This is a genomic window from Pseudomonas sp. P7548 (assembly GCF_013386585.1).
Classification (GTDB): Bacteria; Pseudomonadota; Gammaproteobacteria; order Pseudomonadales; family Pseudomonadaceae; genus Aquipseudomonas.
Map to the genome: position 1 here is coordinate 1 of NZ_JACARO010000070.1, position 55,223 is coordinate 55,223.

General features: G+C 57.5%; 62 protein-coding genes, 4 tRNA genes and 1 rRNA gene (1 of these 67 running past the window's edge). 58 read left to right on the forward strand and 9 right to left on the reverse strand.

Going from position 1 to position 55,223, the window contains the following annotated elements:
• Nucleotides 1–47 precede the first annotated feature (47 nt).
• The 50 genes from rrf to bfr all read left to right on the forward strand — a co-directional run bounded on the left by rrf (nt 48) and on the right by bfr (nt 35,751).
• Nucleotides 48–163: ribosomal RNA gene (gene rrf / locus HX803_RS24395) — 5S ribosomal RNA — on the forward strand.
• 167 nt (nt 164–330) lie between these two features.
• Nucleotides 331–1,290, forward strand: coding sequence for a bifunctional biotin--[acetyl-CoA-carboxylase] ligase/biotin operon repressor BirA (gene birA / locus HX803_RS24400; RefSeq protein ID WP_178924228.1), 960 nt, complete (start codon nt 331–333; stop codon nt 1,288–1,290).
• Entirely contained in the window at nt 1,280–2,029 is a 750-nt protein-coding gene (locus tag HX803_RS24405) for a pantothenate kinase (protein WP_178924231.1), read from the forward strand. Before birA ends, HX803_RS24405 begins: the two co-directional genes overlap by 11 nt.
• A gap of 7 nt (nt 2,030–2,036) precedes the next feature.
• Nucleotides 2,037–2,480 (forward strand): hypothetical protein, encoded by a 444-nt coding sequence (locus tag HX803_RS24410; protein WP_178924233.1) that lies wholly within the window; start codon nt 2,037–2,039, stop codon nt 2,478–2,480.
• A gap of 143 nt (nt 2,481–2,623) precedes the next feature.
• Nucleotides 2,624–2,708: transfer RNA gene (locus HX803_RS24415), tRNA-Tyr, on the forward strand.
• 24 nt (nt 2,709–2,732) lie between these two features.
• Nucleotides 2,733–2,806 (forward strand) — tRNA-Gly (locus HX803_RS24420).
• A 26-nt stretch (nt 2,807–2,832) separates the two neighbouring features.
• Nucleotides 2,833–2,908: transfer RNA gene (locus HX803_RS24425), tRNA-Thr, on the forward strand.
• A gap of 161 nt (nt 2,909–3,069) precedes the next feature.
• A tRNA-Trp gene (locus HX803_RS24430) sits at nt 3,070–3,145 on the forward strand.
• A 45-nt stretch (nt 3,146–3,190) separates the two neighbouring features.
• Nucleotides 3,191–3,559 carry a preprotein translocase subunit SecE gene (gene secE, locus HX803_RS24435; RefSeq protein ID WP_003194658.1) on the forward strand — a complete coding sequence of 123 codons (369 nt, stop codon included), beginning with the start codon at nt 3,191–3,193 and terminating at the stop codon, nt 3,557–3,559.
• A gap of 9 nt (nt 3,560–3,568) precedes the next feature.
• Nucleotides 3,569–4,102 carry a transcription termination/antitermination protein NusG gene (nusG, locus tag HX803_RS24440; protein ID WP_003176436.1) on the forward strand — a complete coding sequence of 178 codons (534 nt, stop codon included), beginning with the start codon at nt 3,569–3,571 and terminating at the stop codon, nt 4,100–4,102.
• Nucleotides 4,103–4,219: 117 nt separating this feature from the next.
• Complete coding sequence (gene rplK, locus HX803_RS24445; RefSeq protein WP_003176435.1) at nt 4,220–4,651, forward strand: 50S ribosomal protein L11; 432 nt, start codon at nt 4,220–4,222, stop codon at nt 4,649–4,651.
• The gene (rplA, locus tag HX803_RS24450; protein ID WP_003176434.1) at nt 4,651–5,346 is read left to right on the forward strand and encodes a 50S ribosomal protein L1; all 696 of its coding nucleotides are present in this window, start codon (nt 4,651–4,653) and stop codon (nt 5,344–5,346) included. The genes rplK and rplA overlap by 1 nt, the downstream gene beginning before the upstream one ends.
• A 198-nt stretch (nt 5,347–5,544) precedes the next feature.
• A complete protein-coding gene (rplJ, locus tag HX803_RS24455; protein ID WP_016969477.1) occupies nt 5,545–6,045 on the forward strand; it encodes a 50S ribosomal protein L10 in 501 nt (166 codons plus the stop codon).
• Between the two features lie 78 nt (nt 6,046–6,123).
• A complete protein-coding gene (rplL, locus tag HX803_RS24460) occupies nt 6,124–6,489 on the forward strand; it encodes a 50S ribosomal protein L7/L12 (protein WP_053125869.1) in 366 nt (121 codons plus the stop codon).
• Between the two features lie 219 nt (nt 6,490–6,708).
• Complete coding sequence (gene rpoB, locus HX803_RS24465) at nt 6,709–10,782, forward strand: DNA-directed RNA polymerase subunit beta (RefSeq protein WP_016969475.1); 4,074 nt, start codon at nt 6,709–6,711, stop codon at nt 10,780–10,782.
• A 64-nt stretch (nt 10,783–10,846) separates the two neighbouring features.
• Nucleotides 10,847–15,046, forward strand: a complete 4,200-nt coding sequence (gene rpoC / locus HX803_RS24470) for a DNA-directed RNA polymerase subunit beta' (RefSeq protein ID WP_178924235.1) — start codon at nt 10,847–10,849, stop codon at nt 15,044–15,046.
• Nucleotides 15,047–15,262: 216 nt separating this feature from the next.
• A complete protein-coding gene (gene rpsL / locus HX803_RS24475) occupies nt 15,263–15,634 on the forward strand; it encodes a 30S ribosomal protein S12 (protein ID WP_002555494.1) in 372 nt (123 codons plus the stop codon).
• A gap of 118 nt (nt 15,635–15,752) precedes the next feature.
• The gene (gene rpsG, locus HX803_RS24480; protein WP_002555493.1) at nt 15,753–16,223 is read left to right on the forward strand and encodes a 30S ribosomal protein S7; all 471 of its coding nucleotides are present in this window, start codon (nt 15,753–15,755) and stop codon (nt 16,221–16,223) included.
• A 30-nt stretch (nt 16,224–16,253) separates the two neighbouring features.
• A complete protein-coding gene (fusA, locus tag HX803_RS24485) occupies nt 16,254–18,359 on the forward strand; it encodes an elongation factor G (RefSeq protein ID WP_178924237.1) in 2,106 nt (701 codons plus the stop codon).
• 30 nt (nt 18,360–18,389) lie between these two features.
• Nucleotides 18,390–19,583 carry an elongation factor Tu gene (gene tuf / locus HX803_RS24490; protein ID WP_005791980.1) on the forward strand — a complete coding sequence of 398 codons (1,194 nt, stop codon included), beginning with the start codon at nt 18,390–18,392 and terminating at the stop codon, nt 19,581–19,583.
• Nucleotides 19,584–19,741: 158 nt separating this feature from the next.
• Nucleotides 19,742–20,053 carry a 30S ribosomal protein S10 gene (rpsJ, locus tag HX803_RS24495; RefSeq protein ID WP_003186070.1) on the forward strand — a complete coding sequence of 104 codons (312 nt, stop codon included), beginning with the start codon at nt 19,742–19,744 and terminating at the stop codon, nt 20,051–20,053.
• Nucleotides 20,054–20,134: 81 nt separating this feature from the next.
• Nucleotides 20,135–20,770, forward strand: a complete 636-nt coding sequence (gene rplC, locus HX803_RS24500; RefSeq protein ID WP_003194649.1) for a 50S ribosomal protein L3 — start codon at nt 20,135–20,137, stop codon at nt 20,768–20,770.
• A gap of 12 nt (nt 20,771–20,782) precedes the next feature.
• Nucleotides 20,783–21,385 carry a 50S ribosomal protein L4 gene (gene rplD, locus HX803_RS24505; RefSeq protein ID WP_003176424.1) on the forward strand — a complete coding sequence of 201 codons (603 nt, stop codon included), beginning with the start codon at nt 20,783–20,785 and terminating at the stop codon, nt 21,383–21,385.
• Nucleotides 21,382–21,681, forward strand: coding sequence for a 50S ribosomal protein L23 (gene rplW / locus HX803_RS24510; RefSeq protein WP_002555488.1), 300 nt, complete (start codon nt 21,382–21,384; stop codon nt 21,679–21,681). Before rplD ends, rplW begins: the two co-directional genes overlap by 4 nt.
• A 14-nt stretch (nt 21,682–21,695) precedes the next feature.
• Nucleotides 21,696–22,520: a 50S ribosomal protein L2 gene (rplB, locus tag HX803_RS24515; protein WP_003186055.1), complete on the forward strand. Its 825-nt coding sequence runs from the start codon at nt 21,696–21,698 to the stop codon at nt 22,518–22,520.
• A 16-nt stretch (nt 22,521–22,536) separates the two neighbouring features.
• The gene (rpsS, locus tag HX803_RS24520) at nt 22,537–22,812 is read left to right on the forward strand and encodes a 30S ribosomal protein S19 (protein WP_002555486.1); all 276 of its coding nucleotides are present in this window, start codon (nt 22,537–22,539) and stop codon (nt 22,810–22,812) included.
• 11 nt (nt 22,813–22,823) lie between these two features.
• A complete protein-coding gene (rplV, locus tag HX803_RS24525) occupies nt 22,824–23,156 on the forward strand; it encodes a 50S ribosomal protein L22 (RefSeq protein ID WP_003103908.1) in 333 nt (110 codons plus the stop codon).
• Between the two features lie 13 nt (nt 23,157–23,169).
• Nucleotides 23,170–23,856, forward strand: coding sequence for a 30S ribosomal protein S3 (gene rpsC, locus HX803_RS24530; RefSeq protein ID WP_003176422.1), 687 nt, complete (start codon nt 23,170–23,172; stop codon nt 23,854–23,856).
• Nucleotides 23,857–23,868: 12 nt separating this feature from the next.
• Complete coding sequence (gene rplP, locus HX803_RS24535; protein ID WP_003176421.1) at nt 23,869–24,282, forward strand: 50S ribosomal protein L16; 414 nt, start codon at nt 23,869–23,871, stop codon at nt 24,280–24,282.
• Nucleotides 24,282–24,473 (forward strand): 50S ribosomal protein L29, encoded by a 192-nt coding sequence (gene rpmC, locus HX803_RS24540; RefSeq protein WP_002555481.1) that lies wholly within the window; start codon nt 24,282–24,284, stop codon nt 24,471–24,473. The genes rplP and rpmC overlap by 1 nt, the downstream gene beginning before the upstream one ends.
• A 2-nt stretch (nt 24,474–24,475) precedes the next feature.
• Entirely contained in the window at nt 24,476–24,742 is a 267-nt protein-coding gene (gene rpsQ, locus HX803_RS24545; protein ID WP_003176419.1) for a 30S ribosomal protein S17, read from the forward strand.
• Between the two features lie 23 nt (nt 24,743–24,765).
• Entirely contained in the window at nt 24,766–25,134 is a 369-nt protein-coding gene (gene rplN, locus HX803_RS24550; protein WP_002555479.1) for a 50S ribosomal protein L14, read from the forward strand.
• 11 nt (nt 25,135–25,145) lie between these two features.
• The gene (rplX, locus tag HX803_RS24555) at nt 25,146–25,460 is read left to right on the forward strand and encodes a 50S ribosomal protein L24 (protein ID WP_007896770.1); all 315 of its coding nucleotides are present in this window, start codon (nt 25,146–25,148) and stop codon (nt 25,458–25,460) included.
• A gap of 22 nt (nt 25,461–25,482) precedes the next feature.
• Nucleotides 25,483–26,022 (forward strand): 50S ribosomal protein L5, encoded by a 540-nt coding sequence (rplE, locus tag HX803_RS24560; protein WP_003194642.1) that lies wholly within the window; start codon nt 25,483–25,485, stop codon nt 26,020–26,022.
• A 13-nt stretch (nt 26,023–26,035) separates the two neighbouring features.
• Complete coding sequence (gene rpsN / locus HX803_RS24565) at nt 26,036–26,341, forward strand: 30S ribosomal protein S14 (RefSeq protein ID WP_003176414.1); 306 nt, start codon at nt 26,036–26,038, stop codon at nt 26,339–26,341.
• Between the two features lie 208 nt (nt 26,342–26,549).
• On the forward strand, nt 26,550–26,942 hold the full coding sequence (gene rpsH / locus HX803_RS24570; protein ID WP_010206883.1) for a 30S ribosomal protein S8: 393 nt from the start codon (nt 26,550–26,552) through the stop codon (nt 26,940–26,942).
• Nucleotides 26,943–26,954: 12 nt separating this feature from the next.
• A complete protein-coding gene (gene rplF / locus HX803_RS24575) occupies nt 26,955–27,488 on the forward strand; it encodes a 50S ribosomal protein L6 (protein ID WP_003194640.1) in 534 nt (177 codons plus the stop codon).
• Nucleotides 27,489–27,498: 10 nt separating this feature from the next.
• Nucleotides 27,499–27,849, forward strand: coding sequence for a 50S ribosomal protein L18 (gene rplR, locus HX803_RS24580; protein ID WP_003186037.1), 351 nt, complete (start codon nt 27,499–27,501; stop codon nt 27,847–27,849).
• A gap of 3 nt (nt 27,850–27,852) precedes the next feature.
• Nucleotides 27,853–28,353: a 30S ribosomal protein S5 gene (gene rpsE / locus HX803_RS24585; RefSeq protein ID WP_003176409.1), complete on the forward strand. Its 501-nt coding sequence runs from the start codon at nt 27,853–27,855 to the stop codon at nt 28,351–28,353.
• Nucleotides 28,354–28,355: 2 nt separating this feature from the next.
• On the forward strand, nt 28,356–28,532 hold the full coding sequence (gene rpmD, locus HX803_RS24590) for a 50S ribosomal protein L30 (protein ID WP_003176408.1): 177 nt from the start codon (nt 28,356–28,358) through the stop codon (nt 28,530–28,532).
• Nucleotides 28,533–28,535: 3 nt separating this feature from the next.
• A complete protein-coding gene (gene rplO / locus HX803_RS24595) occupies nt 28,536–28,973 on the forward strand; it encodes a 50S ribosomal protein L15 (RefSeq protein WP_060755285.1) in 438 nt (145 codons plus the stop codon).
• The gene (secY, locus tag HX803_RS24600) at nt 28,974–30,302 is read left to right on the forward strand and encodes a preprotein translocase subunit SecY (RefSeq protein WP_071485371.1); all 1,329 of its coding nucleotides are present in this window, start codon (nt 28,974–28,976) and stop codon (nt 30,300–30,302) included.
• A 27-nt stretch (nt 30,303–30,329) separates the two neighbouring features.
• Complete coding sequence (gene rpmJ, locus HX803_RS24605) at nt 30,330–30,446, forward strand: 50S ribosomal protein L36 (RefSeq protein ID WP_002555468.1); 117 nt, start codon at nt 30,330–30,332, stop codon at nt 30,444–30,446.
• A gap of 129 nt (nt 30,447–30,575) precedes the next feature.
• The gene (gene rpsM, locus HX803_RS24610) at nt 30,576–30,932 is read left to right on the forward strand and encodes a 30S ribosomal protein S13 (protein WP_003194635.1); all 357 of its coding nucleotides are present in this window, start codon (nt 30,576–30,578) and stop codon (nt 30,930–30,932) included.
• Nucleotides 30,933–30,962: 30 nt separating this feature from the next.
• Nucleotides 30,963–31,352, forward strand: coding sequence for a 30S ribosomal protein S11 (gene rpsK / locus HX803_RS24615; RefSeq protein WP_002555466.1), 390 nt, complete (start codon nt 30,963–30,965; stop codon nt 31,350–31,352).
• Between the two features lie 18 nt (nt 31,353–31,370).
• On the forward strand, nt 31,371–31,991 hold the full coding sequence (rpsD, locus tag HX803_RS24620) for a 30S ribosomal protein S4 (RefSeq protein ID WP_003176404.1): 621 nt from the start codon (nt 31,371–31,373) through the stop codon (nt 31,989–31,991).
• Nucleotides 31,992–32,013: 22 nt separating this feature from the next.
• Nucleotides 32,014–33,015, forward strand: a complete 1,002-nt coding sequence (gene rpoA, locus HX803_RS24625; protein ID WP_003176403.1) for a DNA-directed RNA polymerase subunit alpha — start codon at nt 32,014–32,016, stop codon at nt 33,013–33,015.
• A gap of 41 nt (nt 33,016–33,056) precedes the next feature.
• The gene (gene rplQ, locus HX803_RS24630) at nt 33,057–33,443 is read left to right on the forward strand and encodes a 50S ribosomal protein L17 (RefSeq protein ID WP_003176402.1); all 387 of its coding nucleotides are present in this window, start codon (nt 33,057–33,059) and stop codon (nt 33,441–33,443) included.
• Nucleotides 33,444–33,682: 239 nt separating this feature from the next.
• Nucleotides 33,683–35,131 (forward strand): catalase, encoded by a 1,449-nt coding sequence (locus HX803_RS24635; RefSeq protein WP_178924239.1) that lies wholly within the window; start codon nt 33,683–33,685, stop codon nt 35,129–35,131.
• 155 nt (nt 35,132–35,286) lie between these two features.
• Complete coding sequence (gene bfr / locus HX803_RS24640; protein WP_176999254.1) at nt 35,287–35,751, forward strand: bacterioferritin; 465 nt, start codon at nt 35,287–35,289, stop codon at nt 35,749–35,751.
• A gap of 65 nt (nt 35,752–35,816) precedes the next feature.
• Here the strand turns inward: bfr and uvrA are convergent, their stop codons facing one another.
• Complete coding sequence (uvrA, locus tag HX803_RS24645) at nt 35,817–38,651, reverse strand: excinuclease ABC subunit UvrA (RefSeq protein ID WP_178924241.1); 2,835 nt, start codon at nt 38,649–38,651, stop codon at nt 35,817–35,819.
• Nucleotides 38,652–38,829: 178 nt separating this feature from the next.
• Between uvrA and HX803_RS24650 the strand changes: the two genes are divergently transcribed.
• The gene (locus HX803_RS24650; RefSeq protein WP_178924243.1) at nt 38,830–40,224 is read left to right on the forward strand and encodes an MFS transporter; all 1,395 of its coding nucleotides are present in this window, start codon (nt 38,830–38,832) and stop codon (nt 40,222–40,224) included.
• A gap of 9 nt (nt 40,225–40,233) precedes the next feature.
• Nucleotides 40,234–40,749, forward strand: coding sequence for a single-stranded DNA-binding protein (locus HX803_RS24655; protein WP_003232445.1), 516 nt, complete (start codon nt 40,234–40,236; stop codon nt 40,747–40,749).
• A gap of 66 nt (nt 40,750–40,815) precedes the next feature.
• Here HX803_RS24655 and HX803_RS24660 read toward each other — a convergent pair whose 3' ends face one another.
• Entirely contained in the window at nt 40,816–41,724 is a 909-nt protein-coding gene (locus HX803_RS24660) for a LysR family transcriptional regulator (RefSeq protein ID WP_178924245.1), read from the reverse strand.
• Between the two features lie 101 nt (nt 41,725–41,825).
• On the opposite strand from HX803_RS24660, the gene tam reads away from it, so the two are divergent.
• Nucleotides 41,826–42,587 carry a trans-aconitate 2-methyltransferase gene (tam, locus tag HX803_RS24665; RefSeq protein WP_178924247.1) on the forward strand — a complete coding sequence of 254 codons (762 nt, stop codon included), beginning with the start codon at nt 41,826–41,828 and terminating at the stop codon, nt 42,585–42,587.
• Between the two features lie 21 nt (nt 42,588–42,608).
• Here tam and HX803_RS24670 read toward each other — a convergent pair whose 3' ends face one another.
• Entirely contained in the window at nt 42,609–43,172 is a 564-nt protein-coding gene (locus HX803_RS24670) for a cysteine hydrolase family protein (RefSeq protein WP_178924249.1), read from the reverse strand.
• Nucleotides 43,173–43,269: 97 nt separating this feature from the next.
• On the opposite strand from HX803_RS24670, the gene HX803_RS24675 reads away from it, so the two are divergent.
• The 3 genes from HX803_RS24675 (at nt 43,270) to HX803_RS24685 (ending at nt 46,255) form a co-directional block, all read left to right on the forward strand.
• Entirely contained in the window at nt 43,270–44,229 is a 960-nt protein-coding gene (locus HX803_RS24675; RefSeq protein WP_178924251.1) for a GlxA family transcriptional regulator, read from the forward strand.
• Nucleotides 44,230–44,400: 171 nt separating this feature from the next.
• Nucleotides 44,401–45,510, forward strand: coding sequence for a DUF3182 family protein (locus HX803_RS24680; RefSeq protein WP_178924253.1), 1,110 nt, complete (start codon nt 44,401–44,403; stop codon nt 45,508–45,510).
• Nucleotides 45,500–46,255, forward strand: coding sequence for a S9 family peptidase (locus tag HX803_RS24685; RefSeq protein ID WP_178924255.1), 756 nt, complete (start codon nt 45,500–45,502; stop codon nt 46,253–46,255). The genes HX803_RS24680 and HX803_RS24685 overlap by 11 nt, the downstream gene beginning before the upstream one ends.
• Nucleotides 46,256–46,391: 136 nt before the next feature.
• On the opposite strand, the gene HX803_RS24690 is transcribed toward HX803_RS24685, so the two are convergent.
• The 3 genes from HX803_RS24690 to HX803_RS24700 are packed head-to-tail and all read right to left on the reverse strand — an operon-like array spanning nt 46,392 to nt 49,367.
• A complete protein-coding gene (locus tag HX803_RS24690) occupies nt 46,392–47,339 on the reverse strand; it encodes a lysylphosphatidylglycerol synthase domain-containing protein (RefSeq protein ID WP_178924257.1) in 948 nt (315 codons plus the stop codon).
• Nucleotides 47,329–48,591, reverse strand: a complete 1,263-nt coding sequence (gene clsB / locus HX803_RS24695) for a cardiolipin synthase ClsB (RefSeq protein WP_178924259.1) — start codon at nt 48,589–48,591, stop codon at nt 47,329–47,331. Before clsB ends, HX803_RS24690 begins: the two co-directional genes overlap by 11 nt.
• Nucleotides 48,588–49,367 (reverse strand): endonuclease/exonuclease/phosphatase family protein, encoded by a 780-nt coding sequence (locus HX803_RS24700; RefSeq protein WP_178924261.1) that lies wholly within the window; start codon nt 49,365–49,367, stop codon nt 48,588–48,590. Before HX803_RS24700 ends, clsB begins: the two co-directional genes overlap by 4 nt.
• 310 nt (nt 49,368–49,677) lie before the next feature.
• Here HX803_RS24700 and HX803_RS24705 point away from each other — a divergent pair, with 310 nt between their 5' ends.
• Together HX803_RS24705 and HX803_RS24710 are read left to right on the forward strand one after the other, a co-directional pair.
• A complete protein-coding gene (locus tag HX803_RS24705) occupies nt 49,678–51,783 on the forward strand; it encodes a mechanosensitive ion channel family protein (protein WP_178924263.1) in 2,106 nt (701 codons plus the stop codon).
• A 289-nt stretch (nt 51,784–52,072) separates the two neighbouring features.
• On the forward strand, nt 52,073–52,957 hold the full coding sequence (locus HX803_RS24710; RefSeq protein WP_176999267.1) for a sugar nucleotide-binding protein: 885 nt from the start codon (nt 52,073–52,075) through the stop codon (nt 52,955–52,957).
• Nucleotides 52,958–53,135: 178 nt separating this feature from the next.
• On the opposite strand, the gene HX803_RS24715 is transcribed toward HX803_RS24710, so the two are convergent.
• The 3 genes from HX803_RS24715 to HX803_RS24725 form a co-directional block, all read right to left on the reverse strand.
• On the reverse strand, nt 53,136–53,834 hold the full coding sequence (locus HX803_RS24715) for an OmpW family protein (RefSeq protein WP_176999268.1): 699 nt from the start codon (nt 53,832–53,834) through the stop codon (nt 53,136–53,138).
• A gap of 95 nt (nt 53,835–53,929) precedes the next feature.
• Complete coding sequence (locus HX803_RS24720; protein ID WP_178924265.1) at nt 53,930–54,451, reverse strand: DUF3299 domain-containing protein; 522 nt, start codon at nt 54,449–54,451, stop codon at nt 53,930–53,932.
• An 11-nt stretch (nt 54,452–54,462) separates the two neighbouring features.
• Nucleotides 54,463–55,223, reverse strand: partial view of an ABC transporter permease gene (locus HX803_RS24725; RefSeq protein WP_178924267.1) — the 3' portion only. The gene runs 505 nt beyond the window's last position; the window shows 761 of its 1,266 coding nt (coding positions 506–1,266); the start codon falls outside the window, past its right edge — the gene reads right to left on this strand; it ends in the stop codon at nt 54,463–54,465.

Here is a 55,223-nt window from a genome sequence, read left to right on the forward strand (position 1 = left end):
AATTTGCTGAAGCGAGGCCAACCGGTCACGACTCAGTACCCGAATTTCTTGACGACCATAGAGCATTGGAACCACCTGATCCCATCCCGAACTCAGTAGTGAAACGATGCATCGCCGATGGTAGTGTGGGGTTTCCCCATGTGAGAGTAGGTCATCGTCAAGATTAAATTCCGAAACCCCATTTGCGAAAGCAGATGGGGTTTTGTTTTGGGCGGTCGAAACGTATTTGACGTTTTTGTTGCATAACCTTTTCGCGCTAAGCTCCCGCCTTTCTATGCAATGGCCTTACGCATGGCTATCATGCGTGCCTCATTGTGAGGCGATACTTGCATGCTGACGTTGTTGAAACTCTTGAAAGACGGTCGATTCCACTCTGGAGAGGCATTGGGTGCCGCCTTGGGCATCAGTCGCAGTGCTGTCTGGAAGCAACTGCAGCATCTGGAGACCGAATTGAGCCTGCCTATCCATAAAGTTCGAGGGCGGGGATATCAGCTGGCATCGCCTTTGATCTTTTTGAGTGCCGAAGAGATCAACTCAAATGCGCCTGCCTTGGGCTGGCCCGTCCATATTTCAGACTCCATTGACTCCACCAATGCTGAAGCGTTGCGCCTTGTCGAGACTGGCTGTGCCGCGCCGCTCCTGGTGCTCGCAGAGCAGCAGACGGCAGGGAGAGGACGGCGAGGTCGGACGTGGGCCAGCCCATTCGCGCAAAATGTGTATTACAGCCTCGTACTGCGCATTGAGGGTGGGCTGAGGCAGCTGGAGGGATTGAGTCTCGTCGTCGGGTTGGCTGTCATGCAGGCTCTGCGTGAGTCTGGGGTGCAAGGCGCAGCGCTGAAGTGGCCAAACGACGTTCTGGTCGGTCGGAAGAAAATTGCCGGAATCTTGCTGGAGTTAGTCGGGGATCCCGCTGATATCTGTCACGTTGTCCTTGGGGTTGGAATTAACGTGAATATGCAGAGGACTGCAGACGTTGATCAGCAGTGGACCTCGGTGCAGTTGGAAGCGGGTTTACCCCTTGACCGCAACCTTCTTGTTGCAAGACTTGGCCTGCAACTGCAGCGCTACCTGGACCGGCATAAGGCCTCCGGGTTTGCGGCGCTCCAGGAAGAGTGGGAGCAGAATCATTTGTGGCAGGGTAAGGCTGTTTCCCTTATAGCGGGGGTTACTCACATTGACGGGGTGGTCTTGGGCGTCGATCGTCAGGGGGCATTGCGGTTGAGTGTTGAGGGGGTCGAAAAGACGTACAGCGGTGGTGAATTAAGCCTGAGGTTGCGTGATGATTCTTGAGCTCGACTGTGGGAACAGCTTCATCAAGTGGCGTGTGCTTGATTTGCCAGCGGTAGGTGCGTTTGCAGAAGGCGTTGTCGGTTCGGATGTCGCGTTGATAGATAGCTTGTCAGCGCTGCCAGGCCTCTTGCTGACACGCTGCCGTTTGGTGAGTGTTCGCGCGTTGGAGGAAACGAGCAAGTTGGTGGCGGCCTTGGAGGCCGCTTTTGGGGTTGTCGTGTCCTGTGCTGCGCCCGCGCGCGACATGGCGGGCGTTCGCAACGGGTATGAGGCGTTTGAGCGCCTCGGGCTTGATCGCTGGTTGGCAATGCTCGGTGCTTTCAAATTGGCCTCGGGTGCCTGCCTGGTACTTGATTTCGGTACTGCGGCAACGGCCGATTTTATTGCTGCAGATGGTGAGCACCTAGGAGGCTTCATTTGTCCTGGCATGCCGCTAATGCGTAACCAGTTGCGAACTCATACCCGCAAGATACGTTACGACGATGCTGCAGCCGAGCAGGCATTGGCGCGCTTGTCGCCAGGTCGTACCACCGTAGAGGCGGTCGAGCGCGGCTGTACGCTCATGCTGAGAGGGTTTGTGCTGACTCAGCTGGAGCTTGCTCGAAGTTACTGGGGGGATGAGTTCACGGTGTTTCTCACCGGTGGGGATGCCGAGCTCGTTTCGGAGGCCGTGCCTCAAGCTCGGCTTGTTCCGGATCTGGTCTTCGTTGGCCTGGCGATGGCGTGCCCTTTGTCCTGAGGTGTTTATGCGTTGGTTGTTTTTGCTTTTGCTGGTCCTCAATGCGTTCTACTACATTTGGCATCAGCAAGAGGCGCCGTTACGGGCAAAGGATGTCACTCCTCTGAGTCTCTACAGGGGCTCGCAGCAGGATATCCGCCTTCTGAGTGAATCCTCCGATGCGGTGCAAAAGCGCGACAGGGCCAAGGCCTCTGAGGTGAATGCCTGTTTGTACCTGGGTGGCTTTGCGGATCAGCGACAAGCATTAATGCTTGAGCAGCGCCTCATCAGTCTGGATATAAAGGTCAAGATGCAATTGCTCAATACGCAGGAGGCCTCTGGTTACTGGCTCCGTGTTGCCCCTGAAAGCAGGCGCCTCGCTGATGATCTGCCCTTTGAAAACCTTGCTAAGGAATTCAATGAGTTAAAACATAAAATAATGTTGTGCGAAGGCGTTGCAACTCTCGATTAGTTTGCATAGAATGGCGCCCGCTTCGCAGTGAAGACCTTTACGGTCAACGGTGTGAAGCGAAGGTCAATGCAGCTAACCTCATATTTTTAAATGAGAAAATGCTTGACAGAAGGTCGGCGTGATGTAAAATGCCGGCTCGCTTAGGAGGGGTTCCCGAGCGGCCAAAGGGATCAGACTGTAAATCTGACGTCTACGACTTCGAAGGTTCGAATCCTTCCCCCTCCACCATTTTTAGCGTGAGCTGCAAGCTCCGCGGGTATAGTTTAGTGGTAGAACCTCAGCCTTCCAAGCTGATGATGCGGGTTCGATTCCCGCTACCCGCTCCAAGTTTGCAGGTTGTGCAATGTGTTTCGCTCTTGTAGCTCAGTTGGTAGAGCACACCCTTGGTAAGGGTGAGGTCAGCGGTTCAAATCCGCTCAAGAGCTCCATATAACAAGGCAGATATGAAAATATCTGCCTTTGTTTTAACAGCTGCCTCGGCTTGATGGTGTTCTGCTTGGCTTTGTTGCTGGGTGATTTCAAGTCTCTTGGGGTTGGTTGTTGTAAAGTCTTTTTCAGGCCTGCATAATGGTCGGCCTGATTTTGTTTTAGGTCAGTAGCTCAATTGGCAGAGCGACGGTCTCCAAAACCGTAGGTTGGGGGTTCGATTCCCTCCTGACCTGCCAGATTCACGTGGTGTGTCTGGCTTTCTTTTCACAGGATCTTCATAGATGACTCCTAAGGCTGAAGCTCAAAGCTCTCGTTTCGATCTGGTCAAGTGGCTCGCCGTAGTCGCGTTGGTGGTCGTAGGCGTTGTCGGCAATCAGTACTATTCTGCTTCGCCGATCCTGTACCGTGTGCTCGCATTGCTTGCTCTTGCTGCTGTAGCTGCCTTTGTAGGCCTGCAGACCGCTAAAGGCAAGTCTTTCGCGGTCCTGGTAAAGGAAGCTCGCACCGAAATTCGTAAAGTCGTTTGGCCGACTCGCCAAGAAACCACGCAGACCACCCTGATTGTGGTGGCTGTTGTTCTGGTTATGGCGTTGCTGTTGTGGGGTCTTGATTCCCTGCTCGGTTGGCTTGTTTCCTTGATTGTTGGCTAAGGGTGTCCCGTGGCTAAGCGTTGGTACGTTGTGCATGCTTACTCGGGTTACGAGAAGCATGTTATGCGCTCTTTGCTGGAGCGCGTAAAGCTGGCAGGCATGGAAGATGGCTTCGGCGAAATTCTGGTTCCCACTGAGGAAGTGGTCGAAATGCGGAATGGCCAGAAGCGCAAGAGCGAACGCAAGTTCTTTCCAGGCTACGTGCTGGTTCAAATGGATATGAACGAAGGTACTTGGCACTTAGTCAAAGATACCCCTCGTGTCATGGGTTTCATCGGCGGTACCGCTGATAAACCTGCTCCAATCACTGACAAAGAGGCGGAAGCAATTCTGCGTCGTGTTGCTGATGGCAGCGACAAGCCCAAGCCGAAGACGTTGTTCGAGCCGGGTGAGGTTGTTCGTGTTACAGATGGTCCGTTTGCTGATTTTAACGGCACTGTCGAGGAAGTTAACTACGAAAAGAGCCGGATCCAAGTGGCTGTGCTCATTTTCGGTCGCTCTACTCCGGTAGAGTTGGAGTTCAGTCAGGTCGAGAAGGTCTAGCTGAGCAAGCATCCCAACCCCACAGTCCTAGGCTGTGGGGTTTTGTCGTCACTGGGATAAACGCGCAAGTAACCGGGGAGCCTTTCGAGGCGTTTGAACCCGTAATTGGAGTGCCTCATGGCCAAGAAGATTACCGCTTACATCAAGCTGCAAGTGAAGGCCGCTCAGGCCAACCCAAGCCCACCCGTCGGTCCAGCTCTGGGTCAGCACGGCGTGAACATCATGGAATTCTGCAAGGCCTTCAACGCCCGTACTCAGGGTCTTGAGCCAGGTCTGCCGACTCCGGTGATCATCACTGTATACAGCGACCGTAGCTTCACTTTCGAAACCAAGTCGACCCCGGCTTCGGTTCTGCTGAAGAAAGCTGCTGGTCTGACTAGCGGTTCCGCTCGTCCTAACACCGTTAAGGTTGGCACCGTAACTCGTGCTCAGCTGGAAGAAATCGCGAAAACCAAAAACGCGGATCTGACTGCAGCTGATATGGATGCAGCCGTGCGTACCATCGCCGGTTCTGCTCGTAGCATGGGCCTTAACGTGGAGGGTGTGTAATGGCTAAGCTGACCAAGCGCCAAAAGGCTATCGCCGGCAAAATCGAAGCGGGCAAGTCCTACAACTTTGTAGACGCTGCCGCCCTGCTGACCGAGCTGTCGACTGTCAAGTTCAGCGAGTCCGTTGACGTTGCTGTAAACCTGGGTGTTGACCCACGTAAATCCGACCAGGTCGTTCGTAGCGCAACTGTGCTGCCACACGGTACTGGCAAGACTGTACGTGTAGCTGTCTTCACCCAAGGCCCGGCAGCTGAAGCTGCTCTGGCCGCCGGCGCTGACCGCGTTGGCATGGATGACCTGGCTGCCGAAATGAAAGGCGGCGACCTGAACTACGACGTAGTTATTGCCTCCCCGGATGCAATGCGCGTTGTAGGTCAGTTGGGTCAGATCCTCGGTCCACGTGGTCTGATGCCTAACCCTAAAGTCGGCACCGTAACCCCAGACGTAGCTACCGCCGTTAAAAACGCCAAAGCTGGTCAGGTTCGTTATCGCACCGACAAAAACGGCATTATCCACACCTCCGTTGGCAAGGTCGGTTTCGACGCCGTCAAGCTGAAGGAAAACGTTGAAGCCCTGATCGCTGATCTGAAGCGTATCAAGCCAGCTTCCTCGAAAGGTATCTACGTCAAGCGCGTTACCCTGAGCACCACTATGGGCCCAGGTCTGGTCATCGACCAAGGCTCGCTGGACGTATAAGACACAGATTGGCGCGAGAGATTGCGCCAATTGAAAAATTGGGGTCCCTGCCTGGCGGGGGCTATCCAAGACCGTAGGCGACGCAAGTCTTAAACCACAAGCCTACGCAGATGGTGCTCCCGGTTCCTTACCGAATCAGACACCAAAACGACATCCGGCTCCGGCCAGATGAAACGGTAACAAGCAGGAGTTAAACCCGTGGCAATTAATCTCGAAGACAAGAAGGCCATCGTCGCTGAAGTCAACGAGGCTGCCAAAGCTGCTCTGTCCGCTGTCGTGGCTGATGCCCGTGGTGTGACAGTAGGCGCTATGACCGGACTCCGTAAAGAGGCTCGTGAAGCTGGCGTATACGTACGTGTTGTACGTAACACCCTGCTCAAGCGCGCTGTTGCTGACACTGAATACAGTGTTCTCAACGACGTGTTCACTGGCCCGACTCTGATCGCGTTCTCCAAAGAACATCCAGGCGCTGCTGCCCGTTTGTTCAAAGAGTTTGCCAAGAGTCAGGATAAGTTCGAGATCAAGGCAGCTGCGTTCGAGGGCAAGTTCCTCGCAGCTAACCAAATCGACGTACTGGCAACACTGCCGACCCGTGACGAAGCCATTTCGCAGCTGATGAGCGTGATTCAAGGCGCTACCAGCAAGCTGGCTCGTACTCTGGCCGCAGTTCGCGAGCAAAAAGAAGCTGCCGCAGCCTAAGGCTGAGCGACTTCTCTCGCGTATTTTTGTTTATTTCGATGGCCGAGTAGGCCGTCCCCCAATTCAGGAAATACAGCAATGTCTATCTCCCAAGACGATATCCTCAACGCCGTAGCTGAAATGTCGGTTCTGCAGGTTGTTGAGCTGATCAAAGCTTTCGAAGAAAAATTCGGCGTTTCCGCTGCCGCTGCTTCCGCTGGCCCAGCTGCTGCTGCTGCCGTTGTTGAAGAGCAAACCGAATTCAACGTCATGCTGACCGAAGCTGGCGAGAAGAAAGTAAACGTGATCAAGGCAGTACGTGAACTGACCGGTCTGGGCCTGAAAGAAGCCAAGGCTGTAGTTGACGGCGCTCCTGCCATGGTTCTGGAAGCTGTTGCCAAAGACGCAGCTGACAAAGCCAAAGCAGTACTGGAAGAAGCAGGCGCTAAAGTCGAGCTGAAGTAAGCATCGACCTTGCGTCTCCAGCCCAAGCGTTAAGCTGAAGGCTGATGGCTGGTGGCTCTTGCCACCGGCCTTTTTCCGTTCTTGGCTGTCGACTCGGTCGCCGCCATTAACGCGCTGTAGCCACCCGATGCGGTGGTGCAAACCATGGGGTTTGCGAGATTTTCTGGCTGCTCCCGTCGGAGGGGCCAAACAAGCAGGTGACCAAGCTGGGGAACGCTGATGGCTTACTCATATACTGAGAAAAAACGTATCCGCAAGGACTTTAGCAAGTTGCCGGACGTCATGGATGTCCCGTACCTTCTGGCTATCCAGCTGGATTCGTATCGTGAATTCTTGCAGGCGGGAGCGACCAAAGATCAGTTCCGCGACGTGGGCCTGCATGCGGCCTTCAAATCCGTTTTCCCGATCATCAGCTACTCCGGCAATGCTGCGCTGGAGTACGTCGGTTATCGCCTGGGCGAACCGGCATTTGATGTCAAAGAATGCGTGTTGCGCGGTGTTACTTACGCCGTACCTTTGCGGGTAAAAGTGCGCCTGATCATTTTCGACAAAGAATCGTCGAACAAAGCGATCAAGGACATCAAAGAGCAAGAAGTCTACATGGGCGAAATCCCATTGATGACAGAGAACGGTACCTTCGTTATCAACGGTACCGAGCGTGTGATCGTTTCCCAGCTGCACCGTTCCCCGGGCGTGTTCTTCGACCACGACCGCGGCAAGACGCACAGCTCCGGCAAGCTCCTGTACTCCGCGCGGATCATTCCGTACCGCGGTTCGTGGTTGGACTTCGAGTTCGACCCGAAAGACTGCGTGTTCGTGCGTATCGACCGTCGTCGCAAGCTGCCGGCTTCGGTACTGCTGCGCGCGCTCGGTTATACCACCGAGCAGGTGCTGGACGCCTTCTACACCACCAACGTATTCAGCCTGAAGGATGAAACCCTCAAGCTGGAGCTGATCGCTTCGCGCCTGCGTGGTGAAATTGCTGTTCTGGACATCCAGGATGACAAGGGCAAGGTCATTGTTGAGGCTGGCCGTCGTATTACTGCGCGCCACATCAACCAGATCGAAAAAGCCGGTATCAAAGAGCTGGAAGTGCCACTGGACTACGTCCTGGGTCGTACTACCGCCAAGGTCATCGTTCACCCGGCAACAGGCGAGATCCTGGCCGAGTGCAACACCGAGCTGAACACCGAGATCCTGGCCAAGATCGCCAAGGCTCAGGTTGTTCGCATCGAGACTTTGTACACCAACGATATCGACTGCGGTCCGTTCATCTCCGACACACTGAAGATCGACTCCACCAGCAACCAATTGGAAGCGCTGGTCGAGATCTATCGCATGATGCGTCCAGGTGAGCCACCAACCAAAGACGCTGCCGAAACCCTGTTCAACAACCTGTTCTTCAGCCCTGAGCGCTATGACCTGTCTGCGGTCGGCCGGATGAAGTTCAACCGTCGTATCGGTCGTACCGAGATCGAAGGTTCGGGCGTGCTGTGCAAGGAAGACATCGTCGCGGTACTGAAGACCCTGGTCGACATCCGTAACGGTAAAGGCATCGTCGATGACATCGACCACCTGGGTAACCGTCGTGTTCGCTGCGTAGGCGAAATGGCCGAGAACCAGTTCCGCGTAGGCCTGGTACGTGTTGAGCGTGCGGTCAAAGAGCGTCTGTCGATGGCAGAAAGCGAAGGCCTGATGCCGCAAGACCTGATCAACGCCAAGCCAGTGGCTGCGGCGGTGAAAGAGTTCTTCGGTTCCAGCCAGCTTTCCCAGTTCATGGACCAGAACAACCCACTCTCCGAGATCACCCACAAGCGCCGTGTATCCGCACTGGGCCCGGGCGGTCTGACCCGTGAGCGTGCAGGCTTTGAAGTGCGTGACGTACACCCGACGCACTACGGTCGTGTTTGCCCGATCGAGACGCCGGAAGGTCCGAACATCGGCCTGATCAACTCCCTGGCCGCGTATGCGCGTACCAACCAGTATGGCTTCCTCGAGAGCCCGTACCGCGTGGTGAAAGACGCTCTGGTCACCGACGAGATCGTGTTCCTGTCGGCCATCGAAGAAGCTGATCACGTGATCGCTCAGGCTTCGGCCACGATGAACGACAAGAAAGTCCTGGTCGACGAGCTGGTAGCTGTTCGTCACTTGAACGAGTTCACCGTCAAGGCGCCGGAAGACGTCACCTTGATGGACGTTTCGCCGAAGCAGGTAGTTTCGGTTGCAGCGTCGCTGATCCCGTTCCTGGAGCACGATGACGCCAACCGTGCGTTGATGGGTTCCAACATGCAGCGTCAAGCTGTACCCACCCTGCGCGCTGACAAGCCGCTGGTAGGTACCGGCATGGAGCGTAACGTAGCCCGTGACTCCGGCGTTTGCGTCGTGGCTCGTCGTGGCGGCGTGATCGACTCCGTTGATGCCAGCCGTATCGTGGTTCGTGTTGCCGATGACGAAGTTGAAACTGGCGAAGCCGGTGTCGACATCTACAACCTGACCAAATACACCCGCTCGAACCAGAACACCTGCATCAACCAGCGTCCGCTGGTGAGCAAGGGTGATCGCGTTCAGCGTAGCGACATCATGGCCGACGGCCCGTCCACCGACATGGGTGAACTGGCACTGGGTCAGAACATGCGCATCGCGTTCATGGCATGGAACGGCTTCAACTTCGAAGACTCCATCTGCCTGTCCGAGCGTGTTGTTCAAGAAGACCGCTTCACCACGATCCACATTCAGGAACTGACCTGTGTGGCGCGTGACACCAAGCTTGGCCCAGAGGAAATCACTGCAGACATCCCGAACGTGGGTGAAGCCGCACTGAACAAGCTGGACGAAGCCGGTATCGTTTATGTAGGTGCTGAAGTAGGCGCAGGCGACATCCTGGTCGGTAAGGTCACTCCGAAAGGCGAGACTCAACTGACTCCGGAAGAAAAACTGCTGCGTGCCATCTTCGGTGAAAAAGCCAGCGACGTTAAAGACACCTCCCTGCGCGTGCCGACTGGCACCAAAGGTACTGTCATCGACGTACAGGTCTTCACCCGTGACGGCGTTGAGCGTGATGCTCGTGCACTGTCCATCGAGAAGACCCAGCTCGACGAGATCCGCAAGGACCTGAACGAAGAGTTCCGTATCGTTGAAGGCGCGACCTTCGAACGTCTGCGTTCCGCTCTGGTAGGCCACAAGGCTGAAGGCGGCGCAGGTCTGAAGAAAGGTCAGGACATCACCGACGAAATCCTCGACGGTCTTGAGCACGGCCAGTGGTTCAAACTGCGCATGGCTGAAGATGCGCTGAACGAGCAGCTCGAGAAGGCCCAGGCCTACATCGTTGATCGCCGCCGTCTGCTGGACGACAAGTTCGAAGACAAGAAGCGCAAACTGCAGCAGGGCGATGACCTGGCTCCAGGCGTGCTGAAAATCGTCAAGGTTTACCTGGCAATCCGTCGCCGCATCCAGCCGGGCGACAAGATGGCCGGTCGTCACGGTAACAAAGGTGTGGTCTCCGTGATCATGCCGGTTGAAGACATGCCGCACGATGCCAATGGCACCCCGGTCGACGTCGTCCTCAACCCGTTGGGCGTACCTTCGCGTATGAACGTTGGTCAGATCCTTGAAACCCACCTGGGCCTCGCGGCCAAAGGTCTGGGCGAGAAGATCAACCGTATGATCGAAGAGCAGCGCAAGGTTGCTGACCTGCGCAAGTTCCTGCACGAGATCTACAACGAGATCGGCGGTCGCAACGAAGAGCTGGACACCTTCTCCGACCAGGAAATCCTGGATCTGGCGAAGAACCTGCGCGGCGGCGTTCCAATGGCTACCCCGGTGTTCGACGGTGCCAAGGAAAGCGAAATCAAGGCCATGCTGAAACTGGCAGACCTGCCAGAAAGCGGCCAGATGCAGCTGTTCGACGGCCGTACCGGCAACAAGTTCGAGCGCCCGGTTACTGTTGGCTACATGTACATGCTGAAGCTGAACCACTTGGTAGACGACAAGATGCACGCTCGTTCTACCGGTTCGTACAGCCTGGTTACCCAGCAGCCGCTGGGTGGTAAGGCTCAGTTCGGTGGTCAGCGTTTCGGGGAGATGGAGGTCTGGGCACTGGAAGCATACGGTGCTGCTTACACTCTGCAAGAAATGCTCACAGTGAAGTCGGACGATGTGAACGGTCGGACCAAGATGTACAAAAACATCGTGGACGGCGATCACCGTATGGAGCCGGGCATGCCCGAGTCCTTCAACGTGTTGATCAAAGAAATTCGTTCCCTCGGCATCGATATCGATCTGGAAACCGAATAACACGTGACGCGAATCGAGAGCGGGGCTGTTTGGCCCGCTCTCTGCTCCGCCAGGAGGAAAGGCCTTGAAAGACCTACTGAATTTGCTGAAAAACCAGGGTCAAGTCGAAGAGTTCGACGCCATCCGTATTGGGTTGGCATCGCCTGAGATGATCCGTTCGTGGTCGTTCGGTGAAGTTAAAAAGCCGGAAACCATCAACTACCGTACGTTCAAACCTGAGCGTGACGGCCTGTTCTGCGCCAAGATCTTTGGCCCGGTAAAGGATTACGAGTGCCTGTGCGGTAAGTACAAGCGCTTGAAGCACCGTGGTGTGATCTGCGAGAAGTGCGGCGTTGAAGTTGCACTGGCCAAGGTTCGTCGTGAGCGCATGGCGCACATCGAGCTGGCTTCGCCGGTTGCCCACATCTGGTTCCTGAAATCGCTGCCGTCCCGTATCGGCTTGCTGATGGACATGACCCTGCGTGATATCGAGCGCGTTCTCTACTTCGAGAGCTATGTCGTTATCGATCCAGGCATGACCACCCTTGAAAAAGGTCAGCTGCTGAACGACGAACAGTACTTCGAAGCGCTGGAAGAGTTCGGCGACGATTTCGATGCCCGCATGGGTGCCGAAGCTGTCCGCGAACTGCTGCACGCTATCGACCTGGAGCACGAGATTGGCCGTCTGCGCGAAGAAATTCCGCAAACCAACTCCGAAACCAAGATCAAGAAACTGTCCAAGCGTCTGAAGTTGATGGAAGCCTTCCAAGGTTCCGGCAACCTGCCAGAGTGGATGGTGCTGACCGTTCTGCCGGTTCTGCCGCCAGACCTGCGTCCGCTGGTACCGTTGGACGGTGGTCGTTTCGCGACCTCCGACCTCAACGACCTGTACCGCCGCGTGATCAACCGTAACAACCGCTTGAAGCGCCTGCTCGATCTGTCCGCTCCGGACATCATCGTGCGCAACGAAAAGCGTATGTTGCAGGAAGCGGTCGATGCCTTGCTCGACAACGGTCGTCGTGGCCGCGCTATCACAGGTTCCAACAAGCGTCCTCTGAAATCCCTGGCTGACATGATCAAGGGTAAGCAAGGTCGTTTCCGTCAGAACTTGCTCGGTAAGCGTGTTGACTACTCCGGTCGTTCGGTAATTACCGTAGGCCCGACCCTGCGTCTGCACCAGTGCGGTCTGCCTAAGAAGATGGCTCTGGAGCTGTTCAAGCCGTTCATCTTCGGCAAGCTGGAAATGCGCGGTCTCGCGACCACCATCAAAGCGGCCAAGAAAATGGTCGAGCGCGAACTGCCAGAGGTTTGGGACGTTCTCGCTGAAGTGATCCGTGAACACCCGGTTCTCCTCAACCGTGCACCGACCCTTCACCGTTTGGGTATCCAGGCGTTTGAACCGGTACTGATCGAAGGTAAGGCTATCCAGCTGCACCCTCTGGTCTGTGCTGCGTACAACGCCGACTTCGACGGCGACCAAATGGCCGTGCACGTACCGCTGACGCTGGAAGCCCAGTTGGAAGCGCGTGCGTTGATGATGTCGACTAACAACATTCTGTCGCCAGCCAACGGTGAGCCAATCATCGTTCCGTCGCAGGACGTTGTATTGGGTCTGTACTACATGACCCGTGAAGCGATCAACGCCAAGGGCGAAGGTCGTGTGTTTGCTGACCTGCAAGAAGTTGACCGTGTGTTCCGTGCCGGCGAAGCCGCACTGCACGCCAAGGTCAAAGTGCGGATCAACGAAACCGTCAACGACCGTGATGGCGGCAGCGTGACCAGCACCCGTATCGTCGACACTACTGTCGGTCGTGCGCTGCTGTATCAAGTTGTACCAAAAGGTCTGTCATACGACGTCGTCAACCTGCCGATGAAGAAAAAGGCGATCTCCAAGCTGATCAACCAGTGCTACCGCGTGGTTGGTCTGAAAGAGACCGTGATCTTCGCTGACCAGTTGATGTACACCGGTTTTGCTTACTCGACCATTTCCGGCGTTTCCATCGGTGTTAACGACTTCGTTATCCCGGATGAAAAAGCCCGCATCATCGGTGCTGCCACCGACGAAGTGAAAGAGATCGAAAGCCAGTACGCCTCCGGCCTGGTAACCCAGGGCGAGAAGTACAACAAGGTAATCGACCTTTGGTCGAAGGCGAACGACGAAGTTTCCAAGGCGATGATGGCCAACCTCTCGAAAGAGAAAGTCATCGACCGTCACGGCGACGAAGTTGACCAAGAGTCCTTCAACTCGATGTACATGATGGCCGACTCGGGCGCACGGGGTTCTGCTGCGCAGATCCGTCAGCTCGCCGGTATGCGTGGCCTGATGGCCAAGCCGGACGGTTCCATCATCGAAACGCCGATTACTGCGAACTTCCGTGAAGGTTTGAGCGTACTCCAGTACTTCATCTCCACTCACGGTGCTCGTAAAGGTCTGGCGGATACCGCGTTGAAAACCGCTAACTCCGGTTACCTGACTCGTCGTCTGGTAGACGTTGCACAAGATCTGGTTGTGACCGAGATCGATTGCGGCACCGAGCACGGCTTGCTGATGACACCGCACATTGAAGGCGGTGACGTTGTAGAGCCGCTGGGTGAGCGCGTATTGGGTCGTGTTATTGCCCGTGACGTATTCAAGCCAGGTACCGAGGAAGTTATCGTTCCTGCTGGCACCCTGGTAGACGAAAAGTGGGTCGAGTTCATCGAACTCAACAGCATCGACGAAGTGATCGTTCGCTCGCCGATCAGCTGCGAAACCCGCTACGGCATTTGCGCCAAGTGCTACGGCCGTGACTTGGCTCGTGGTCACCAGGTGAACATCGGTGAAGCGGTCGGCGTTATCGCTGCCCAGTCCATCGGTGAGCCGGGTACCCAGCTGACCATGCGTACGTTCCACATCGGTGGTGCGGCAAGCCGGACCTCCGCAGCCGACAGCGTTCAGGTGAAGAATGGCGGTACCGTCCGTCTGCACAACCTGAAGCACGTTGAGCGAGTGGATGGCCACCTGGTAGCTGTGTCCCGTTCCGGTGAGCTGGCAATCGCTGATGACTACGGTCGTGAGCGTGAGCGTTACAAGCTGCCGTACGGTGCTGTGATTTCGGTTAAAGAGGGTGACAAGGTCGACGCTGGCGCAATCGTGGCCAAGTGGGATCCGCACACTCACCCAATCGTTACCGAGATGAAAGGTACCGTGACCTACGTGGGCATGGAAGAAGGCATCACGATCAAGCGTCAGACTGACGAATTGACCGGTATGACCAACATTGAAGTACTCGACGCGAAAGATCGTCCAGCTGCCGGTAAAGACATCCGTCCAGCCGTGAAGATGGTCGATGACAACGGCAAGGATCTGTTGCTGCCAGGCACTGACGTTATCGCTCAGTACTTCCTGCCAGCCAACGCCCTGGTCGGTGTAGCGGATGGTGCGAAGATCGCGATCGGTGATGTTATCGCGCGTATCCCGCAAGAAACTTCGAAGACCCGTGACATCACCGGTGGTCTGCCGCGTGTTGCCGACTTGTTCGAAGCGCGTCGTCCGAAAGAAGCGTCGATCCTGGCTGAAGTCAGCGGCACCATCGCGTTCGGTAAAGAGACCAAGGGCAAGCGCCGTCTGGTCATTACCCCGAACGACGGTAGCGATCCGTATGAAGAGCTGATTCCGAAGTGGCGTCACCTGAACGTGTTCGAAGGCGAACAGGTAAACCGCGGCGAAGTTATCTCCGACGGTCCGAGCGATCCACACGACATTCTGCGTCTGCTGGGTGTGAGTGCGCTGGCCAAATACATCGTTAACGAGATCCAGGACGTTTACCGCCTGCAAGGCGTGAAGATCAACGATAAGCACATCGAGACCATCCTGCGTCAGATGCTGCGTAAAGTTGAAATCGCCGAATCCGGCGATTCCAGTTTCATCAAGGGCGACCAGATGGAACTGACTCACGTACTGGTGGAAAACGAGCGCCTGACGAACGAAGACAAATTCGTGTCCAAGTTCACTCGCGTGCTGCTGGGTATCACCAAGGCGTCGTTGTCGACTGAGTCGTTCATCTCGGCGGCCTCCTTCCAGGAGACCACTCGCGTACTGACCGAGGCAGCGGTAACCGGCAAGCGCGATTACCTGCGCGGCCTGAAAGAAAACGTGGTTGTGGGTCGTCTGATCCCGGCCGGTACCGGCTTGGCTTACCACAGCGAACGTAAGCGTCGCCGTGATGCTGACAAGCCGTTGCGCGTAAGCGCCAGTGAAGTGGAAGCTGCACTGACCGAAGCGCTGAACTCCAGCGGTAACTGAGTTCTGCGATAAATAAGTCCGGGCCCTGGCAGCTCCATTCGTCGGATCGAGGCAATTTTGCCCCGGTTCGATGAGAGGGGAGGTCGGGGCCTTGCCTTGACTGGGGGCAAGATCCTCTTTAGACTCTTGTACCCCTAAATTTGGCGGGAATTCGTTCCTGCCATTTTGCTTTTCTTGCAAGACAATAGCGTCGCAAGACAACAGTGGAGCTAGTAGATGGCAACTATCAACCAGCTGGTACGTCAGCCGCGTAAGCGTATCGTCGAGAAATCCGACGTACCTGCGCTGCAGAACTGCCCGCAACGTCGTGGCGTATGCACTCGCGTGTATACCACTACGCCGAAAAAACCTAACTCGGCACTGCGTAAAGTATGCCGTGTGCGCCTGACCAACGGTTTCGAGGTTTCCTCGTACATCGGCGGTGAAGGTCACAACCTGCAAGAGCACAGCGTGGTACTGATCCGCGGCGGTCGTGTAAAAGACTTGCCAGGTGTTCGTTACCACACCGTACGCGGTTCCTTGGATACTTCCGGCGTTAAAGGTCGTAACCAGGGTCGTTCGAAGTACGGTACCAAGAAGCCTAAGTAGTAGCGGCTTTTTGTAACACTGAATCATCTAATTTTCTGAGTCGATAAGAGTAAGGTCGGAGGCGTCCCGAAAGGGCACCGATTCCGAGCGAACCTGAAGACCGTTTGAGGGCTTATCCATGCCAAGAAGACGCGTAGCAGCCAAGCGCGAAGTGCTTGACGATCCAAAATACGGAAGCCAAATTCTGGCCAAGTTCATGAACCACGTGATGGAAAGCGGCAAGAAAGCCGTTGCCGAGCGTATCGTTTATGGCGCGCTGGAAAAGGTTAAAGAACGCAAGAACAGCGACCCCCTGGAAATCTTCGAGAAAGCTCTCGACGCCATCGCTCCGCTGGTCGAAGTGAAGTCGCGCCGTGTAGGCGGTGCTACTTACCAGGTTCCGGTTGAGGTTCGCCCGTCCCGTCGTAACGCTCTGGCAATGCGCTGGTTGGTAGACTTCGCCCGTAAGCGCGGCGAGAAGTCTATGGCTCTGCGTTTGGCTGGCGAACTGTTGGACGCTGCTGAAGGTAAAGGTGCTGCTGTTAAGAAGCGTGAAGACGTGCACCGTATGGCTGAAGCTAACAAAGCTTTCTCGCACTACCGCTTCTAATTTTAGCTTCACTAATTTTGCGAGGGCTTTATGGCTCGTACTACTCCGATTAGCCGCTACCGTAACATCGGTATCGTTGCTCACGTGGATGCTGGTAAAACCACCACCACCGAGCGCGTACTGTTTTACACCGGCAAAAGTCACAAAATGGGCGAGGTGCATGACGGCGCCGCGACCACAGACTGGATGGTTCAGGAGCAGGAGCGTGGTATTACCATTACTTCTGCTGCTATTACCGCCTTCTGGAAAGGTTCCGAGAAGCAGTACAAAGACGAGCACCGCTTCAACGTTATCGATACCCCGGGCCACGTAGACTTCACCATTGAAGTAGAACGTTCCCTGCGCGTACTCGACGGCGCTGTCGTTGTGTTCTGCGGTACCTCGGGTGTTGAGCCTCAGTCGGAAACCGTATGGCGTCAGGCCAACAAATACGGCGTTCCACGTCTTGTTTACGTAAACAAGATGGACCGTGCTGGTGCCAACTTCCTGCGCGTGATCGGTCAGATCAAGCAGCGTCTGGGTCACACTCCGGTGCCGATCCAGTTGGCTATCGGTTCCGAAGATAACTTCCAGGGTCAGATCGATCTGATCAACATGGAAGCTGTCTACTGGAATGACGCTGACAAAGGTATGGTTCCTGTTCGCAAGCCGATCCCTGCCGAGCTTCAAGAGCTGGCTGACGAGTGGCGCAACAACATGGTTGAGGCTGCTGCCGAAGCCAGCGAAGAACTGATGAACAAGTACCTCGAAGGTGAAGAACTCACCAACGCGGAAATCAAGGCCGCTCTGCGTCAGCGTACCATCGCTGGCGAAATCGTCCTGGCTGTTTGCGGTTCCTCGTTCAAGAACAAGGGTGTTCCCCTGGTTCTCGACGCCGTTATCGACTTCCTGCCTGCTCCAACCGATATTCCTGCTATCAAGGGTTCGAACCCTGATAACGAGGAAGAAGAGATGGAGCGTCACGCAAGTGATGACGAGCCGTTCTCGGCTTTGGCGTTCAAGATCGCTACCGACCCATTCGTGGGTACTTTGACTTTCGTCCGCGTTTACTCGGGCGTGTTGGCATCCGGCGACGGCGTGATCAACTCGGTCAAAGGCAAGAAAGAGCGTGTGGGTCGTATGGTGCAAATGCACGCAAACGCCCGCGAAGAGATCAAGGAAGTACGCGCTGGTGACATCGCGGCCCTGATCGGCATGAAGGACGTCACCACTGGTGAGACTTTGTGCGACGCTGCCAAGCCAATCATCCTGGTTCGCATGGACTTCCCGGAGCCGGTTATTTCGGTTGCCGTAGAGCCTAAGACCAAGGATGACCAGGAAAAAATGGGTATCGCTCTGGGCAAGCTTGCTCAGGAAGATCCATCTTTCCGCGTCAAGACTGATGAAGAGACTGGTCAAACGATCATCTCCGGCATGGGCGAGTTGCACCTGGACATCCTGGTTGACCGGATGCGCCGTGAGTTCAACGTCGAAGCCAACATCGGTAAGCCTCAGGTTTCCTATCGTGAGCGCATCACGAAGAACTGTGAAATCGAAGGCAAGTTCGTTCGTCAGTCCGGCGGTCGTGGTCAGTTCGGTCACTGCTGGATCCGTTTTGCTCCTGCTGACGAAGGTCAGGAAGGTCTGCAATTCTTGAACGAAGTAGTGGGTGGTGTGGTTCCTAAGGAATACATCCCGGCTATCCAGAAGGGCATCGAAGAGCAGATGAAGAACGGTGTTGTCGCCGGCTATCCGCTGATCGGCCTGAAAGCAACCGTTTTTGACGGTTCTTACCACGACGTCGACTCCAACGAGATGGCGTTTAAGGTGGCTGCCTCCATGGCTACCAAGCAACTGGCCCAGAAGGGCGGTGGTGAGTTGCTTGAGCCGATCATGGCGGTAGAAGTTGTTACACCTGAAGACTATATGGGTGATGTCATGGGCGACCTTAACCGTCGTCGCGGCATGATCTTGGGTATGGAAGACACGGTTTCCGGCAAAGTGATTCGCGCCGAGGTTCCGTTGGGTGAGATGTTCGGTTATGCGACCGACGTTCGCTCCATGTCCCAGGGTCGCGCAAGCTACTCTATGGAATTCAAAAAATACAACACAGCTCCGGCGCACATCGCTGAAACTGTATCCAAAAAACAAGGCTGATTCAGTCCTTTAGGCAAGGAGTTAATTGTCGTGGCTAAAGAAAAATTTGATCGTTCCCTACCGCACGTAAACGTTGGCACCATCGGCCACGTTGACCACGGTAAAACCACTCTGACCGCTGCTCTGACTCGCGTCTGCTCCGAAGTTTTCGGTTCGGCTCGTGTTGACTTCGACAAGATCGACAGCGCACCAGAAGAAAAAGCTCGTGGTATCACCATCAACACCGCTCACGTTGAGTACAACTCGACTATTCGTCACTACGCTCACGTTGACTGCCCAGGTCACGCTGACTACGTGAAGAACATGATCACCGGTGCTGCCCAGATGGACGGCGCGATCCTGGTTTGCTCGGCCGCTGATGGTCCGATGCCACAAACCCGTGAGCACATCCTGCTGTCCCGTCAGGTAGGTGTTCCGTACATCGTGGTTTTCCTGAACAAGGCTGACCTGGTAGACGACGCTGAGCTGCTGGAACTGGTTGAGATGGAAGTGCGCGATCTGCTGAGCACTTACGACTTCCCAGGTGACGACACTCCGATCATCATCGGTTCTGCTCGTATGGCTCTGGAAGGCAACGACGAAAACGAAATGGGCACCACTGCCGTTCGTAAACTGGTTGAAACCCTGGACAGCTACATCCCAGAACCAGTTCGTCTGACTGACAAGCCGTTCCTGATGCCAATCGAAGACGTGTTCTCGATCTCCGGTCGCGGTACTGTTGTGACTGGTCGTATCGAGCGCGGTATCGTTCGCGTTCAGGATCCACTGGAAATCGTTGGTCTGCGTGACACTACCGTTACCACCTGCACCGGTGTTGAAATGTTCCGTAAGCTGCTCGACGAAGGTCGTGCTGGCGAGAACTGCGGCGTTCTGCTGCGTGGTACCAAGCGTGACGACGTTGAGCGTGGCCAGGTTCTGGTTAAGCCAGGTTCGGTTAAGCCGCACACCAAGTTCACCGCAGAAGTTTACGTTCTGAGCAAGGAAGAAGGCGGTCGTCACACCCCGTTCTTCAAAGGCTACCGTCCACAGTTCTACTTCCGTACTACTGACGTGACCGGTAACTGCGAGCTGCCAGAAGGCGTTGAAATGGTAATGCCAGGCGATAACATTCAAATGACTGTTACCCTGATCAAAACCATCGCAATGGAAGACGGTCTGCGCTTCGCTATCCGTGAAGGCGGCCGTACCGTTGGTGCTGGCGTTGTAGCTAAAATCATCGAGTAATTATCTCTTCTGAGATAGTGCTGATGTTTTGAGAAAGCCCCCGCTCAGCGGGGGCTTTTTTATTGGGTTGACACCTATCTGGGGCGTCTATAGAATTGCGCCTCCTTTTAACGGGCGCATTGCGCCCGGTGGGAATAGCAGCCGGAGTCTGAAATCCAATGCAAAATCAGCAAATCCGTATCAGGTTGAAGGCTTTTGACCATCGCCTGATCGACCAATCCACCCAGGAAATCGTGGAAACCGCGAAACGTACTGGTGCTCAAGTGCGTGGTCCAATTCCACTGCCTACCCGTAAAGAGCGGTTCACCGTTCTGGTCTCCCCGCACGTCAACAAAGACGCGCGTGACCAGTACGAGATCCGTACTCATAAGCGCGTACTGGACATCGTCCAGCCAACGGATAAAACCGTTGATGCACTTATGAAGCTCGATCTGGCGGCCGGTGTGGAAGTACAGATCAGCCTCGGCTAAGACTCGGGTCTTAGTCGTGTAACGCTCTGAAATGGGCGGCCATAGCGGGTGAAAGCCCCGTACACTCATGAGGTTTACAACATGACTATTGGTGTAGTCGGTCGTAAATGCGGTATGACCCGTATTTTCACCGAAGAAGGTGTCTCCATTCCGGTCACGGTCATTGAGATCGAGCCGAATCGCGTCACCCAGTTCAAAACTGAAGAAACCGATGGCTATCGTGCAGTGCAAGTCACTGTCGGCGAGCGTCGTGCTTCGCGCGTGACTGCTGCTCAAGCAGGTCACTTCGCTAAGGCAAACGTTGCAGCTGGTCGCACTGTCATGGAGTTCCGTCTTGAAGACGGCGACTACCAGGCTGGCGATCTGATCAACGCTGAAATCTTCGCTGCTGGTCAACTGGTTGATGTAACCGGTCAGTCCAAAGGTAAAGGCTTCCAGGGTACGATCAAGCGTTGGAATTTCCGTGGCCAAGACAACACTCACGGTAACTCCGTTTCCCACCGCGTCCCGGGCTCTATTGGCCAGTGCCAGACTCCTGGTCGTGTATTCAAGGGCAAGAAAATGTCCGGTCATATGGGCGCTGAGCGCGTGACCGTGCAGTCCCTCGAAGTAGTGCGCGTCGACGCTGAACGCAATCTGTTGTTGGTCAAGGGTGCTGTTCCTGGCGCTACTGGCGGCAACCTGGTTGTACGTCCAGCGGCCAAGGCTCGCGGTTAAGGGGAAGCTGACATGCAATTAAATGTAAATGACGCTCAAGCGATCGAAGTTTCCGAACTGACATTTGGCGGCGAATTCAACGAGACGCTGGTTCACCAAGCAGTCGTGGCCTACATGGCCGGCGGCCGTCAAGGTAGCAAGCAGCAAAAGACCCGTTCCGACGTTCGTGGTGGCGGTAAGCGCCCTTGGCGTCAGAAAGGTACTGGCCGTGCTCGTGCCGGTACTATCCGTAGCCCAATCTGGCGTGGCGGCGGTACCACTTTCGCAGCTCGTCCGCAGGATCACTCGCAGAAGCTCAACAAGAAGATGTACCGCGCAGCTCTGCGCTCCATCCTTGCTGAACTCGTGCGTACCGACCGCCTGGTCGTGGTTCAGGACTTCGCTGTTGAAAGCCCGAAAACCAAAGATCTGCTGGGCAAACTGAACAACATGAGCCTGACCGACGTTTTGATCGTGTCGGAAGCTGTTGATCAGAACCTGTACCTGGCTGCTCGTAACCTGCCACACGTTGATGTACGTGACGTGCAAGGTTCCGATCCAGTTAGTCTGATCGCATACGACAAGGTGTTGATCACCGTGTCGGCCGTGAAGAAATTCGAGGAGCTGCTGGGATGAACCAGGAACGCGTATTTAAAGTTCTGCTTGGCCCGCACGTTTCCGAAAAGGCTACGGTTCTGGCTGACAAGAAAGGCCAGTTCGTTTTCAAGGTTGCAACTGACGCAACCAAGCTGGAAATCAAGAAGGCCGTCGAAAGCCTGTTCAGCGTGAAAGTAGAGCGTGTTACTACCCTGAACGTTCTGGGTAAGAGCAAGCGCACTGCTCGCGGTCTGGGCAAGCGTAATGACTGGAAGAAGGCAGTTATCTCCCTTCAGCCAGGCCAAGATCTCGATTTCAGCAGCAGTGCTGAGTAAGGAAGGGGTGCATCATGGCAATCGTTAAATGCAAACCGACTTCCCCTGGCCGCCGTTTTGTGGTCAAGGTGGTCAACCAGGAGCTGCATAAAGGCGCTCCTCACGCACCGCTGCTCGAGAAGAAATCGAAGTCTGGTGGTCGTAACAACAATGGTCGTATTACCACTCGTCACATCGGTGGTGGCCATAAGCAGCATTATCGTCTGGTCGATTTCCGTCGCAACGACAAAGATGGCATCGCTGCCACTGTCGAGCGTATCGAATACGATCCAAACCGTACTGCTCACATCGCTCTGCTGCTGTACGCAGATGGCGAGCGTCGCTACATCATCGCCCCTAAAGGCGTGAGCGCTGGCGACCAGCTGATCGCAGGTGCCTTGGCACCGATCAAGCCGGGCAACGCTCTGCAACTGCGCAACATTCCAGTTGGTAGCACCGTACACGGCATCGAATTGAAGCCAGGTAAAGGCGCACAGATCGCTCGTTCCGCTGGTGCTTCGGCTCAGCTGATCGCTCGTGAAGGTGTCTACGTGACCCTGCGTCTGCGTTCTGGTGAGATGCGTAAAGTGCTGGCTGAGTGCCGCGCGACCCTGGGCGAAGTCTCGAACTCCGAGCACAGCCTGCGTTCGCTGGGTAAAGCTGGTGCCAAACGCTGGCGTGGCGTTCGCCCAACCGTTCGTGGTGTTGCCATGAACCCGGTTGACCACCCACACGGTGGTGGTGAAGGTCGTACCTCTGGTGGTCGTCATCCGGTATCGCCATGGGGCTTCCCGACTAAGGGCGCGAAGACTCGTGGTAATAAGCGTACCGACAAAATGATCGTCCGTCGTCGCAAGTAAATAGAGGGATACGACAGTGCCACGTTCTCTGAAAAAAGGTCCTTTTATTGATCTTCACCTACTGAAGAAGATCGAAGTGGCGGCGGAAAAGAACGATCGCAAACCAGTTAAGACCTGGTCGCGTCGTTCGATGATCCTGCCACAAATGGTCGGTCTGACCATCGCAGTACACAACGGTCGTCAACACGTCCCAGTTCTCGTTAACGAAGACATGGTCGGCCACAAACTGGGCGAGTTCGCCGGTACCCGCACTTATCGTGGGCACGTGGCAGACAAGAAAGCCAAGCGTTAAGGGGTAAGGAAATGGAAGTAGCCGCTAAGTTGTCGGGCGCTCGAATCTCCGCCCAGAAAGCCCGCTTGGTCGCCGACCAGATCCGCGGGAAGAAGGTGGGCGAAGCGCTCAACCTGTTGGCTTTCAGCAGTAAGAAAGCCGCCGAGATCATGAAGAAAGTGCTGGAGTCGGCCGTAGCCAACGCCGAGCATAACGAAGGCGCAGACGTTGATGACCTGAAGGTCAGCACCGTTTTCGTCAACGAAGGGCGTTCGCTGAAGCGCATCATGCCACGTGCCAAAGGCCGTGCTGATCGCATCGTCAAGCGGTCTTGCCATATCACTGTCAAGGTTGCTGACAAGTAACGGAGTCGAAGAGATGGGTCAGAAAGTACATCCCATTGGCATTCGCCTGGGAATCGTCAAGGAGCACACCTCCGTCTGGTACGCAGACGGTCGGACTTATGCGGACTACTTGTTCGCTGATCTGAAGGTGCGTGAGTATCTCCAAGACAAACTAAAAAGCGCGTCCGTAAGCCGTATCGATATCCATCGTCCGGCCCAAACTGCACGTATCACCATCCACACCGCTCGTCCAGGTATCGTTATCGGGAAGAAAGGTGAAGATGTTGAGAAACTGCGTCAGGACCTGACCAAGCAAATGGGTGTGCCTGTGCACATCAATATCGAAGAGATCCGCAAGCCGGAGCTCGACGGTATGCTGGTTGCGCAGAGCGTAGCTCAGCAGCTGGAGCGTCGCGTAATGTTCCGTCGCGCTATGAAGCGCGCCGTACAGAACGCCATGCGCATTGGTGCCAAAGGCATCAAAATCCAAGTGAGCGGTCGTCTCGGCGGTGCTGAAATCGCACGTACTGAATGGTATCGCGAAGGTCGTGTGCCACTGCACACCCTGCGTGCCGACATCGACTATGCCAACTACGAAGCTCACACCACTTACGGTGTGATCGGTGTAAAGGTTTGGATCTTCAAAGGCGAAGTAATTGGTGGTCGCCAAGAAGAACTGAAACCACAAGCACCAGCGCCTCGTAAAAAAGCTGCTAAGTAAGGGGTACGCCAAATGTTGCAACCTAAGCGTACGAAGTTCCGCAAGCAGATGACAGGCCACAACCGTGGTCTGGCTCAGCGCGGTAGCAAAGTCAGCTTCGGCGAGTTCGCGCTGAAGTCTGTAGCTCGTGGTCGTCTCACCGCTCGTCAGATCGAGTCAGCGCGTCGTGCTCTGACCCGTCACGTAAAACGTGGTGGCAAGATCTGGATCCGTGTATTCCCGGACAAGCCGATCTCCAAAAAGCCTCTCGAGGTTCGGATGGGTAAAGGTAAGGGTAACGTGGAATACTGGGTAGCCCAGATTCAGCCAGGCAAAGTCCTGTATGAAATCGAGGGTGTTTCTGAAGAGCTGGCGCGTGAGGCTTTCGCCCTGGCTGCTGCAAAGCTGCCGCTCGCCACCTCCTTTGTTAAACGGACGGTGATGTGATGAAAGCGAATGAACTTCGTGAAAAATCCGCACAGCAGCTGAACGAGCAACTGCTCGGCCTGCTGCGCGACCAGTTCAATCTGCGTATGCAGAAAGCAACTGGCCAGTTGGGGCAGTCTCATCTGCTCTCGCAAGTTAAGCGTGACATCGCTCGCGTGAAGACTGTGCTCAACCAGCAGGCAGGTAAGTGATCATGGCTGAAGCCGAAAAGACTGTCCGTACGCTGACTGGCCGTGTTGTCAGCGACAAGATGGACAAAACCATCACCGTTCTGATCGAGCGTCGCGTTAAGCACCCGATCTACGGTAAATATGTTAAGCGTTCGACTAAGCTGCACGCGCACGACGAAACCAATCAGTGCCACATCGGCGACAAAGTCACTATTCGTGAAACTCGTCCGCTGGCCAAGACCAAGTCTTGGGCACTGGTTGATGTTCTCGAACGCGCTGTGGAAGTCTAAGGACTAGGGGTCGGAGAAATTATATGATTCAGACTCAATCCATGCTCGATGTGGCCGATAACAGCGGCGCTCGCCGTGTTATGTGCATCAAGGTGCTGGGTGGCTCCCATCGTCGTTACGCTGGTATCGGTGACATCATCAAAGTTACCGTGAAGGAAGCAATTCCTCGCGGTAAGGTGAAAAAAGGCCAAGTGATGACTGCTGTTGTAGTCCGCACTCGTCACGGCGTACGCCGTGCAGATGGCTCCATTATCCGCTTTGATGGCAACGCTGCTGTTCTTCTGAACAACAAGCAAGAGCCGATCGGCACCCGTATCTTTGGGCCAGTGACCCGTGAACTTCGTACTGAGAAGTTCATGAAGATCGTCTCGCTCGCCCCAGAAGTGCTGTAAGGAGATCCGACATGCAAAAGATTCGTCGTGACGACGAGATCATCGTGATCGCCGGCAAAGACAAAGGTAAGCGCGGTAAGGTGCTGAAGGTTCTCGCTGACGACCGTCTGGTCGTTGGTGGTCTGAACCTGGTCAAGCGTCATACCAAGCCTAACCCGATGTCGGGCGTACAGGGCGGTATCGTCGAGAAAGAAGCGCCACTGCACGCTTCTAACGTCGCCATCTTCAACGGCGAAACCAACAAGGCTGACCGCGTTGGTTTCAAAGTAGAAGACGGTAAGAAAATTCGTGTCTTCAAGTCGACCCAAAAAGCGGTTGATGCTTGAACACTGCTAGGTAGATAAGACCATGGCACGACTACAAGAGATTTACCGGAAGGAAATCGCCCCCAAGCTTAAGGAAGAACTTAAGCTCGGGAACGTGATGGAAGTTCCGCGCGTCACCAAAATCACCCTGAACATGGGTCTGGGCGAAGCGATCGGCGACAAAAAAGTCATCGAGCACGCTGTTGCTGACCTGGAAAAGATCACCGGCCAGAAAGTCGTTGTGACCTACGCTCGGAAATCCATCGCTGGCTTTAAAGTCCGTGAAGGTTGGCCGATCGGCGTCAAAGTGACCCTGCGCCGTGAGCGTATGTACGAGTTCCTGGATCGTCTGCTGTCGATCTCCCTGCCTCGGGTTCGCGACTTCCGCGGCCTGAATGCCAAGTCCTTCGACGGTCGTGGTAACTACAGCATGGGCGTGAAAGAGCAGATCATCTTCCCGGAAATCGACTACGACAAGATCGATGCTCTCCGCGGTCTGGACATCACCCTGACCACCACTGCCAAGAACGATGATGAAGGTCGCGCCCTGTTGCGTGCTTTCAAATTCCCGTTCCGCAACTGATTGGAGTAGGACCATGGCCAAGATGAGCATGAAAAACCGCGAGCTGAAGCGTCAGCTCACGGTTGCCAAGTACGCCAAGAAGCGTGCAGCACTGAAAGCAATCATCGTTGATCTGAACGCAAGTCCAGAAGCGCGTTGGGAAGCTACAGTTGCCCTGCAGAAGCAGCCACGTGACGCAAGCGCTTCGCGCATGCGTAACCGCTGCCGCCTGACCGGTCGTCCACACGGCGTTTACCGCAAGTTCGGCCTCGGCCGTAACAAACTGCGTGAAGCGGCAATGCGTGGTGACGTACCAGGTCTGGTTAAAGCCAGCTGGTAAGTACTTTCAAAGTCCGGGTGGTTGGCGTCGCAAGATAGCGACCACCGGTGACCTTGAATCTGGAACAAGCCCCTTTTGGGGCTTGTTTCATTTCCGGAGTGTGTCTAGAATACCCGGCTCGCCTGAGCCCGTGTTTTCTATGCCCGGAGATTCTCGGCGACATATGTAGCCGCAAGGCTAATTTTTTTGTATTAGGAGCGTCTAGCCCATGAGTATGCAGGACCCGTTAGCGGACATGCTAACTCGTATCCGTAATGCCCAGATGGCTGAAAAGTCCGTCGTAAGCATGCCATCTTCCAAGTTGAAGGTAGCTGTTGCCAAAGTCCTGAAAGACGAAGGCTACATTGCGGGTTATCAGATCAGCAGCGATGTAAAAGCACTGCTGTCCATCGAGCTGAAGTACTTCGAAGGCCGTTCGGTCATCGAGGAAGTGAAGCGCGTTAGCCGTCCAGGCCTGCGTCAGTACAAGTCCGCTGAAGATCTGCCGAAAGTTCGTGGCGGTCTGGGCGTGTCTATCGTCTCCACCAACAAAGGTGTGATGACGGATCGTGCTGCGCGCGCTGCCGGTGTCGGCGGCGAAGTTCTTTGCACTGTGTTCTAAGGGGGGATAAGCATGTCTCGCGTCGCTAAGAACCCCGTTAAGCTGCCAGCCGGTGTCGAAGTCAAATTCGCAGGCCAACAGCTTTCGGTGAAGGGTGCCAAGGGTACTCTTGAACTGAACATCCATTCGTCCGTTGAGATCGTTGAAGAAGCTGGTGAGCTGCGTTTCGCTGCTCGCAATGGCGATCAACAAACTCGCGCAATGGCCGGTACCACGCGTGCGTTGGTAAACAACATGGTCCAAGGCGTAAGCCAAGGCTTTGAGCGCAAGCTCCAGCTGGTCGGTGTTGGTTACAAGGCGCAAGCAAAAGGCACGGTTTTGAACCTGGCCCTTGGCTTCTCGCACCCTGTGGATTACGAACTGCCAGCGGGCATCACTGCTGAGACCCCTAGCCAGACCGATATCCTGATCAAGGGCATCGATAAGCAGCTGGTAGGTCAAGTGGCCGCTGAGATCCGCGACTTCCGTCCACCAGAGCCGTACAAAGGCAAAGGTGTGCGCTACGCGGACGAAGTCGTCCGTCGTAAAGAAGCCAAGAAGAAGTAGGGCATAGCAAATGACCGACAAAAAAGTTACTCGACTGCGTCGCGCTCGCAAAGCACGCCTGAAAATGCACGAACTCGAAGTCGTGCGTCTCTGCGTGTTCCGCTCGTCGCAGCACATCTACGCCCAGGTCATCTCGGCCGACGGCAACAAAGTCCTGGCAAGCGCCTCGACTTTGGATAAAGAACTGCGTGATGGTGCCACCGGCAACATCGACGCGGCCACAAAGGTTGGCCAGCTGGTCGCTACGCGTGCTAAGGCCGCTGGCGTCTCGCAAGTGGCTTTCGACCGCTCTGGCTTCAAGTACCACGGTCGCGTGAAAGCGCTGGCTGATGCTGCTCGTGAAGCTGGGCTGGAGTTCTAAGTTATGTCAAATAACGACCAAAAGCGCGACGAAGGCTACATTGAGAAGCTGGTTCAAGTTAACCGCGTAGCCAAAACCGTTAAAGGCGGCCGTATCTTCACTTTCACCGCGTTGACCGTGGTAGGTGATGGTAAAGGGCGTGTTGGCTTCGGCCGTGGCAAGTCGCGTGAAGTGCCTGCTGCAATCCAGAAGGCTATGGAAGCTGCTCGTCGCAACATGATCCAAGTTGATCTGAACGGCACCACTCTGCAGTACGCAATGAAGTCTGCCCATGGCGCTTCGAAGGTGTACATGCAGCCTGCTTCTGAAGGTACCGGTATCATCGCTGGCGGCGCTATGCGTGCTGTCCTCGAAGTTGCTGGCGTTCAGAACGTTCTGGCCAAGTGCTACGGCTCGACTAACCCGGTAAACGTGGTTCACGCCACCTTTAAGGGTCTGAAGGCTATGCAATCTCCTGAGTCCATCGCTGCCAAGCGTGGCCTGACTGTCAAGGAGATCTTCTGATCATGGCTACCGTTAAAGTAACGCTGATCAAAAGCATGACCGGCCGCATCCCTAACCACAAACTGTGTGTTAAAGGTCTGGGTCTGCGTCGCATCGGTCACACTGTAGAAGTCCAGGATACTCCCGAGAATCGCGGGATGATCAACAAGGCTTACTACATGCTGCGTGTAGAGGGTTAATCGATGAAACTCAATGATCTGAGTCCAGCGCCGGGTTCCCGTCGCGAAAAGCATCGTCCGGGCCGTGGTATCGGTAGCGGTTTGGGTAAGACTGGTGGCCGTGGCCACAAAGGTCAAACCTCCCGTTCCGGTGGCACCATTGCTCCAGGCTTTGAAGGCGGTCAACAGCCGCTGCATCGTCGCCTGCCTAAGTTCGGTTTCGTATCCCTGAAAGCCATGGATCGCGCAGAAGTGCGTCTGTCCGAACTGGCTAAAGTGGACGGCGACATCGTTACTCTGCAGACCCTGAAAGATGCCAACGTGATCAACGTCAACGTACAGCGTGTGAAAATCATGCTGTCCGGTGAAGTGGCTCGCGCTGTCACTATCGGCAAGGGAATCGGCGCCACCAAAGGTGCGCGTTCGGCTATCGAAGCAGCTGGCGGCAAGTTCGAGGAATAAATGGCTAAGCAAGGTGCTCTCTCAGCGCTCGGCAAAGGCGGTATGTCTGAACTTTGGGCTCGTCTGCGTTTTCTGTTCCTGGCGATTATCGTCTACCGAATAGGCGCACACATCCCGGTTCCAGGTATCAACCCGGACCGACTCGCAGACCTGTTTCGACAGAATGAGGGGACCATTCTTAGCTTGTTCAACATGTTTTCCGGCGGCGCGCTGGAGCGGATGAGCATTTTTGCACTGGGGATCATGCCGTACATTTCGGCATCGATCATCATGCAACTGATGACCGCCGTCAGCCCGCAGCTGGAACAGTTGAAGAAGGAAGGTGAAGCTGGCCGTCGCAAGATTAGCCAGTACACCCGCTACGGCACTGTCATCCTCGCCCTGGTCCAAGCTATCGGCATGTCCGTTGGCTTGGCTGGGCAGGGTGTTGCGTTCACTGGTGACTTTGGCTTCTATTTCGTCGCAGTATCCACATTTGTGGCTGGTGCGATGTTCATGATGTGGCTGGGTGAGCAGATTACTGAGCGTGGTGTTGGCAACGGTATCTCGATGTTGATTTTCGCAGGTATCGTCGCCGGTCTTCCGAGAGCAATCGGGCAGTCTTTCGAGTCTGCACGTCAGGGTGATATCAATATCTTCGCCTTGGTTGCCATCGGTTTGCTGGCAGTAGCGATTATCGGTTTTGTGGTGTTCATTGAGCGTGGTCAGCGTCGTATTGCTGTTCACTACGCCAAGCGTCAGCAGGGCCGTAAGGTCTTTGCTGCGCAGACCAGCCACTTGCCGCTGAAAGTGAATATGGCCGGTGTTATTCCGGCAATTTTCGCGAGCAGCATTTTGCTGTTTCCGGCTTCGTTGGGTACCTGGTTTGGTCAGTCTGAAAATATGGGCTGGCTGCAGGACCTCTCTCAGTCGATCGCTCCTGGTCAGCCGTTGAATATTCTGCTGTTTAGTGCAGGGATTATTTTCTTCTGCTTCTTCTATACGGCGTTGATGTTCAATCCGAAAGACGTAGCGGAAAACCTGAAGAAGTCCGGTGCCTTTATTCCGGGTATCCGTCCAGGTGAGCAGTCTGCACGCTACATTGATGGCGTTCTGACTCGTTTGACCCTGTTCGGTGCTCTATATATGACGGCCGTGTGCCTGTTGCCCCAGTTCCTGGTGGTTGCAGCAAACGTTCCGTTCTACCTTGGCGGGACCTCGTTGCTGATCGTGGTCGTGGTTGTGATGGACTTCATGTCCCAAGTACAATCGCACCTCGTTTCGCACCAGTACGAATCCCTGATGAAGAAAGCCAACCTGAAGGGTTACGGCAGCGGCATGTTGCGCTGAGTACCCATAAGGTTCGAGGAGTTGGTGATGAAAGTTCGTGCATCGGTGAAAAAGCTGTGCCGTAACTGCAAGATTATTCGCCGCGAAGGTGTTGTTCGAGTAATTTGCAGCGCGGAACCGCGTCACAAACAGCGCCAAGGCTGAGTGTGATCCGCTTGAAGCCCGGCAGCTAGTGCGCTGCCGGGTTGATTATTTGTTATTACAGCGATATTATCTCGCGCCCTATTTCTTGGCTTCCGGGGCGTAGGTAGCTGTCAATTGGAGTCCCACTGAATGGCCCGTATTGCAGGCGTTAACATTCCAGATAACAAGCACACTGTTATCTCGCTGACCTACATCTATGGTGTTGGTCGCACTACTGCGCAGAAAATTTGCGCAGTTGCTGGGGTAAACCCAGCCGCTAAGATCAAGGATCTGAGCGACGAGCAGATTGAACAGCTGCGTGGCGAAGTGGCGAAGTTCACCACTGAAGGTGACCTGCGTCGCGAAATCAACATGAAAATCAAGCGTTTGATGGACCTCGGTTGCTATCGCGGTCTGCGTCATCGTCGTGGTCTTCCAGTACGCGGTCAGCGTACCAAGACTAACGCGCGTACCCGTAAAGGTCCGCGTAAGCCGATCCGCAAGTAATCGCCCCAGCGAATCGACAGGAAAATTATCATGGCAAAACCTGCTGCTCGTCCTCGTAAAAAAGTTAAAAAGACAGTGGTTGATGGCATCGCCCACATCCATGCTTCTTTTAACAACACCATCGTGACCATCACCGACCGTCAAGGTAACGCGCTGTCTTGGGCTACCTCTGGTGGTTCGGGTTTCCGCGGTTCCCGCAAGTCCACTCCGTTCGCTGCTCAAGTAGCTGCTGAACGTGCTGGTCAAGCTGCGCTGGAATACGGCCTGAAAAACCTCGACGTTAACGTCAAAGGTCCAGGTCCAGGTCGTGAGTCTGCTGTCCGTGCTTTGAACGGCTGTGGCTATAAGATCGCCAGCATCACCGACGTGACGCCAATCCCGCACAACGGGTGCCGTCCGCCGAAGAAGCGCCGCGTGTAATCCAGGAGATTGTAAAGAATGGCTCGTTACATTGGTCCAAAATGCAAACTCGCTCGTCGCGAAGGCACCGATCTCTTCCTGAAGAGCGGCGTGCGCGCGATCGAATCGAAGTGCAACATCGAAGCAGCACCTGGTATCCACGGCCAACGCCGCGGTCGCCAGTCCGACTACGGCACCCAACTGCGTGAAAAGCAGAAGGTCCGTCGTATCTACGGCGTTCTCGAGCGTCAATTCAGCGGCTACTACAAAGAAGCTGCTGGCAAGAAAGGTGCAACCGGTGAAAACCTGCTGCAACTGCTCGAATGCCGTCTGGACAACGTTGTATACCGTATGGGCTTTGGTTCTACTCGTGCCGAATCCCGTCAGCTGGTATCGCACAAGTCGATCAGCGTTAACGGTCAGACCGTAAACGTTCCGTCCTACCAGGTTCGTGCTGGTGACGTGGTTGCAGTTCGCGAGAAAGCAAAAAACCAACTTCGCATTGTCCAAGCTCTCGATCTGTGTGCCCAACGTGGCCGCGTAGAATGGGTAGAAGTAGACACTGAGAAGAAGTCGGGCGTTTTCAAGAACGTTCCTGCTCGCAGTGATCTGTCCGCCGACATCAACGAAAGCCTGATTGTCGAGCTCTACTCCAAGTAAGGGCTAGAAAATAGGTGCATCCATGCAGATTTCGGTAAATGAGTTCCTGACACCCCGCCACATTGATGTGCAGGTTGTCAGTCCAACCCGCGCCAAGATCACTCTCGAGCCTCTCGAGCGTGGTTTTGGCCACACCCTGGGCAACGCGCTGCGCCGCATCCTGTTGTCCTCAATGCCCGGCTGTGCAGTAGTCGAGGCCGAGATTGACGGTGTGCTCCACGAGTACAGCGCCATCGAAGGTGTACAGGAAGACGTAATTGAAATCCTGTTGAACCTTAAAGGTCTGGCTATCAAGCTGCACGGCCGTGACGAAGTTACGCTGACCTTGTCGAAGAAGGGTTCGGGGGTGGTTACCGCTGCCGATATTCAGCTGGATCATGATGTCGAGATCGTTAACCCCGATCACGTAATCGCTAACCTGGCGTCTAACGGCGCCCTGAACATGAAGCTCACCGTAGCTCGTGGTCGTGGTTATGAACCGGCCGACTCGCGTCAGAGCGATGAAGACGAAAGCCGCAGCATTGGTCGCTTGCAGCTTGACTCTTCGTTCAGCCCGGTTCGCCGTATCGCATACGTGGTGGAAAACGCCCGTGTCGAACAGCGTACTAACCTGGACAAGCTGGTTATTGATCTGGAAACCAACGGTACTCTGGATCCTGAAGAGGCTATCCGCCGCGCTGCAACCATCCTGCAACAGCAGTTGGCTGCGTTCGTCGACCTCAAAGGTGACAGCGAACCAGTGGTAATCGAGCAGGAAGACGAGATCGATCCGATCCTGCTTCGCCCGGTTGACGATCTGGAACTGACTGTACGTTCGGCTAACTGCCTTAAGGCGGAAAACATTTACTACATCGGCGACCTGATTCAGCGTACCGAAGTAGAACTGTTGAAGACTCCGAACCTGGGCAAGAAATCCTTGACTGAAATCAAGGACGTTCTGGCCTCCCGCGGTCTGTCCCTCGGCATGCGCCTCGACAACTGGCCGCCTGCAAGTCTTAAGAAGGACGACAAGGCGACTGCCTGATCGTCGTAATCACCGAACGTGAGTTTGGTAAGGAATGAACCATGCGTCATCGTAAAAGTGGTCGTCACCTGAGCCGTACCAGCTCGCACCGCAAGGCCATGTTCCAAAACATGGCGGTGTCGCTGTTCGAGCACGAGCTGATCAAAACTACACTGCCGAAAGCTAAAGAACTGCGCCGCGTTGCTGAGCCGCTGATTACTTTGGCTAAGACAGACAGCCTGGCTAACCGCCGTCTGGCTTTCGACCGTACTCGTTCGAAAGCTATCGTTGGTAAGCTCTTCAACGACCTGGGCAAGCGTTACGCTACCCGTGAGGGTGGCTACCTGCGCATCCTCAAGTGCGGTTTCCGCGCTGGCGACAACGCGCCTATGGCGTACGTCGAGTTGGTTGATCGTGCTACTGCTGGCGAAGCTGTAAGCGCCGAGTAAGACGACAAGCTGTAACGAAGAACCGGGCCTAGTGCCCGGTTTTTTGTGCGCGTAATAAAAAGTGCGGCGTGTTCACGATTTCACGGTCAGTGCTTGGCACTATGGGGTGATTGGAGTTTGGTAGAAATTTTCTATTGGTGCCTACAATTTAATGAATTTGTAGACGTCATGTTGATGATCAATACTCCCTCCAAGCCGATTAGCCGGCAGTTCCAAGTCCGACCTGAGGAAAATTGAGCATGAGCCAGAATAAAATCCTTACCACCGCCAGCGGCGCCCCCGTTGCGGACAACCAGAATTCCCGTTCCGCCGGCCCACGCGGCCCGCTGCTGCTCGACGATTTTCACCTGATCGAGAAGCTCGCTCACTTCAACCGCGAGAACATCCCTGAGCGCCGTGTGCACGCCAAGGGCTCAGGCGCCTATGGTACTTTCACTGTCACCCAGGACATCACGAAATACACCAGCGCCAAGTTGTTCGAATCCGTTGGTAAGCAAACCCCGACCTTCCTGCGTTTCTCCACCGTAGGGGGCGAACGCGGTTCGGCTGACACTGAGCGCGATCCACGCGGTTTCGCCTTGAAGTTCTATACTGAAGAAGGCAACTGGGACATCGTGGGTAACAACACCCCGGTGTTTTTCATCCGTGACCCGCTGAAGTTCCCTGACTTCATCCACACTCAGAAACGCCTGCCGCAAAGCAACCTGAAAAGCGCCCAAATGATGTGGGACTTCTGGTCGCACTCACCTGAGGCGCTGCACCAGGTCACCATTCTGTTTTCCGACCGTGGCATCCCTGATGGCTACCGTCACATGCACGGCTTTGGTAGCCACACCTACAGCCTGATTAACGCCAATGGTGAGCGTCACTGGGTGAAGTGGCACTACAAGACGAAGCAAGGCATCAAGAACCTGGCGCCCGCAGAAGCCGCACGCCTTGCCGGTACCGACCCTGATTACGCCCAGCGCGATCTGTTCGGTGCGATTGAGCGCGGTGATTTCCCGAAATGGCGCGTCTGCATCCAGATCATGACTGAAGCCCAGGCCAACGCTCACTACGAGAACCCGTTTGACGTGACCAAGACTTGGTCGCAGAAAGAGTTCCCGCTGATTGAAGTCGGTGAACTGGAACTCAACCGCAACCCGCAAAACTACTTCGCTGAAGTGGAGCAAGCAGCCTTTGGCCCAAGCAACATGGTTCCAGGTGTTGGCTTGTCGCCAGACCGCATGCTGCAAGGCCGCGTATTCGCCTACGCAGATGCGCACCGCTACCGTGTGGGTACCAACCACCAGCAATTGCCGGTGAATGCCCCACGCAGCCCGGTGAACAGCTATCAGCGCGACGGTTCGATGGCCTTCGGCAGCAACGGCGGCTCAGCGCCAAACTATGAGCCGAACAGCTACAGCGACGCACCGAAGCAGGCTCCTCAGTACGCAGAGCCAGCGCTGGCCCTGAGTGGCGCCGCCGATCGTTACGATCACCGCGAAGACACGGACTACTACAGCCACGCCGGTGCGCTGTTCCGCCTGATGAACGAGGAGCAGAAAGCATTACTCGTCAACAACATCGCCGGCGCCATGGGTGGGGTTTCCAGTGATGTGGTCCAGCGTCAGTTGGGGCACTTCTACAAGGCAGACCCGGCTTATGGAGAAGCAATCGCAAAGGCACTGGGTGTATCGCTTAACTGACTCTAAACGATAAGCAGAACCGCCCTCATTTGGGCGGTTTTTGCGTTAAATCAGCTACTTTTCTCTGAAAATCTTCACTTTTCTGCCGTTTGTCCCGTGACCTCCGAGTCATCATGGTTCAAACTACAGACTTTCAAGCAGGGAGATGTAGGGCGATGCAAGGTCACCCCGACGTAATCGATTACCTCAACACGTTGCTGACGGGCGAACTGGCAGCGCGTGACCAATATTTCATCCACTCGCGCATGTACGAAGACTGGGGCTTTACCGAGCTCTACGAACGTATCAATCACGAGATGGAAGAAGAGGCACAGCACGCCGACGCGCTGATGCGCCGCATCCTGATGCTCGAAGGCACGCCACGCATGCGTCCGGATGACTTGGACGTGGGCACGACGGTGCCTGACATGCTCGCAGCCGACCTGCGCCTTGAGTACAAGGTGCGTGCCGCGCTCTGCAAGGGCATCGAGCTCTGCGAGAAGCACAGTGACTTCGTCACTCGTGAGATCCTTCGCGTGCAGTTGAACGACACCGAAGAAGATCACACCTACTGGCTGGAAAAGCAGCTGGGTCTGATCAAGCTGGTTGGCCTGGAGAACTACCTGCAATCGCAGTTCTAGTTCCCAGATACAAAAAAGCCCCTGTCACCGCGAGGTGACAGGGGCTTTTTATTGGGCCCGAGGGATCAGGCCCGGTCACGCGCCAGCAATGGTTTCAAGTAGTAACCAGTATGGGATTGCGGCATTTCGCTGACCTGCTCCGGCGTACCCACCGCGATGATCTGGCCACCCTTGGAGCCGCCTTCCGGCCCCAGGTCGACCAGCCAGTCGGCGGTCTTGATCACATCCAGGTTGTGCTCGATCACCACCACCGTGTTGCCGTGATCGCGCAGACGGTGCAGTACGTCCAGCAGTTGCTGGATATCCGCGAAGTGCAGGCCGGTGGTTGGTTCATCAAGGATATACAAGGTCTTGCCGGTATCGCGCTTGGACAGCTCGCGGGACAGTTTCACCCGCTGCGCCTCACCACCGGACAACGTGGTCGCCGATTGACCCAGCTTGATATACGACAAGCCCACGTCCATCAATGTCTGCAGCTTGCGCGCCAGTGCCGGTACCGCATCGAAGAACTCCCGGGCTTCCTCAATGGTCATTTCGAGGGTCTCGTGGATGCTCTTGCCCTTGTACTTGATCTCCAGGGTCTCGCGGTTATAGCGCTTGCTCTTGCACACGTCGCACGGCACGTAGATGTCCGGCAGGAAGTGCATCTCCACCTTGATCAAGCCATCGCCCTGGCATGCCTCACAGCGGCCGCCCTTGACGTTGAACGAGAAACGACCAGGCCCGTAACCCCGTGAGCGGGATTCCGGAACACCCGCGAACAACTCGCGAATCGGCGTAAACAAGCCGGTGTAGGTCGCCGGGTTGGAGCGCGGTGTGCGGCCAATCGGGCTCTGGTCGATATCGACCACTTTGTCCAAGTGCTCCAGGCCCTTGATGCTGTCGTGTGCCGCCGCTTCCAGGGTGGTCGCACCGTTCAAGGCGGTGGCACTCAACGGGAACAGCGTGTTGTTGATCAGCGTCGACTTGCCCGAGCCGGAAACCCCGGTCACACACGTCAGCAGGCCCAGCGGAATCTCCAGGTCGACATTGCGCAGGTTGTTGCCACGCGCGCCCTTGAGGTGCAGCGCCAGCTTCTTGTTGCGCGGTGTACGCTTGGCTGGCACTTCAATTTTCACTCGGCCAGACAGGTATTTGCCGGTCAGCGAATCGGGGTGAGCCATGACCTCGGCCGGCGTGCCCTCGGCCACAATGTGCCCACCGTGCACGCCCGCACCTGGGCCGATATCGACTACGTAATCGGCCAGGCGGATCGCGTCCTCATCGTGCTCGACCACGATCACCGTGTTGCCGATATCGCGCAGGTGTTTCAACGTGCCCAACAGGCGGTCGTTGTCTCGCTGGTGCAAGCCGATCGAAGGCTCGTCGAGGATGTACAGCACGCCGACCAGGCCGGCACCAATCTGGCTGGCCAGGCGAATCCGCTGGGCTTCGCCGCCCGACAAGGTATCGGCACTGCGATCCAGCGACAGGTAGTCCAGGCCTACGTTGACCAGGAACTGCAGCCGCTCGCGAATCTCCTTGAGGATCTTGTCGGCAATCTCGCCACGGCGTCCCGTCAGCTTGAGCACACCGAAGTACTCGCAGGCATCGCCGATCGGCAGGCTGGTGACAGCCGGCAACGTCTTCTCACCGACCCACACATGGCGAGCCTCGCGACGCAGGCGCGTACCGCGGCAATCCGGGCAGGGCTGGGTGCTGAGGAACTTCGCCAATTCTTCACGCACGCTCGCCGATTCAGTCTCGCGATAGCGACGTTCCAGGTTCGGCACGATGCCTTCGAACGGGTGGGACCGCTTGACGATGTCGCCACGGTCGTTCAGGTATTTGAAATCGACGTTCTGCGAACCGCTGCCATGCAGGATGACTTTCTGCTGTTCGGCTGGCAGTTGGTTGAACGGCACTTCCAGGCTGAACTTATAGTGGGCCGCCAACGACCCGAGCATCTGGAAGTAGTAGACGTTACGCCTGTCCCAGCCGCGTATCGCCCCCTCCGCCAGCGTCAATTCGCCGTTAACCAGGCGCTTGATGTCGAAGAACTGCTTGACCCCCAGACCATCGCAGGTCGGGCAGGCGCCGGCCGGGTTGTTGAAGGAAAACAGCTTGGGTTCCAGCTCGCTGATGGCGTGGCCGCAGATCGGGCAGGCAAAGCGTGCGGAGAAGATGATTTCTTCACCCGGCTCGTCATCCATCGGCGCCACGAGGGCAATGCCGTCCGCCAGCTTCAACGCGGTCTCGAAGGACTCCGCCAGGCGCTGCTGCAAGTCCGCCCGTACCTTGAAGCGGTCGACCACCACGTCGATCGAATGCTTCTTCTGTTTGTCGAGCTTCGGCGCTTCATCCAGCTCATACAGCTTGCCGTTGATGCGTGCGCGCACAAAGCCTTGGGCGCGCAGTTCTTCGAACACGGAGAGGTGTTCACCCTTGCGCTCACGGATCACCGGTGCCAACAACATCAGCTTGGCGCCTTCCGGCTGGGCCAGCACCAGGTCGACCATCTGGCTGACGGTCTGGGCTTCCAGGGGAATGTCGTGGTCGGGGCAGCGCGGAATACCGACTCGCGCATACAGCAGGCGCAGGTAGTCGTAGATTTCGGTGATGGTGCCCACGGTGGAGCGCGGGTTGTGGGAGGTCGATTTCTGCTCGATGGAAATCGCCGGCGACAGGCCTTCGATGGTATCGACGTCGGGTTTTTCCATCATCGACAGGAACTGGCGGGCGTAGGCCGACAGCGATTCCACGTAACGACGCTGGCCTTCGGCGTACAGCGTGTCGAACGCCAGGGACGATTTGCCGGACCCGGACAAGCCGGTGATGACGATCAGTTTGTCCCGGGGCAGGGTCAGGTCGATGTTCTTCAGGTTGTGGGTTCTAGCCCCACGAATCAGGATCTTGTCCAAGATGGCCTCGCTCGGCGGGCGTAAATAATGCTGGAGTATACGGCTAAAGACTGGATGAATATACACTGTCAAAAGGCCGCTTGCAGCCTTACATGAAAGCTGCGCGGCAAAGCGCCGCATATACCCTCTCAATCGATGGGACTGGTAGAATCGCCGCCGGTTCACACGAGGTTTTTCCATGCACGATCCCCACAGCGAACGCATGAGTAGCGGCGAGACCCGAGCAGCAAGCGGTCTGGCCCTGGTGTTCGCCTTCCGTATGCTTGGCATGTTCATGGTGTTGCCGGTGCTGGCGACTTATGGGATGGACCTCGCAGGCGCGACCCCCGCTTTGATCGGCTTGGCGATTGGCGCCTATGGCCTGACCCAGGCTATTTTCCAGATCCCCTTCGGGATCATTTCCGACCGTATCGGCCGCCGCCCGGTGATCTATCTGGGATTGATCGTCTTTGCCCTAGGCAGCGTGCTCGCCGCTCAGTCAGATTCTATTTGGGGCGTGATTGCCGGCCGCGTCCTGCAAGGTGCCGGCGCGATTTCTGCTGCCGTCATGGCCTTGCTGTCGGACCTCACCCGTGAACAACACCGCACCAAGGCCATGGCCATGATCGGCATGACCATCGGCCTGTCGTTCGCCGTGGCCATGGTGGTCGGCCCCTTGCTCACACGTGCGTTCGGCTTGCACGGTCTGTTTCTCGCAACGGGCGGCATGGCATTGTTCGGCATCGTGATCGTGGCCTTCATGGTGCCGCGTTCTACCGGCACCTTGCAGCACCGCGAATCCGGTGTGGCGCGCAAGGCGTTGCTGCCGACGCTCAAGCATCCGGACCTGCTGCGCCTGGATTTAGGTATCTTCGTGTTGCACGCGATGCTGATGTGCAGCTTCGTTGCCTTGCCCCTGGCGCTGGTCGAAAAAGCCGGCCTGCCCAAGGAACAGCACTGGTGGGTCTACCTCACCGCGCTGCTGATTTCGTTCTTCGCCATGATCCCGTTCATCATCTATGGCGAGAAAAAACGCAAGATGAAACAAGTGCTGCTCGGCGCCGTCGCGACGCTGATGCTCACTGAGCTATTCTTCTGGCAGTTCGGCGACAGCCTGCGGGCGCTGGTGATCGGTACGGTGGTGTTCTTCACCGCGTTCAACCTGCTGGAAGCCTCGTTGCCTTCGCTGATCAGTAAAGTTTCACCGGCCGGTGGCAAGGGCACGGCAATGGGGGTGTATTCCACCAGCCAGTTCCTTGGCTCTGCGTTGGGCGGCATCATGGGTGGCTGGATGTTCCAGCATGGCGGTTTGTCGGTTGTCTTCCTGGGATGCGCCGGGCTGGCTGCACTTTGGTTAGCCTTTGCTGTTACCATGCGCGAACCGCCATACGTCACAAGCCTGCGCCTGCCTTTGTCGCCCGAAGCAATTCGTGAAGCCGGCCTGGTAGAGCGCCTTAAGGCCGTTGTTGGGGTAACAGATGCGGTAGTGATCGCCGAAGAAGCCGCCATCTACATCAAATTGGACACCGAATTATTGGATCGCGCGACGCTCGAGCAACTGGTCAACCCAGTGCCGACAGCGCGCCCAGCCTAGGAGAACGTTATGGCCCGTGGGGTTAACAAAGTCATATTGGTCGGTACTTGCGGCCAGGATCCCGAAGTTCGCTACTTGCCTAACGGTAACGCCGTGACCAACCTGAGTCTGGCGACCAGCGAACAGTGGACCGACAAGCAGACCGGCCAGAAGGTCGAGAAAACCGAATGGCACCGTGTGTCGATGTTCGGCAAGGTCGCCGAGATCGCCGGTGAATACCTGCGCAAAGGTTCGCAGGTCTACATCGAAGGCAAGCTGCAGACCCGCGAGTGGGAAAAAGACGGTATCAAGCGTTACACCACTGAAATCGTGGTCGACATGCAAGGAACCATGCAACTGCTGGGCGGCCGTCCACAGGGCGACCAACAGGGCCAGGGCGGCATGTCCAACTCGGCACCACGTCCACAGCAGTCGCGTCCACAGCCAAGCCAGCAGCCACAGCGTGAGTCGCGTCCAGCGCCACAGCAGGCCGCTCCGCAACCGGCTCCGGATTTCGACAGCTTTGATGACGATATCCCGTTCTAAGGTCTAAGACCCGCAACACCAAAGCCCCCGACCGCGAAAGCGCCGGGGGTTTTTTATGGCCCGTGATCAGGCATCCGTCGACGCGGCCGTTACCACCATCTCCTTGAACCGTTGCAATACCGCCGAGCCATCGCCGATCCGTGTTGCCAAATGCAGCGGCGCCACCAGGCTCTGGCATTCCGTCAGCGCTCGATAAACGATTCCGTCGCCACGCAGCCGCTGCATGGAGGCCGGCACGATGGACACGCCCAGGCCTGCCGCCACCAAACTGAGTGTCGCAGTCATGCGCGGCGCTTCCTGGACCACCTGGGGGCTGAACCCGGCCTCACGGCAGGCCACCAGGATTGCGTCGTACAACCCCAATCCCACTCGACGGCGATAGAGCACAAAGGATTCGGTCGCCAGGGCCTTCAAGGGCAGGGGAGAGTCCGCATCGAGTGCCAGCGGATGGTCGGTGGGCAGCGCCAGCAACATGGGCTCCACCAGGATCGGTTCATCCTGCAGCGATTGAGTGCCGCTCAGCGGCGAGCGAATAAACGCCGCGTCGAGCTTCTCGTGCTCCAGCGCGTCCAGCAGTTCGCCAGTACCGGCTTCCTCCAGCACCACAGAGACGCCGACAAAAGTTTCGCGAAACAACCGCAACACACTCGGCACAAAAGGGTGCAAGGCCGCCGAACTCGTAAAACCGATGGCCAGGCGCCCTCGTTCACCCCGTGCGGCACGGCGCACCACGTCGGCGATGCCCTCAGCCCGGGAGAGAATTTCCCGCGCTTCATCCAGTAGCGCCAGCCCGGCAGTGGTGGGGCGCACGCCTCTGGGCAGGCGCTCCATCAAGACCACTCCCAACTCCGCCTCAAGGCTTTGCAACAGGCGCGTCAACGGCGGCTGCTGCATGCCCAGGCGTTCGGCGGCGCGGGTGATATAGCCTTCTTCGGCAATCGCGACAAAGGCCTTGAGCTGGCGGAGTTCCAACATAGTCATACTTTCCGGGTATGGGAGTGCTCCAATCCTGGCATTTGTTCTCATGGCTCACAAGATTTAGGCTGTAGCCAACCTCAAAAAGAAGGAAAGCCGTGATGACCTGGTCTGCCAAGCAGTACACGATGTTCGAACAACAGCGCACCCGTCCCGTCCGTGACCTGGTCGCGGCTATCCCGAATACCGAAGTGCGCAACGCCGTCGACCTGGGGTGCGGGCCGGGAAACTCCACCGAAGTGTTGGCCGAGCGTTATCCACAGGCCCACGTCACTGGCATGGACAGCTCCGATGACATGTTGGTCGATGCACGCAAGCGCCTACCCGAACTGGCCTTTGAACTGGCGGATATTGGCGCCTGGAACCCTGCGCAACACTACGACGTGATACTGGCGAACGCCTCCCTGCAATGGCTGCCGGACCACGCCACGCTTTATCCACACTTGGTCCACCAGCTCACCCCCGGTGGCACGCTGGCGGTACAAACTCCGGACAATCTCGACGAACCTGCACACCGCCTGGCCCGTGAAGTGGCAGCCGATGGCCCGTGGTCCGTGAAGATCGGCGCGGTCAAGCACAACGAACGGCATGCGGCGAGCTACTACTACGAGCTGCTGAGCAAACACTGCAGCACCGTCGATGTGTGGCGCACCACCTACCAGCATCCGTTGGCCGATCACGGGGCGGTCGTGGAATGGTTCAAGGCCTCGGCCCTGAGGCCCTTCCTTGCACCGTTGACCGATAGCGAAAAAGCCGCCTTCCTACAGGAATACAAGGCGCGGATCACCCAAGCTTATCCAGCCCTGAGCGATGGCACCGTACTGCTGCCATTCCCGCGCCTGTTCATCATTGCGACCCGCTGATACCTGGCCGGCAAGTGGCGGTCATGCCGCCGCCGCTTGCGCTTTCAAGTACTCATCCGCCGACAGCACGTCTGCATACGCAAACCCCAGCGACGCCATATAAGCTGCGTGCGCCTGCGCCGCTGGAATCACCTGCCCGTTGAATTCCAGGTCACGGGTGGCACACGCGTCATGAATCACCGTGACCTTGTAGCCAAGATCCGCCGCTGCTCGCACCACGGCGTCGATGCACATGTGGCTCATGCTGCCGACGACGACCACGTCGGTGATGCTGCGCTGTTCCAGCAGGGTGCGCAGGTTGGTTTCACGAAACGCATTCACGAAATGTTTAAGCACCACCGGCTCGCTGCCTTCGTTCAGCACCTTGGGGTGCAAGTGCGCACCTTCGGAGCCCGGGGCAAAAAAGGGCGCGTCATCGGAGGTGAACTCATGGCGCACATGAATCACCGCATCCCCCGCCTGGCGAAAAGCCTGGAGCACCTGCGCAGCCTTGTCGGCCGCGGCTTCAACGCCGTCGAGCGGCCACTTGCCCTGAGGGAAGTAGTCGTTCTGGATATCGATTAGGATGAGCGCTTGCTTGGCCATGTGTGTTGCCTCGTGATGGGTTGATGGGGCTTAGTATCTTAGCTGGCGCCCGCACCCGGGATTGGCCGCACCGACAATAACAGGGGGAAAACTGACAATGGCGGTTGTTGAGTTGGGTGTGTTGATCTACAGAGGTGCGCAATTGGCTGCGGTACATGGCCTGACGGACCTGTTCGGCGTCGCCAACCGGATCGCTGCCGAGCATCAATCCTCGCAACTGCCATTGTTGCGCGTCAGCCATTGGCAGGTAGACGCCACCGGCACGCCGGCCCGCGTATTTGACAGCCACCCCGGGCCAGACCAAGCCATGATGGCCGTGCTGGTGCCGCCCTCCATCGGCGAATTCACTGAAGAACAAGCGCCACCCGCTCTGCTGGAGTGGCTTCGTCAAAGACATGCCGCAGGCACCGTGCTGGGTGGCGTGTGCATCGGTTCGATCATGCTGGCGCGCAGCGGCCTGCTGGATGGGCGCAGCGCCACCACCCATTGGTCCTCGGCCAAATCCTTTGCCCTGCGTTACCCGGCCGTGCGCCTGGAAGCCGACAAGCCAATCGTTGATGACGGCGACTTGATCACCACGGCCGGGCTGATGGCTTGGTCCGAACTCGGCCTGCGCCTGGTTGATCGCTTGATGGGGCCGAGCATTGCCGCCAGTACGGCGCGGTTCCTGGTGATCGAGCACAGCGACAGCGCCAGCCAGTGCGGCAGCAACTTCGCGCCGATTCTGGGGCATGGCGACACCGCGATTCTCAAGGTGCAGCATTGGCTGCAAGCCAGCGGCGCGGTGGACGTGTCGGTCAGCGCGATGGCGCAGGAGGCGGGGCTGGAAGAGCGCACCTTCCTGCGGCGCTTTCGCAACGCGACGGGGCTCAAGCCCACCGAATATTGCCAGCACCTGCGGGTGGGCAAGGCGCGGCAGATGCTCGAATTCACCAACGGCACCATTGACCACATCGCCTGGACCGTGGGTTATCAGGACCCCAGTGCGTTCCGCGCCACGTTCAAGAAAATCACCGGCCTGGCACCCAGCGATTACCGCAGCCGCTTCGGCGTCTGAATCGTGCAGAACGCCGCGCCATTCACGGGCCGTCGTGCAGAATAAAACAGGCCTACTGCCATCGCTTCCCCCGCAACGGCTTGATTTGTAAACCATCACGTCAGAACCGGCCTTGGCCTGATCCCTGCAACTTTCCCCTCACACACAGGGCGGGATAGCCAAGGGGGACGCATGACCCCGACTCAACGTAAAAAGCTCGTCGTTGCTCACTCCACGCGGGAGGGCGCGCCATTGCACGAGGTTCAGACCAACCTCGCCCTGGCGCGCTGGCTGGCGCAGATTCTCGGGCTCAAATTCGGCGGCAGTTATGACCCCGGTCGGCATGCCGGCCGTGAGTTTTACTTGCTCCCCACGCAAACCTTGGTGGGTGCTGAGCAAGCGCGCCAGCTCAATATCAAAGGGCCGCAAGACCTGTGGGGCGGCTACGTCGAGCACGACTTCATCTGCACCAAGGCCATCAGTCACGGCCTGCTGGGCCCAGGCGCCAAGGCGCCCGAAGGCTGGTCGCTGTTGTTTTGCGAGCGAGTACGGCCTGTTGTGCTCGACGGCCTGAGCGTCTTCGCCCTCGACGACGCCCGGCCAGCGGCCATGCATCTGCTCAACAGCGGCCCCATCCGCTTGAAACCGGTGCATGGGTGCGCCGGACGTGGCCAGGAAGTTATCCACAACCTCGACGAATTAGAGGCTGTGCTGGCACGACCAGACAGCGAGCGCCTGTTCGACGACGGCGTGGTGCTGGAGCAAGACCTGAGCGATGTGATCACCCACAGTGTCGGCCAGAGTTTCATCGGCGATCATGTGTTCAGCTACTGTGGCGAGCAGTACCTCACAAAAGACGGGCAGGGCGAGGACGTCTACGGCGGTTCCAACCTGCTGGTGGTGCCTGGCTATTACGAAGACCTGTTGCGCCTACCACTGCCCGACGATGTGTGCGAAGCCATCGAACAAGCCCGCGTCTATGACAACGCCGCCGATGAGGCCTACCCCGGTTTCTTTGCGTCGCGGCGCAACTACGACATCGCCCAAGGCCTGGACAGCGACGGACAACGCCGCAGCGGCGTGCTCGAGCAATCCTGGCGCATGGGCGGGGCCAGCAGCGCGGAAGTCGCGGCGCTGCAGAGCTTTATTAACCACCCGGGCCTGCGCGCCATTCAGGTGGCCTCGGTGGAAACCTACGTGGACCAGCCCCTGCCGGCTGACGCCATTGAGGTGTATCGCGGGCCAGCGCAAAACAGCGACTTTCTTCTCAAGTATGTGACGGTTAAGGCTTATGACGGCTAGAAGTGAAAGCATTGCGATCGACATCGACGACGAACAGATGAGCGGCACCTTCCTGAGCCCCAAATCCAAAGTGCCCGGCGTGTTGTTCGTGCACGGCTGGGGCGGCAGCCAAGAGCGCGACCTGGAGCGCGCCAAAGGCATTGCGGGTCTGGGGTGCGTGTGCCTCACGTTCGACCTGCGCGGTCATGCGGGCACCGGTATTCCGCTGTCCCGCGTGACCCGTGAAGACAACCTGCGCGACCTGCTCGCGGCCTACGACCGGCTGCTGTCTCACCCGGCCATCGACACCTCGGCGGTCGCGGTGGTGGGCACCAGTTATGGCGGTTACCTGGCGGCGATCCTCACGTCATTGCGCCCGGTACGCTGGCTGGCGCTGCGTGTGCCGGCGCTGTACCGCGATCAGGAGTGGCTCAAGCCCAAGCGGGACCTGGATAAGGCGGACTTGATGGATTACCGCAGCACACTAGTGCATGCCGAGACCAATCGTGCGTTGCACGCGTGTTCGGCGTTTACCGGTGATGTGTTGATCGTGGAGTCGGAGTCCGATGACCACGTGCCCCACGCCACCATCATGAGCTACCGCGCGGCGTGCCAGCAGACGCACTCGCTGACCCACCGCATTATCGATGGCGCCGACCATGCGCTCAGCGATCCAGTGTCGCAGCAGGCCTATACGTCGATTCTGGTGGATTGGATTACCGAGATGGTGGTCGGGGAGCGGTTGAGCATTATCCAGTCTCGATAGTTTTGTGCTCTTGAAATCGCCATCGCAGGCAAGCCAGCTCCCACATTTGATTGGGTTTCACACCTTTTGAATTGTGAATACTTTCAACTGTGGGAGCTGGCTTGCCTGCGATGGCGATTAACCCGTCAACACCCTTTCAAGCCGGTGCCTTCTTCACCCGCAACGCCTTGGCCTTGGCCTCCACCACCAGGTACATCACCAGCGTGATCAGCAACGGCAAAATAAAGTAGATCGCCCGGTAGGCAATCAACCCCGCCAGCAAACTCCCCCGTGACGCCTCATGCTGCAACAGCCCGATAAACACCGCCTCCAGCACGCCCAGCCCGGCCGGAATATGCGTGATCACCCCGGCAATCGCACTGATCAACAGCACGCCCAGCACCAACGGATAATCCAGCTTGGCCGGCAACAGGGTGAAAATCACCGCCGCCATCAGCGACCAGTTCAGCGCGCCCAGCGCCAGTTGCAGGCAGGCCATGCGCACCGATGGCAGGTTGATTTCCATGCCGCGAATCGACCATGCGCGCTTCTTTGAAAACTGGCACGCCGCCAGATAACCCAGGCTCGCCAACACCAACAATGCACCAATGCCCTGCAACGCAACGGTGCTGACCTTCCAGCCTGGGGGCATGGTCACCAGCCCGCTACTGAATACCACCCCGGCCAACGCCATGTAGCCAAACCAGTTGGTCGCCAGGCTCAGGCCGAGGATTTTGGCGATATTGCCGGTGCTCACCCCCAGCCGCGAATACAGCCGATAGCGCATGGCGATGCCGCCTACCCACGCGCTCAGGTTGAGGTTGAACGCATAGCTGATGACCCCCACCGGCAGGATCTGCTTCCAGCCCAGGGGCTGGCGGATGTAGGTGCGGCCAATCAGGTCGAAGCTGGCGTACACAAGGAAACTGCACAGCGTCAAGGCGCCTGCTATCAGCAACGTGCGCAGCTTGAAGTCGCCCAGGGTCTGCACCACTTCGCTCCAGTCGATGCGCCGGGCGAGCAGGGTGAACAGCACGATCAGCAGCAGGAAGAACACCAGGGTCAGGGGTTTCTTCCAGCGCTTGAACCTGGATTCACTGCTCATGGGCCTGGCTCCCGACGGGTTTCAAGCGTGGTTTGTGCGCCGGCAGCCAACCGGTCAATGCCGGGAAGTGGCGCATCACATGAAACACCAGGAAACCCACGGTCAACCGCCAGAGCCACAGGCGCGGCGTGCGGTTTTCCGGCATGGTCTGGCAATGATTTTTCGCGAGTGTTTCCAGGCGTTCATACAGGTGTTGATTGAACGCACGGTCGCGAATCAGCACGTTGGCTTCCAGATTCAGCGACAGGCTGAGCGGGTCCAGGTTGCTGGAACCCACGGTGCTCCATTCGTCGTCCACCAGCGCGACTTTGCCGTGCAGAGGGCGCTGGCAATATTCGTGAATCACCACGCCGTCCTTGAGCAAGTAGTCGTAGAGCATGCGCGCCGCGAGCTTGGCCAACAGCACATCCGGCTGACCCTGCATGATCAGTTGCACCTGCACGCCACGGCGCGCCGCGTTGCGGATCTCCCGCAGCAGGCGGTAACCGGGGAAGAAGTAGGCGTTGGCGATGACCACGCGCGTTTGCGCCTTGCTCAAGGCGTGGATGTAGGCCTCTTCGATGTCATCGCGGTGCTGCACGTTGTCTCGGTAGATCAGGCGTACCAGGCCGTCGCTGTTGTCGGTGGCCCACGGCGATGGCCGTTGCTGGCGCCGTCGCCAACCGCGTCGCGTGCGCACCTGGCGACCACTTTGCGCCAAGGCAAAATGGTGCAGGTCGGCCACGGCCGGGCCGGTCACTTGCACCGCGTAATCCTGCTTGGCCTCGGGGCCGAAATCGCCCAGGTGATCGGCCGAAAAATTGATCCCGCCGATAAACCCCACGCTGGCATCCACCACCACGATCTTGCGGTGCAGGCGGCGAAACCAGTTGGTGCGAACACCCAAGGTCTTGGACGCCGGATCGAACATCTGCACCGTTACCCCGGCTTCCGCCAGCTCACCCAGAAAGGTCGGGCTCAGCTCGCCGCAGCCAAAGCCGTCAAGGCTCATCACCACCTTGACCCCACGCTGCGCCGCGTCGATCAGGATGCCTTGCAGCTCAACGCCGACCTTGTCTTCGAACAGAATGAAGGTCTCCAGCAGGATCTCGCGCTGGGCCCCGCGCATAGCGTCGAACACCTTGGGGAAGTATGCCTCGCCATTCTCCAGCAACTCGACGCGGTTGCCGCTCTGCCAGCCGTAATCCAGATCGCGGGCCTTGGCTTCGTCCGGTGGTTGGTCGGTGGCGATGTGTTCGACGGCAACGTTCATAGCTCGATCTCCACCGACAACGGCACATGATCGGACAGGTGAGACCAGGGCCGAGTGGTCAGCACCCGGGGGTTATGCACCTTCACGTTGCGCACATAAATGCGGTCCAGGGGCAGCAGCGGCAGGCGCGCGGGGAAAGTGCGCGGCAATTTGCCGTGAGCCTCGATAAACACTTCCCGCAGGCCGCTTTGGCTGAGGTCGGCCCGCTGGCGCCAGTCGTTGAAATCGCCGGCGACGACCAGCGGCGCGTCGGCCGGGATCTCCCCGATGCGCTGTTCCAGCAAGCGCAGTTGTTGCTGGCGATGCACCTCGCGCAGGCCCAGGTGAATGCAGATCGCATGCACCTCCTGGCCGGTGCCCGGCAAGCGCAGTACGCAATGCAGCAGGCCACGGTTTTCGTGGCCGCTCTGGGAAATGTCGAGGTTGTCATAGCGCACGATCTGGAATTTCGACAGCAGCGCGTTCCCGTGGTCGCCATGGGGGTAGACCGCGTTGCGCCCATAGGCGAACTGCGGCCAGATGCTGTCGGCGAGGAACTCATACTGAGGCATGTTCGGCCAGTCGCTGTAGCGCTGGGGGTGGCGTTCGTGGGTGCCGTGGATTTCCTGCAGGAACACCATGTCAGCGCCCACACTGCGCACCGCTTCACGCAGCTCGGGCAGGATGAAGCGTCGGTTCAGGGCGGTGAAGCCCTTGTGGATATTGACCGTCAGCACCGTGAAGCGCGTGATGGCGATGCTGGGTGTGGTGGGCATCCAGTCGGGATTCGCAGCCATGGTTGCTCCTGAAAAAACCGTGAGGGCCTGGCCCTCGTTTATGGCTGACTGCGGTTTTTGACGGAAAGTTTCCAGGTTCTTACAGGCGGCATAAATCCAATGTGGGAGCGGGCTTGCTCGCGAAAGCTGGGTGTCAGTCAATAGATTCATCAACTGAACCACCGCATTCGCGAGCAAGCCCGCTCCCACACGGGATCTGTGTGGTGACTGATTCAGTGGTCAACCCTACGCCCAAGATGACGAAAGTGGGGAACGATCAAGGCTCAATCCCGTCAGTTCCTTACAGACCCTGTTGAAGGAGCCCGGTGTTTTGCTGAATTTAAGAGCTGCATTACTCCTCGGCGCGCTGCTGCTGTGTGGCAACGGCGCACTGCAAGCCGCAACCCCTACACCGACGTCGGCCGCACCTGCCAAACCGGAGCTGCTGGTCGAAGGCGGTTTGCTCGGCGCCATCAGTTCCAGCATCGACGATGTGCAAGACAAGCTCGACCTCAACCAGAACCTCGTGGACGCCTGGCGACTGCGTGCCGACCGTGCGGCAGACGAAGTGGGGCGCCTGGTCGACCAGACCGCCGAACGCTCGCCCTGGAGCGTGGCCGGGGACTTCTTGTTGCTCTCCGGGGTGTGGATCGGCGCCTTCGCCGTGCTGGCGTTGCTCGGGCGTTTCATCGTGCAGCGCTTGAGCCGGCGGCCGTTTGTCGAACGGCGCGGGCGCCTGCAAGCGGTGCTCGGGTATGTGGTGCCCTATACGCTTCCTGCGCTGATTTGCCTGCCGCTGACGCTCTACGTCAGTCACTTTTTACCCACGTCCGTGGGCCGCGCGCTGGCGCTATGCTTTGCCTACGCCACCAGCAGTGGCATTTTTTCCACCTCGATGCTGCTGTGCGTCATCGTCATGTTCAACGTCGGCCATAAACGCCCGGCCGTGCGGATCATCCGTAGCTACTGCCCCAAACCACTGTTCCTGATCGGCTTTCTCGCTGCACTCAGTGACGCCTTGACCAGCCCGCAGATCGCCCGCCAGCTCGGCGGTAATATCACCAGCAGCATTGCGGTGTTCACCGGCCTGTTTGCGGCGGTGATCTTCGGTGTGCTGGTGGTGCGCCTGCGCCGCCCGGTGGCGCATCTGATCCGCAACCGGCCGCTGGCCCAACGCCTCAAACACCCGGCGCTGCAACAATCGTTGCGGGTGTTTTCCGGGCTCTGGTACTGGCCGATCCTGTTGATGGTGCTGGTCTCGGCGATCAACCTGATCGGGGCCGGCGACGATAACCAGAAGGCGCTGCGCTGCGCGCTGTTCACCACGATCCTGCTGATCGGCACGGTATTTTTGAGCACTGTGCTGCAACACCTGTTCAAGTCCCGCAGCCAGGTGGCGATCCAGCGCAGCAGTGCCTACAAGGAGCGTTTTCTCAGCCTGTTGCACGCGATCCTGCGCATCGTCATGGCCATCGCCTTTATCGAGATTCTCGGGCGGATCTGGGGCGTGTCGCTGTTTGAATTCGCCCAGCGCAATTCGGTGGGCCGGGCGATCAGCGACTCGCTGAGCAGCATCGGCCTGATCCTGCTGATGACCTGGCTGTTCTGGGTGGTGCTCGACACCGCGATCCAGGAAGCGCTGAAACCACCGGTGAATAAACGCTCCAACCGCCAGCCGAGCACACGGGTAAAAACCATCCTGCCGCTGGTGCGCAATGCGGTGAAGATCATCCTGGTGGTGATCTGCGCGATCACCACCATGGCCAACCTCGGCATCAACGTCGCGCCGTTGCTGGCGGGTGCCGGCGTGGTGGGCCTGGCCATTGGTTTCGGTTCGCAGCAACTGGTGCAAGATGTGATCACCGGTCTGTTCATCATCATCGAAGACACGCTGTCCATCGGCGACTGGGTGGTGCTCGACTCCGGGCATGCCGGCACTGTCGAAGGCCTGACCATCCGCACCCTGCGCCTGCGCGATGGCAAGGGGTTTGTGCACTCGGTGCCGTTTGGGCAGATCAAGGCGGTCACCAATCAGTCCCGGCAGTTTGCCTATGCGTTCTTCTCGGTGCAGTTCACCTACGACACCGACGTGGACAAGGCGGTGGAGCTGATCCGCGAGGCCGGGCAATCGATCCGCGACGACGTGTTCCTCAAGTACAACCTGCAAGGGCCGCTGGAAGTGTTTGGTGTGGACAAGATGGACCTCAACGGCGTGGTGCTCACGGCGCAGTTCCGCACCGTGTCGGGTGGCCAATACGCAGTGAGCCGCGCGTTTAACCAGCGCTTGAAAAAGCTTGTGGATAACTGCGCCGAGGTGCAGTTCGCGCAGACTTATCCACAGCAGGTTTTTTTACCCAAGCGCGGGCCACAGGTGGATGATCAGGGTGAAGAGGTGCCGGCGTCGGTGGTGCTGACCGAGCAGCCGCGTACTCAATGATTGAGATTGACTGACCTGGCCTCATCGCGGGCAAGCCCGGCTCCCACAGTTTGGGCTGTGTGAACCTGTTCACCTGTGGGAGCTGGCTTGCCTGCTATGAGGCCGGTGATAACACCATCAGGCTCAATGCCTGATCCACCTCTCCAGCACCGCCTGCTACCCCGCCCGATACAACAAGTTGCAACCCCACACTTTATCCGTGACGGTTGCGCGACAAACCCGCAAAATGCAACGATTCTTACAAATACCTAGATAACCATCGTTCCAACAGACCGGGCCTGCTCAATCTATGCGAATGCGCCTTATGTTACTGGGCGGCGGGAATGCCCTCGGGCAGGCGCTGATTCGCCTCGGTGCAGAGGAAGACATCGGTTTCCTCGCTCCTAAACCGCCCCAAGACGGCTGGGATGCCGCGAGTCTCACCCAACTGCTCGACGACACCCGTCCCGATGCGTTGATCAACCTCGCCTACTACTTCGACTGGTTCCAGGCCGAAGCGGTCAGCGAAACCCGCTTGGCCGCCCAGGAATTCGCCATCGAGCGCCTGGCCGAGCTGTGCCAGCACCACAACATCACCCTGGTGCAACCGTCCAGCTACCGCGTGTTCGATGGCTCCCGTGCCACCGCCTACAGCGAGAAAGACGAGCCAGTACCCCTGGGTCTGCGTGGCCAGGCGCTGTGGCGCATCGAGCAGAGCGTGCGCGCCACCTGCCCGCAGCACGTGCTGCTGCGCTTTGGCTGGTTGCTCGATGACAGCGTGGACGGCACCCTCGGGCGCTTCCTGGCCCGGGCCGAGAAGCCGGATGAGTTGTTGATGGCGGATGACCGTCGCGGCAACCCGACGCCGGTGGACGATGCCGCACGGGTGATCATCTCGGTGCTCAAGCAGCTCGATTGTGCGGCGCCGTTGTGGGGCACTTACCACTACGCCGGCCATGAAGCGACTACACCGCTGGCGCTGGGCCAGGCGATTCTTACCGAAGCGCGCAGCTATCACCCGCTGGCCATCGAGTCACCCACCGCCCAGGCCCACGCGGCCCGGCCGGACGCAGCCGATGAGCCGCAACACGCGGTGCTGGCGTGCAAGAAGATCCTGCACACCTTCGGTATCAAGCCACGGGCGTGGCGTGCGGGGTTGCCGGCGTTGCTGGATCGTTTCTACCGCCACAGCTGAAGAAACATAGACCCCAATGTGGGAGCGGGCTTGTGTGGGAGCTGGCGGTTCGACGCCTCGACTTGCCCGCGATACAAGCACCTCGGTCTGTCAGGCAGACCAGGGTGATGCTATCGCAGGCAAGCCAGCTCCCACACAAGCCCGCTCCCACATTGGTTTTGTGCTGTTGGTTAGAGCATCAGAACTTGTAGCCGATACCCACCATGTAAACCATCGGGTCGACGTCCACGTTCACTTTGGCGCGAGTGCCTTGGCCCAGTGCGTTGTTGTCCACCGTCGCCTTGGTGCTGATGTCGATGTAACGCGCCTGGGCGTTGATCATCCACTTGTCGTTGATCATGTAGTCGGCGCCGATCTGCGCGGCCCAGCCCCAGGAGTTCTCAGCCTTGAAGTTGCTGAAGCCTGCGCTCTGCGCACGGCTGCCGACGTGTTCGTCGTAGATCCAGGTGTAGTTGATACCGGCGCCCACGTACGGCTGGAAGGCCGACTTGTTGTCCAGTGGGTAGTACACGACGCTCAGGGTCGGCGGCAGGTGTTTCAGGGTGCCGAGCTTGCCGTTGGCGGCGCCGAGGGCGGTGTTCTTGATCTTCACGTCATGCTCGAACGGGGTGGCGGCCAGCAGCTCGATACCCACGTGGTTGGTCAGCATGTAGGCGAAGTTCAAACCCAGCTGAGTGTCGCTGCTCATGGTCGCCTTGCCGCCCAGGTTGGCGCCCGCCAATGGACCCTGGTCAACCTTCACGTGACCGCTGTCGGCCTTCGGATTCACGGTGATTGCACCGGCACGAATCAGAATGTCGCCCGCTTCGTGAGCGTGTGCGGCAGGGGCGATGAGGGCGAGCGCGAAGAGGGACGCGCCGAGCAGGGACTTGTTCATGGGAGCTCCAAAAGGACGTTTAAAAGTTGTACGTCCAATGGTAAAGATCGTTCCACTCGATCTTTTGACTCAGCTCAATGAAAGGGCGATCAGCGCTATTCCGGCAGTTCGTAGATGTAAATCTTCTCGGCATCCATCTGGTAACCGGCGTCCGCCAGCTCGCTGGTGGATGGCTTGACCTGCATCGAACCCTCGATCCAATACGGCTGGTACAGCTCATCGAGTTTCACCCCGACTTCGCTTTTGACATGCACGATCTGGTTCGACGGCGGTGGCGGCACATGGATGCACGCGCCGAAATACGGCACCAGCAGGAACTCGGTGGTGCGGCCTTCTTCACTGACTTCCAGCGGCACGATATAGCCCGGCAGGCGGATGTGCTGGCCGTCGAGGCTCTGCACCACCGGCGCGTTGGGCAAGTCCTGCTTGGCCGCTGGCGCCGACTCGACGGACAACGCATCGGCCATGTTCGACAGGTCGTGCAACGGTTTCATGTTGGGGATTTCCGGCGGCGCGTCCGGCGGGATCATCTCCTGCCACGACAGGTCCTTGGGCTGCTCATCAGCCCAGGCAGGCACGCCCACCAGCAACAGCAACGCAAACAGCGCACGACGCATCGAAGCCTTCCTCATAAACGTATGGACAGGCCGTCGGCCAGGGATTGTCGGTAGGCACGCCACGCGGGCACGGCGCCCATCAACAGCGCGGCAGCCAGGATACCGGCGAGCAGCGTCCATTCATATTCGCTGGGCCACGACATCGGCAGGTCCAGGCCGTAGTTGGCCTGCAGGTAGCCACGTGAGGCGGCGATGCACACGTACAAAAGCCCCACGCCTGCGACCACGCCGGACAGGGCCAGGGCGAACGCTTCAAAGATCAGCAACGTCGCGATGTGCCACGGGCGGGCGCCCACCGAACGCAAAATCGCCATCTCGCGGCGGCGTTCGTTGAGGCTGGTGAGGATCGCCGTGAGCATGCCGATCAGGCCGGTCAGCACCACGAACAGCGAGATCACGAACAGCGCTTTTTCGGCGGTGCCCATCATGCTCCACAGCTCTTGCAGCGCCACGCCCGGCAAGATCGCCAGCATCGGCTCGCCACGGAATTCATTGATTTCCCGTTGCAGGGCGAAGGTGGAAATCTTGTTGTTCAGCCCGAGCATGAACGCGGTGATAGCTTGCGGCGTGAGGTCCATGTTGCGGGCCTGGTCGGCACTGATGCGGCCTTTGCCCTGGGCCGGCACGCCGTTGTGCCAATCGATATGGATGGCTTCCATGCCGCCGAGGCTGATGTGCAGCGTGCGGTCCACCGGCGTGCCGGTGCGCTTGAGGATGCCGACCACGGTGAAAGGCTTGTCGTCGTGTTTCACTAGGCTGACCACCGCGACAC

Excerpts from the sequence above, each read along its gene's own strand:
- rpsH (WP_010206883.1), top strand. The coding sequence starts at position 26,550 with ATGAGTATGCAGGACCCGTTAGCGGACATGCTAACTCGTATCCGTAAT.
- rplX (WP_007896770.1), top strand. The coding sequence starts at position 25,146 with ATGCAAAAGATTCGTCGTGACGACGAGATCATCGTGATCGCCGGCAAA.
- rplP (WP_003176421.1), top strand. The coding sequence starts at position 23,869 with ATGTTGCAACCTAAGCGTACGAAGTTCCGCAAGCAGATGACAGGCCAC.
- HX803_RS24690 (WP_178924257.1), bottom strand. The coding sequence starts at position 47,339 with ATGAGCAGTGAATCCAGGTTCAAGCGCTGGAAGAAACCCCTGACCCTG.
- birA (WP_178924228.1), top strand. The coding sequence starts at position 331 with ATGCTGACGTTGTTGAAACTCTTGAAAGACGGTCGATTCCACTCTGGA.
- HX803_RS24700 (WP_178924261.1), bottom strand. The coding sequence starts at position 49,367 with ATGGCTGCGAATCCCGACTGGATGCCCACCACACCCAGCATCGCCATC.
- rpsC (WP_003176422.1), top strand. The coding sequence starts at position 23,170 with ATGGGTCAGAAAGTACATCCCATTGGCATTCGCCTGGGAATCGTCAAG.
- bfr (WP_176999254.1), top strand. The coding sequence starts at position 35,287 with ATGCAAGGTCACCCCGACGTAATCGATTACCTCAACACGTTGCTGACG.
- rpoA (WP_003176403.1), top strand. The coding sequence starts at position 32,014 with ATGCAGATTTCGGTAAATGAGTTCCTGACACCCCGCCACATTGATGTG.
- rpsJ (WP_003186070.1), top strand. The coding sequence starts at position 19,742 with ATGCAAAATCAGCAAATCCGTATCAGGTTGAAGGCTTTTGACCATCGC.
- rplO (WP_060755285.1), top strand. The coding sequence starts at position 28,536 with ATGAAACTCAATGATCTGAGTCCAGCGCCGGGTTCCCGTCGCGAAAAG.
- HX803_RS24715 (WP_176999268.1), bottom strand. The coding sequence starts at position 53,834 with ATGAACAAGTCCCTGCTCGGCGCGTCCCTCTTCGCGCTCGCCCTCATC.
- HX803_RS24685 (WP_178924255.1), top strand. The coding sequence starts at position 45,500 with ATGACGGCTAGAAGTGAAAGCATTGCGATCGACATCGACGACGAACAG.
- secE (WP_003194658.1), top strand. The coding sequence starts at position 3,191 with ATGACTCCTAAGGCTGAAGCTCAAAGCTCTCGTTTCGATCTGGTCAAG.
- rplL (WP_053125869.1), top strand. The coding sequence starts at position 6,124 with ATGTCTATCTCCCAAGACGATATCCTCAACGCCGTAGCTGAAATGTCG.
- rpsQ (WP_003176419.1), top strand. The coding sequence starts at position 24,476 with ATGGCTGAAGCCGAAAAGACTGTCCGTACGCTGACTGGCCGTGTTGTC.
- rplC (WP_003194649.1), top strand. The coding sequence starts at position 20,135 with ATGACTATTGGTGTAGTCGGTCGTAAATGCGGTATGACCCGTATTTTC.
- rpsL (WP_002555494.1), top strand. The coding sequence starts at position 15,263 with ATGGCAACTATCAACCAGCTGGTACGTCAGCCGCGTAAGCGTATCGTC.
- rplB (WP_003186055.1), top strand. The coding sequence starts at position 21,696 with ATGGCAATCGTTAAATGCAAACCGACTTCCCCTGGCCGCCGTTTTGTG.
- rpmC (WP_002555481.1), top strand. The coding sequence starts at position 24,282 with ATGAAAGCGAATGAACTTCGTGAAAAATCCGCACAGCAGCTGAACGAG.
- rpsG (WP_002555493.1), top strand. The coding sequence starts at position 15,753 with ATGCCAAGAAGACGCGTAGCAGCCAAGCGCGAAGTGCTTGACGATCCA.
- rplK (WP_003176435.1), top strand. The coding sequence starts at position 4,220 with ATGGCCAAGAAGATTACCGCTTACATCAAGCTGCAAGTGAAGGCCGCT.
- clsB (WP_178924259.1), bottom strand. The coding sequence starts at position 48,591 with ATGAACGTTGCCGTCGAACACATCGCCACCGACCAACCACCGGACGAA.
- rplF (WP_003194640.1), top strand. The coding sequence starts at position 26,955 with ATGTCTCGCGTCGCTAAGAACCCCGTTAAGCTGCCAGCCGGTGTCGAA.
- rpoB (WP_016969475.1), top strand. The coding sequence starts at position 6,709 with ATGGCTTACTCATATACTGAGAAAAAACGTATCCGCAAGGACTTTAGC.
- rplE (WP_003194642.1), top strand. The coding sequence starts at position 25,483 with ATGGCACGACTACAAGAGATTTACCGGAAGGAAATCGCCCCCAAGCTT.
- HX803_RS24680 (WP_178924253.1), top strand. The coding sequence starts at position 44,401 with ATGACCCCGACTCAACGTAAAAAGCTCGTCGTTGCTCACTCCACGCGG.
- rpsM (WP_003194635.1), top strand. The coding sequence starts at position 30,576 with ATGGCCCGTATTGCAGGCGTTAACATTCCAGATAACAAGCACACTGTT.
- rplQ (WP_003176402.1), top strand. The coding sequence starts at position 33,057 with ATGCGTCATCGTAAAAGTGGTCGTCACCTGAGCCGTACCAGCTCGCAC.
- rpsK (WP_002555466.1), top strand. The coding sequence starts at position 30,963 with ATGGCAAAACCTGCTGCTCGTCCTCGTAAAAAAGTTAAAAAGACAGTG.
- HX803_RS24670 (WP_178924249.1), bottom strand. The coding sequence starts at position 43,172 with ATGGCCAAGCAAGCGCTCATCCTAATCGATATCCAGAACGACTACTTC.
- HX803_RS24410 (WP_178924233.1), top strand. The coding sequence starts at position 2,037 with ATGCGTTGGTTGTTTTTGCTTTTGCTGGTCCTCAATGCGTTCTACTAC.
- HX803_RS24405 (WP_178924231.1), top strand. The coding sequence starts at position 1,280 with ATGATTCTTGAGCTCGACTGTGGGAACAGCTTCATCAAGTGGCGTGTG.
- HX803_RS24710 (WP_176999267.1), top strand. The coding sequence starts at position 52,073 with ATGCGAATGCGCCTTATGTTACTGGGCGGCGGGAATGCCCTCGGGCAG.
- rpsD (WP_003176404.1), top strand. The coding sequence starts at position 31,371 with ATGGCTCGTTACATTGGTCCAAAATGCAAACTCGCTCGTCGCGAAGGC.
- rplA (WP_003176434.1), top strand. The coding sequence starts at position 4,651 with ATGGCTAAGCTGACCAAGCGCCAAAAGGCTATCGCCGGCAAAATCGAA.
- HX803_RS24650 (WP_178924243.1), top strand. The coding sequence starts at position 38,830 with ATGCACGATCCCCACAGCGAACGCATGAGTAGCGGCGAGACCCGAGCA.
- HX803_RS24720 (WP_178924265.1), bottom strand. The coding sequence starts at position 54,451 with ATGCGTCGTGCGCTGTTTGCGTTGCTGTTGCTGGTGGGCGTGCCTGCC.
- tam (WP_178924247.1), top strand. The coding sequence starts at position 41,826 with ATGACCTGGTCTGCCAAGCAGTACACGATGTTCGAACAACAGCGCACC.
- rpsE (WP_003176409.1), top strand. The coding sequence starts at position 27,853 with ATGTCAAATAACGACCAAAAGCGCGACGAAGGCTACATTGAGAAGCTG.
- rplR (WP_003186037.1), top strand. The coding sequence starts at position 27,499 with ATGACCGACAAAAAAGTTACTCGACTGCGTCGCGCTCGCAAAGCACGC.
- fusA (WP_178924237.1), top strand. The coding sequence starts at position 16,254 with ATGGCTCGTACTACTCCGATTAGCCGCTACCGTAACATCGGTATCGTT.
- rpsN (WP_003176414.1), top strand. The coding sequence starts at position 26,036 with ATGGCCAAGATGAGCATGAAAAACCGCGAGCTGAAGCGTCAGCTCACG.
- secY (WP_071485371.1), top strand. The coding sequence starts at position 28,974 with ATGGCTAAGCAAGGTGCTCTCTCAGCGCTCGGCAAAGGCGGTATGTCT.
- rpmJ (WP_002555468.1), top strand. The coding sequence starts at position 30,330 with ATGAAAGTTCGTGCATCGGTGAAAAAGCTGTGCCGTAACTGCAAGATT.
- HX803_RS24635 (WP_178924239.1), top strand. The coding sequence starts at position 33,683 with ATGAGCCAGAATAAAATCCTTACCACCGCCAGCGGCGCCCCCGTTGCG.
- rplN (WP_002555479.1), top strand. The coding sequence starts at position 24,766 with ATGATTCAGACTCAATCCATGCTCGATGTGGCCGATAACAGCGGCGCT.
- HX803_RS24675 (WP_178924251.1), top strand. The coding sequence starts at position 43,270 with ATGGCGGTTGTTGAGTTGGGTGTGTTGATCTACAGAGGTGCGCAATTG.
- rplV (WP_003103908.1), top strand. The coding sequence starts at position 22,824 with ATGGAAGTAGCCGCTAAGTTGTCGGGCGCTCGAATCTCCGCCCAGAAA.
- HX803_RS24660 (WP_178924245.1), bottom strand. The coding sequence starts at position 41,724 with ATGTTGGAACTCCGCCAGCTCAAGGCCTTTGTCGCGATTGCCGAAGAA.
- rplD (WP_003176424.1), top strand. The coding sequence starts at position 20,783 with ATGCAATTAAATGTAAATGACGCTCAAGCGATCGAAGTTTCCGAACTG.
- HX803_RS24655 (WP_003232445.1), top strand. The coding sequence starts at position 40,234 with ATGGCCCGTGGGGTTAACAAAGTCATATTGGTCGGTACTTGCGGCCAG.
- rpmD (WP_003176408.1), top strand. The coding sequence starts at position 28,356 with ATGGCTACCGTTAAAGTAACGCTGATCAAAAGCATGACCGGCCGCATC.
- rplW (WP_002555488.1), top strand. The coding sequence starts at position 21,382 with ATGAACCAGGAACGCGTATTTAAAGTTCTGCTTGGCCCGCACGTTTCC.